The sequence below is a fragment of the Desulfobulbus elongatus DSM 2908 genome (assembly GCF_000621145.1).
GTDB classification, from domain to species: domain Bacteria; phylum Desulfobacterota; class Desulfobulbia; order Desulfobulbales; family Desulfobulbaceae; genus Desulfobulbus; species Desulfobulbus elongatus.
Window position 1 is genome coordinate 1 of sequence record NZ_JHZB01000023.1, and the last position, 57,450, is coordinate 57,450.

Here is a 57,450-nt window from a genome sequence, read left to right on the forward strand (position 1 = left end):
CCCGCTTGCCGTTTGCCCAAGGCAACACCCGTTACACCAGGTCATTTGCCACCACTGTGCTTGAATTGCTGCGATTCGGCACCATCCAGGCGGTGGCCGAACATCTCCACGTCAGTTGGGATCTGGTCAAGGAGATTCATAAAAACTGGCTTGCCGCGAAATACCGGGCCATCGATCTGAGTGCAGTCCGGTATCTTGGCATCGACGAATTCAGTCTGCGCAAACGGCATACCTACATGACCATCTTTGTCGACCTCCTCTCCGGTCGCATCCTGCATGCCGTTGAGGGAACCAGTAAAGATCCTGAATCCGTGGCCGGTCATTTCTGCTTTGGTGTCATACCCTAGGCGCCGCAGGGCAGCGTTGACGGTGTTGTTGCTCATTGGCCGGGTATCGGTTCGCATCGAGGGGAACACGTAGGGGCCCGATCCGGTCAAGGCGTAAAGGGTCCGAAGAATAGAAACGGCCTGTGTCGCCAGGGGGACCATGTGAAATTCACCCTTGCGCCTGATCTTTTCGGTTGTACGGAGCTTGAGCCGTTCAATAGGGACGTTCCATTCCGCTTTATTCAGATCGAATTCGGACCATTTGGCCTGTCGCAGCTCGCCAGGGCGAAGAAAAAAGAGTGGGGCCAGTTTCAGGGCACACAGAGTCACGAATCCGCCCCTGTAGCCGTCGATGGCTCGCAAGAGTGCGCCTGCTTCGGCTGGATCGGTAATCGCCGCGTAATGCTGTTTCTGGATAACGGGAAGTGCGCCGCGCAAGTCCGGCGTGGGGTCTCGGTCGGCCGTGTCGAGGATGCCTTTCTCTTCAAGCCGGCGAAGACAGGAAAGTAATTCCGGTGCGGTGATGGAACGGATTGGCTTATTGCCAAGCCAGGGGAAGATGTATAGTTCGAACCGGCGAATGATCTTGTCGGCGTGACTCGGTGCCCAGGTCGGGGAAAATTTATCGTGCCATTCCCTGGCGATGACCTCAAATGTTTCCGACTCTTCGGTGGCCGCTGCTTTCTGTGCCTTTCTGACTGCTCCGGGGTCGATGCCCCTATCGAGAAGCGTACGGGCCTCTGTCCGCCTCCCGCGAGCTTCCAAAAGGCTGGTTTGGGGGTATGTGCCCAAGGTAAGCAGCTTCTCGGTACCCCCAAAACGATATTTCAGTCGCCAAAGTTTGCCGCCGGAAGGGGTGACAAGGAGGAAAAGGCCGCCGCCATCGAAAAGTTTGATGTTGGTGGTCTGGGGTTTGATTGATTTGACCCTAATATCCGTCAATGGAGTTATTTTCCGAGGCATTACGGGAATCTCCATGTTTTGGGGGTATCAAGGTTGGGGATATCGTCACGCACCCCTAAAAATACCCCTAAACTTGTTAGATTTTACCGTATCTCGTTAGACGGTATTAGACAATGAAAAACCCGCTTTCCTTGGAAGAAAGCGGGTTTGATAGACGGTGTTAGACACCGTTATACTACTGGATGGTGGAGCTAAGCGGGATCGAACCGCTGACCTCTTGAATGCCATTCAAGCGCTCTCCCAGCTGAGCTATAGCCCCCCCGTGCATGTCAGGGTGGCACTTACCATGGTTTGCCGGAGGCTGTCAAGTTTTTCTCAATTCTTTTTTGGCGGTGCGCCATATCGATTGCCAACTGACGCCTCTGTTGGTAATGTGGAGAGATTTCTCGCTGCGGCGGTTATGCAATACGTCAACAAATCGAATAACCCCGTCCTTCCGCACACCATGCGCGCGCAGATAACATTTAGACTTTACAGGTGATATCGGATGTTCTCTCCGTTCAATTTTCTTTTTGGCTGGTTGTCCAACGATCTGGCGATTGATCTCGGAACTGCTAATACGGTGCTGTATGTCAAAGGCAAGGGGATCGTGCTCCGCGAGCCTTCGGTGGTCGCGGTCCGCAAGGACGGGCGCGGCAGCCGGGTGTTGGCCGTGGGCAAGGAGGCCAAGGAAATGCTGGGCCGCACCCCTGGCAACATCGTGGCCATTCGGCCCATGAAAGACGGCGTCATTGCCGATTTTGAAGTCACCGAGGCCATGCTCCGCTATTTCATCAACAAGGTGCACAACCGCCGCACCCTGGTCCATCCCCGGATCATCATCTCCGTGCCCTCGGGGATCACCCAGGTGGAGAAACGGGCCGTGCGCGATACCGCCGAATCCGCCGGCGCCCGCGAGGTCTACCTGATCGAGGAACCGATGGCTGCCGCCATCGGCGCCGACTTGCCCATCACCGAGCCGACCGCCAACATGATTGTCGACATCGGCGGCGGCACCACCGAGGTGGCGGTCATCTCGCTGGCCGGAATCGTCTACGCCAAGTCGGTCCGGGTGGCGGGCGACAAGATGGACGACGCCATCCTCCAGTACATCAAGAGAAAGCACAACCTGGCCATCGGCGAGCGGACGGCCGAGGAGATCAAGACCACCATCGGCAACGTCCTGCCCGAGGAGCCCTACGAGACGATGGAAATCAAGGGGCGCGACCTGGTGGCCGGCGTGCCCAAGACCCTGACCATCACTTCCAAGGAGATTCAGGCTGCCATCGCCGAGCAGGTCGACGTGATTGTCGATGCCGTGCGCGTGGCCCTGGAACAGACGCCGCCCGAGCTGTCGGCCGACATCGTCGATCAGGGTATCGTCCTCACCGGCGGCGGCGCGCTACTGAAAAATCTCGACAAACGCCTGAAGCTCGAAACCGGCATGCCGATCATCGTGGCCGACGATCCGTTGTCCTCCGTGGTTCTCGGCTCGGGGCAGGCGCTCGATAATATCGAAATTCTCAGGGAAATCGCCATCGAGTAGCTGTGGAGGCAGTCGACCGGGAATCTTTGTTCCCCGCCCGCTCTCTCGCCGCCGCGCCGGTCTTCGCCGCCATTCCTCTCCGATGAGAAAAAAGCCCACTAGAAAACGAGGCGACCGCTACCGCCTCTTCCGGATCGTTCTCCTTGCCGGTCTGTTGATGACCCTGGCACTGATCTTCCTGGTTTCCACCCTGGGCAGTCAGAATTTCGGCCCGCTGCACAAGCTGATGCTCGAGGCGGTCGGGCCGTTGCAGAGGGCGGTGACCATGGGCAGCACCTATGTGGAGACCTTCAAGAGCGAATACATCGATATTCTTCAGGACAGCCTCCGGCTCCGCGAGGAGAACAAGCGGCTGATCCAGCAGTTGCAGGAAAACGAGAATATCCTCAATAAAAGCCGCGAGGCCATGGCCACCAATGCCAGCCTGCGCAAGCTTCTGGAATTCAAGAATTCCCTGGACCAACAGCAGGTGGTCGCCGCGACCATCGTCGGCAAGGATCCTTCCGCCATGTTTCGTTCGGTGATCATCGACCGCGGCTCGAACAGCGGCCTCAGCAAGGGCAACCCCGTGGTCAACAGCGATGGCGTTGTCGGCCAGGTGTTCGCGGTCACCCCGAATTACGCCAAGGTGTTGCTGGCGATCGCCCCGTCGAGCGCCATTGACGTACTGTTGCAGAAATCGAGGGTCCGCGGCATTCTCAAGGGCGACGGCACCCTGACCTATCGTCTCGAATATATTCTCAAAACAGCGGAAGTCGAGGAGGGGGACCATGTGGTCACCGCCGGATACGGAGGCATCTTCCCCACCGGCTTGCAAGTGGGCGTGGTTTCGAAAATCATCAGGAAGCCGAGGGGAATGTTCCATGAGATCGAGGTGACCCCTTCGGTGGACTATCAGAAACTGGAAAACCTGTTGATTCTCCAGCAGCCGCAGTTCGGCGAAATCAAACAGATGGAACAGCATTGACCGGGCCGGCCCGCTTGGAGACTTTCTCCGGCAACGGTCGGGCCGCGGCATGGGTGCACTGACGCGAAGGTGTAAACGGAAAGCAAACGATGGTTGTCCTGCATTTCATTGTCGTCGGCCTGTTGCTGGTGATCCTGCAAACGACCCTGTGCATGCGCACCCCGGTTTCATTCATGGCGCCCGATTTTTATTACGTGCTCGTGGCGTATCTGGCCCTGCGCCTCGACATGCTGCGCGGCCTGATCGTTCTGTTACCCCTGGTCTGCGTGCTCGACGTCCTTTCCGGTACCATTCTGGGCACCTATGCACTCCTCTGTTTCGGCGGCTATTTTTTTCTGCGGCAACTTGCCGTCAAGCTCCCGGGCAACGAAATCCTGTATCATTTACCCCTGATCAGCCTCAGTTTTCTGGCGGTATCCTGGGCGGTGTACCTTCTCCTCGAACTCCTGCAGCCCGGTCAGCAGGCCGCTTGGTCGTGGTGGAAGATGTTGATGCGGATGCTGCTGGTGGCGCTGTGTTCCTATCCCCTGTTTCTTCTTTTCGATGTGATGCAGAAGTATTCCCAGCGCAGTTTTCTGTCCTGGAGCAGATTGCGACTGCGCAGCGATAACCGGCGCAGGCGGACCTGAGTGCCGTTGGCGAACCGTGCAGGTGGAATGTGGCGAATCCGTTTGGCGACAGCATGAAGAATCTCAGGAGACTGAACCGGAAGAAAGGTGAACCGCTGTTCAATGCCGAACGGGCCAAGGACACCGGCGTCACCCGGTTGCCCAAGCGGGACGAGAGCGATCTGAGCGGCTACCGGAAGAAGGCGCTCTATTCCTTTGTCGTGATCATCGCGTTTTTTGCGATCATCGTCGCTCGTCTCTGGTTCCTCCAGGTCGAACAGGGCGAATACTACAATCAGTTGGCGGATTCCAACAGGGTCCGTTCCATCGACATCGCCGCTCCCCGGGGGAACATCTATGACAGCAAGGGGCGGGAGATCGTCACCAACCGGCCCTCATTCAATGTCGTCTGGATTCGGGAGAGCAACAAGATCAATGACGAATGGCTCAAGCGGCTGACCCGGCTGCTCAAGCAGGATTCGGCCACCTTGCTGGAAAAGATCCGCAAGATGGCGGGCACGCCGGGGCATATCCCGGTCCGGCTGGCCGAAGACATCGATTGGGAGACGGTGGCCCGGATCGAGAACAACCGGATGTATCTGCCGGAAATCAAGATCGAGGTGGTGCCCCTGCGCATCTACCATTACGGCAACCTGGCCTCGCACCTGATCGGCTACATGGGGGAGATCAACAAGACCGAACTGGATAAGGCGGACAAGGCCATCTACAGGGGCGGCGACCTGATCGGCAAGATGGGGCTCGAGCGGCTGCGCGAGGAGGATCTGCGCGGCGAGAAGGGGAGCAACAACATGGAGGTCAATGCCCTGGGATTCGAACAGCAGAACCTCAAGGACATCGAGCCCAAGCCGGGCAGGGATCTGTACCTGACGATCGACGTCGATCTGCAGAAGATCGCGGAGGAGGAAATGGCCGCGAAGAACTGGGCGGGCGCAGTGGTGGCGATGGAAGCCAACACCGGCCGGTTGCTGGCGGTGGCCAGCGCGCCCCAGTTGCACCTGGACGAGTTTGTCGGCGGCATTTCCCAGAAGGCCTGGCAGGCGATGCTCGACAATCCGCTCCATCCACTGATCAACAAGGTGGTGCAGGGCCAATATCCCCCCGGCTCGACCTACAAACCGGTCACCGCCTTTGCCGGCCTGGCGGAAGGGGTCGTCACCCCGGACACGCCCGTGTTCTGCCCCGGTTCGATGCGGTTCGGCAACCGCACCTACCGTTGCTGGAAAAGGGGCGGACACGGAACCGTCACCCTCAAACGGGCCCTGGCCGAATCCTGTGACGTGTACTTTTACACGGTCGGCCTGAAACTGGGGGTGGACCGGCTGGCCCGGTATGCCAGGATGTTCGGCCTCGGCGAGAGGACCGGCGTCGAGATGGAGCACGAGAAGTCCGGTATCGTGCCCAGCTCGGAATGGAAGAAAAAACGGTACAACGTGAAATGGCACGAGGGCGAGACCCTGTCGATCGCCATCGGCCAGGGCTACGATCTGACCACTCCGTTGCAGGTGGCCCAGATGACCGCGGTCATCGCCAACGGCGGCACGCTCTACAAACCGGCCGTGGTCGAAAAGGTGATCGACGCGGACGGCGGGGAGGTCAACGTGTTTCAACCGGAGGTCATCTCCCGGATACCCGGCCAGGGCCGGAACCTGAAACTGGTCCGGGAGGGCATGGTCGAGGCGGTCAACAGCCGCCGGGGAACCGGGCGGGAGGCGCAGATCGACGAACAGCACGGCATCATCGTCGGCGGCAAGACCGGAACCGCCCAGGTGGTGCGCCTGGCGCAGTACATGCATCTCAAGGAAGAGGACATCCCGTATGAATACCGGGACCACGCCTGGTTCACCTGTTTTGCCCCGGCGGCGAATCCGGAGATCGTGGTCACCGTCCTCGTTGAACACGGCCTGCACGGCGGCACGGCATCCGCGCCCATCGCCGCCAAAATCCTCAACAGATACTTCGAGAAGAAATTTGCGGGACAGGCCGAAGCCAAGACGACGCCGGCAAGCCGCCCCGCCGGCCGGGTCATCCTGCATCAGGAAATGATTGAAAATACCGACCCGCCACCCCTGGATGATCCCGAAGAAGGCGGACGGGAGATGGATGCAACCCCGCAACTCAACGAACTGCCCCATTAAACGTTATGTTTCATTTCGACCGGCGCTTGCTGCAACATTTCGACTGGGTCATGCTGCTGATGGTCCTCCTGGTGGGGGCGATGGCGCTGATCAATCTCTACAGTTCGACCCATATCCCGGACAGGGGCGCGTCCTCGATCTTTTACAAGCAACTGCTTTTTTTCGGCACCGGCTTGGTGATCGTCCTGGTGGTGCTCACCCAGGAGTATCAGAAGATTGCCAAGATGGGATATGTGCTCTACGGGATCATCCTGGTGCTGCTGGTGTATACCCTGTTGTTCGTCAATCCCATTGCCGGCTCGCAGCGGTGGATCGATCTCGGTTTTTTCAATCTGCAACCTTCGGAGCCGACCAAACTGGCCCTGATCCTCGTCCTGGCATCCTGCTATGCCAATCTCGACGTCCCGAACGGCTACCGCCTGCGCGACCTGATCAAACCGGGCATTCTCATTCTTTGTCCCTTCGTGCTGATCGCCAAGCAGCCCGATCTGGGAACCGCCCTGATCTGCGCCATCATCTTCGTGTCCCTGACCCTGTACGTGCGGCTGCGGTGGAGCACGCTGGCCATTCTCAGCACCACGGCCCTGGGATGCACGTTCGTCGGCTGGAAATTCCTGCTGAAAGAGTATCAGCGCAAACGGATCGAGACCTTCCTCAATCCCGAGGCCGATATCATGAACCACGGCTACCAGATCATGCAATCCAAGATAGCCGTCGGCAGCGGCAACATTTTCGGCAAGGGCTTCCTGGAGGGCACCCAGGGCCATCTCCAGTTCCTGCCGGAGCGACACACCGACTTCGCCTTTGCGGTGTGGGCGGAGGAATGGGGGTTTGCCGGTTCGGTGTTTTTCCTGAGCTGTTATTTCTTCATGATTGTCTGGGGGATCAACGTCGCCCTGTCGGCCAAGGACAAATGCGGCTCCATCCTGGCGTTCGGCTGCACGATGCTGATTTTCTGGCAGGCGGTGATCAATCTGTGCATGATCATGGGATTTTTGCCGGTCGTCGGCGTTCCCTTGCCGATATTCAGCTACGGCGGTTCCTCGCTGTTGACCAACATGGCCGCCATAGGCCTCATCATGAGCGTGCGGATGCGGAGCTTCCCGCCGTCACCGGCTTCTTCCTGATTGCGTCCGTCAGCCGCCGGCGCCAAGCTCGGTCAGCACCAGATCGCGCAGGCCGGCGATGAACCGGGGATCGGCGTTCAACCCCGGAGTCGAGGCAAAACGCATCCCCAATCCTGTCGCCACCTCCCGGTACTGGATATCGATTTCAAACAGAGTCTCGACGTGATCGGAGACAAAGGAAATCGGCACCACCAGCAGGTTGCGGCATCCTTCGCGGGCAAGCGATGTGATCACCTCGGGCAGCGGCGGCCCCAGCCATTCCACCGGCCCGCTACGGCTCTGGTAGCAGAGCGTGCCCGCAATGGCGGTCAGGGCTTCGATGGCGCGGATCGTCTGGTGCAGATGCTCGACATACGGGTCGCCCTCCCGGATGAATTGCACCGGCAGACTGTGGGCGCTGTACACCACCTGCACCGGTTCGCCGTGAAAAGAGCGGACCCCTTCCCTGATCCGGTCGGCCAGGCAGGCGACATAGGAGGGCTCGGCCGGCCAGGAATGGATTTCGCGGATGGGGATGGCGATGCCCAGCCGGGGCGCGGTGCGGCGGAGGTCGCTCATCGAGGAGCCGGTGGTGGCGATCGAATAGTGGGGATACAGGGGCAGGGCGACCATGGTCTGCACCTGTTCCCGCACCATGTCCCGTAGCGCCTCTTCGGCCAAAGGGTGCCAGTAGCGCATGCAGGGGCGCACCACAAAGGCGCCGTCCGGGCGCAGGAGCCGTTCCAGGGCACGGGCCTGCTCCTCGGTTTTTCTGCGGATGGGCGAGCCCCCGCCGATGCGGGCGTAGTTGGCCATGCTTGTGGGCGCGCGGCGCCGGGCGATGAGCCGGGCGATGGGCTTTTGCAGAAAGGCCGGGCCGAGGCGGATGATCTGGCGGTCGGAAAACAGGTTGTAGAGGAAAGGGCGCACATCCTCAAGCCGTTCGGGACCGCCGAGATTCAGGAGTAAGATGCCGATTTTGCTGTTAGTCTTCATGACGCCACTCTAACGGTTCGAGCGGTCGGCCGTCAAGAAAATGTACCCCGGCCCCTTGATTTACCCGCCAGCCAATGGCTATAATGAAGGCATGGTCAAGCTGTATTCTCCCAAAATCAATCACTTCTCGTGCGCTTCGCACACTCCTTACCACGGCCTTCTTACAGGGCAAACAGGAAAAACTGAAGAAGAACGCCCGTATCTTCTGGGCATGGGATGCTGCGGCACGACCGTCAGGCAGCGGCATGGGGTCGCTGACGTCTTTCTCCGTGGAGGATGTTTATGGAACTGAAAATCGAGGCCAAAAATCTTGACATACGCAAGAGCTGGCAGGAAAAGATCGACGAGGAACGGATCAAATTGATCCGTCATTACGCCAATCTGGTGCTGCATCTCCGTGTAAGCATCGAGGCCACTCCGGGATACAGGGAAGGCGGCTACGAGGTACGGCTGGTGGCGACCGTGCCCAACGACACGGTCGCGGTCAAGCGGTGGGGCGAGAGCGTCCGGCCGCTTCTGGTCGAGTCCTTCGACGTCCTTGGCGCGCAACTGAAAGAGATTGTCAAGAAACGGCAGGATCATAAGTCGGTGAAAGCGCAGGGCGCGGTGCTCGACGGCAAGACCTCCGGGATCATCCGCAAGATCGTGCCCGACGAATCCTATGGGTTCATCGCCACCGACGACAAACTCGATGTCTTTTTTCATGCCAGCAGTTTGAAGGACGTGGTCATGAGCGATCTCGCCGAGGGAGACGAGGTCCTGTTCGCCATGGAGGAAGGCGATAAGGGCTTGCAGGCCACCTGGGTCAGGGTGGGGCACGCCTGAACGGTATCCCGCATCAAGCCGCCCGGGATGCCCGACATTCCGGGTGGCGACGAACCCCGCCGCATGGCGGGTTTTTTTATGGCCGCTGCTGTGCCGACCGTCATCGCAACGGGCGAGAAAAAAGGGTTGGTTCCGGTGCCGTTGCTGTGTACAACAGAGCAAACGCGCCCTGCCCGGCTCTCTCCTGCGGCGCGGCGCCGGTTCCCGTCCTTGTCCAGGAGCGTCCATGAGTCCACCCGAGCTGTACCTGATCGATGGCAGTGCCTATATTTACCGGGCCTATCACGCCATCAAGCCGCTGTCCACCTCCGGCGGCCTGCCCACCCATGCGGTCTTCGGCTTTGCCACCATCCTGCGACGGTTGCTCAAGGAACGCAATCCGCAGTACCTGGCGGTGGCGTTCGATACCAGGGGGCCGGTATTCCGCCACCGGCTGTATGACCGCTACAAGGCCAACCGCCCGCCCATGCCGGAGGACCTGGCCCGGCAGATTCCCTACATCCGCCAACTGGTCCTGGCCCATCGCATTCTTCTGCTGGAACATGATGACCAGGAAGCCGACGACCTCATTGCCTCGGCCGCCACCGCCATGGTTCGCCAGGGGTACAAGGTGGTGATCGTGTCCGGCGACAAGGACCTGCTTCAGTTGGTCTCACCGGATATCAGCCTGTGGGACCCGATGAACGATCGGGTGATGGACGAGGCGGCGGTGCTGGCGAAGTACGGCCTGCCGCCCACCCGCTTGCTCGACTATTTCGCCCTGACCGGCGACAGCTCGGACAATATTCCCGGCGTGCCCGGCATCGGGCCGAAGACGGCGCAGAAACTGATCAGCGAATACGGCGACCTGGAAGGGCTGTACAAGGGACTCGACGCCCTGAAACCGTCCAAGAGCGTCCAGCAGATCCGGACGCACCGCACCGAGGCCTTCCTGTCCCGCGACTTGGTGCGACTCAATGCCGCCGCCGAGGTACCCGAGGCGATTGACCGCTACCGGATGGTCGAACCCGATGGGGAGGCACTCCGCGGCCTGCTGACCGAACTGGAGTTTCATTCCCTGCTCAAGGATGCCGTCCAGGCGGCCAGGGTCGAGACGAGCCGCTTCCGTCTCGTACGGGACGCAGAGGCGTTGACCGCGCTCAGTTCGCGGTTGGCGACGGCCGAGCTGCTGGCGGTGGATACCGAGACCGATTCCCTGGACCCGCTGCGCGCCCGGCTGGTGGGCGTCTCGCTTGCCGTCGAGGAGGGGGATGCCTGGTATCTGCCCTGCGGCCACCGCGACGAGACGGACAGCCCGGTGGCCGGCCAGTTGGCTCCGGAGCAGTTGACAGCTTTTCTGCTGACCCTTCTCGAAGGGCGCGACGGCGTCACCATCGGGCACAATCTCAAGTTCGATCTGGCCGTCCTGGCCGCGCCCCACAATGGTGCCGTCCACTTGTCCGGCCCGCTGTACGACACCATGATCGGTGCCTGGCTGCTCGATCCGGACAGGCATTCGTACAAACTCGACGACCTCTGCCGGGAGATCGATATCCGAATGACCAGCTTCGCCGAGGTCACCGGCGGCGACAAGGCCGAGGATGCCTTCAGTCGGGTCGGCCTGGAGGCGGCCAAAAATTACAGCTGCGAGGATGTGTACGGCGCCATGCAGCTCTACCTGCGCCAGCAACCGCTCCTGGCGCAGGCCAACCTGCTTTCCCTGATGCAGGAGATGGAAGGTCCGTTGATCCCGGTGCTGGCTGCCATGGAAGAGGCCGGCATCCGGGTCGACGGTGACCAGCTGGCCGCTCTTGCCGACGAGTTCGGGCGGCGATTGGAGGAGGACGAACAGGGGATCTATGCCGCGGCCGGGATGGCCTTCAACATCAATTCGCCCAAGCAACTGGGCGAGGTGCTCTTCGACAGGCTGCACCTGCCGAAGGGCCGGAAAACCAAGACCGGCTGGTCCACCGATGTCAAGGTGCTGGAAAACCTGAGCCTGACCCATGCCCTGCCGGCGCTGATCCTCCAGTACCGCAACCTGGCCAAGCTGAAATCGACCTATGTCGACAAATTGGCGAGCCTCCGGAATCCGCGGACCGGCCGGGTGCACACCTCCTTCAACCAGTGCGGCACCGCCACCGGCCGGTTGAGTTCGAGCAATCCCAATCTGCAGAACATCCCCATCCGGACCGAGGAGGGCCGGCGCATCCGCTCGGCGTTCATCGCCGATACCGGCCGTACCCTTCTGGCCGCCGATTACTCGCAGATCGATCTCCGCGTCCTGGCGCACTACTCCGAAGACCGCGAGTTGATGGCCGCTTTCCGGGCGGGCCAGGATATCCATCGACGGACGGCGGCGGAGATTTTTTTCGTGGCCCCGGAACTGGTGACCTCGGACATGCGGCGGGTGGCGAAAACCATCAACTTCGGCATTGTCTACGGTATGTCCAGTTTCGGTCTGGCCAGCCAACTGCGCGTCAGCCGCAAGGAGGCCCAGACCTTTATCGACCGCTATTTCGCCCATTTTTCCGGAATCAAGGAATTTATGGGGACGATTGTTGGGCAGGCGCGGCAGGACGGATATGTGACCACTCTGCTCGGGCGGCGGCGCTACCTGCCCGACATCAACAGCAGCAACCGCGTCCAGCGCGAATTCGCCGAACGGGCCGCCATCAACACCCCCATTCAGGGAACCGCGGCCGACATCATCAAACTGGCGATGCTGCGGGTGCACCGGGAATTGGCGCGGTGCCGGTTCCGGAGCCGTCTGTTGCTGCAAATTCACGATGAACTGGTCCTGGAGGTACCCGAAGACGAACTCGAAGAGGTGTCGGTACTGGTGCGAAACGCCATGGAGTCGGCCCTGGCACTCCGTGTTCCCCTGGTGGTGCATCTCGGCCACGGGCACAGTTTGGAGAAGGGAGAGTAATTTTTCTTTTCCTTTTTCGGTAATCTTACGGTATACAAACGCGGCGGGAATGTGTGCCGCAGCTCGTTGGATAAGCGGCATTTTTTCAGAAAAACGGAAGCAAATTCCCAGTTTTCCGCCATGGCGGAATCGTGTGAGGTCGGCTGGCGGGATGAAACCGCCCTGATCGGCATTGTATGTTCTAACATTCCGATTTGTCGTCGTTGCATGAACAGGTTCGTTTTTTGCTTCGCACCGGGCAAGAAAAAACCTGGAGGAGTGCCGATGCATCCACGTGAAGCCATTCGAATCCTGATGCTCAGCCCGGTATATTTTCGGTTGAGCGTGTCCCAACGGTGGCAATTGGTGCGGGAATATTGCCGGAATTTCAATGCCGGCAGGGCGATGAAGTGACACGATGGAGTACGCTCTTTATGGAATTGCCCCCTGCAGTCGCGACCGGCGCTGAACGCCGGCGCCACAAACGATACCGGGTGAAGGAGGAAACCTTCGCCTTTTTCGGCGAACACACCGGCACCCTCGTCGATATCAGTGCAGGCGGTCTTGCCGTTCAATGTGCCGTTTTTGAGAAAGAACCGGTCCTCCCCACCCATCTCGACATCTTCATTGCCGATCCCCACTTTTATCTTCCCGACCTTCCCTTTTCCATGGTCGGTGAAGTGCAGACCGTCCCGACGTCGATCTTCAGCCGCCTCAGGATCAAGCGGTTCAGCATCAAATTCGGCCCCCTGAATCGCGATCAGGTAGCCCAGATTGAGCGATTCATTGCCGTCAACACCGTGGCTACCCATTAAATTTCTTTCTTTTTTCGGACGAGGACGCACCGGCCGGGCCGTCCTCGTCGGTTGCGGAGCGTGGAATGCAAAAAACAGTGCTGCTGCTGGTCGTGGTGTTGCTGGGGAGCGTTGGCCCTCTCCTGGCGGGCGAGGAAATCGCCGTCGGTGGTCGGGAACAACAGGCGGTGAGCGTCACCATCTACACGAAGAATCTGGCCCTAGTGAAGGACCGCCGGACCATCGACCTGCCCAAGGGCGTGCGTACCCTGGCCTTCCGCGAGGTGAGCGCCCAGATCAGGCCGGAGACGGCCGTGATGCAGGGCCGTGACCTGGCGGTGCTGGAACAGAACTTCGAATACGACCTCCTCACGCCCCAGTCGCTGCTCCGGAAATATGTGGGCCGCGAGGTGACCATGAGCAGGCGCCATCCCGCCACCGGGGAGGATCTGTCCGTCCAGGCCAGGGTACTCAGCGCCGGCGATGGTGTGGTGCTCCAGGTGGGCAACCGGATCGAGACCGAGGTGAGCGGCCGGCTGGTCTATCCCGACGTGCCCGATACCCTGCGCGACCGCCCGACTCTGACCATGCTGGTGGACAGCGGTGCCGAGGGGCCCCGCGAAGTGGAACTGACCTATTTGACGGCGGGACTTTCCTGGCGGGCCGATTACGTGGCGGAACTCAACGCCGCCGACGATCGCCTCGATCTGAGCGGCTGGGTGACCCTGACCAACGAGAGCGGCGCCCGCTATCCCCAGGCACGACTGCAACTGGTCGCCGGCGACGTCAACGTGGTGCAGCGGTCGCCGGAGCCGCGGGCGACCCGGTTGGAGGCCACATTGGCCATGGCTCCGGCAGCCAAGGCCATGGCCGAAGAGCCGATGTTCGAGTACCATCTCTATTCCCTTGAGCGCCCGACCACCATCGGTGAAAATCAGAAGAAGCAGGTGGCCCTGCTCCAGGCCGGCGGCGTGGCCTGCCGGAAGGAATATCTGCTCAGGGGACAGGAATATTATTTCAGTGCCCGGGCCGGAGAAATCGGGCGCAAGATGAACGTCGGCGTCTTTGTCGAGCTGAAGAACGAGAAGGAGGGGGGGCTGGGGCAACCCCTGCCTGGCGGCGTGGTGCGGGTGTACAAGAAGGACAGCGGCGGTTTCCTCCAGTTTGTCGGCGAGGATGCCATCGACCACACTCCGGAGAAGGAACTGGTCCGGCTCCGCCTGGGCGACGCCTTCGATATCACCGCCGACAAGGTGCAGACGGACTTCAAGCAGCTTAAGAGGGAGGAGGGGGAACCGGCCGGCTCCCTTTGCGAGAGCGAGTATGCCATCCGCGTGAAAAATGCGAAGAAAGAGGCGGTCACGGTCAAGGTGCAGGAACCGATTCCCGGAGACTGGCAGATTCTGAGCGAATCGGGCCGGCATGTCAAGGAGGCGGCCAACCTGGCCTCCTGGATGGTCACCGTCCCGCCCATGGAAACCGCCACGCTGACGTACCGGGTCAGGGTCCGAAACTGACGGGGTGACCGGGAGGTTTCCGTCGGGTGGAAACGGATCGTGCCGATGGGCGCGATCCGTTTTTTTTTGAGTGAAAAGCGGGGAGCGGTCAGCTGCGTTCGGCCAGGGGCATGAATTTCCGGGCCGGCGAGCCGATATAGATCTGGCGGGGGCGATAGATCTTGGTCTCCGGATCCTCCCGCATTTCCTTCCACTGGGCGATCCAGCCCGGCAGCCGTCCCAGGGCGAACATGACGGTGAACATGTTGGTGGGAATGCCCAGGGCCCGATAAATGATCCCGGAGTAGAAATCGATGTTGGGATAGAGGTTGCGGCTGACGAACCAGGGGTCGTTGAGCACGATCTCTTCCAGGTTGAGGGCGATCGCCAGCAGCGGGTCCTTGACGTTGAGGATGCCGAGCAGCTCGTCGCAGGCGTCCTTGATGATCGTTCCCCTGGGGTCGTAGGTGCGGTAGACCCGGTGGCCGAATCCGGAGAGACGGAACGGGTCGTTCTTGTCCTTGGCCTTGGCGATGTATTTCTTGTAGTCGTTGTTGTCCTTGTGAATCGCCTCGAGCATCAGGATGACCGCCTCGTTGGCGCCGCCATGGAGCGGCCCCCACAGGGCGTTGATGCCGGCCGAAATCGAGGAGTAGAGGTTGCCGCCGGCGCTGCCGACCAACCGCACCGCCGAGGTCGAGCAGTTCTGCTCGTGGTCGGCGTGGAGGATGAGCAGCTTGTTGAGGGCGGCCACCACTTCGGGCTGCACAAGGTAGGGCCTGACCGGCGTATGGAACATCATGTTGAGGAAGTTGCCGCAGTAGGACAGGTCGTTGCGCGGATAGACGAGCGGTTGGCCGATGGACTTCTTGTACGAGAAGGCGGCGATGGTCCGGATCTTCGAAATGAGGCGGCTGGCGGTCATGTCGATGTTTTCCAGCGGGTCGGCGCTCATCTCCGGATAGAAATTGTGCAGGCTGTTGACCATCACCGACAGGATCGACATCGGCGAGGCGTTGGGCGGAAACTTGTCGAAGAAGTGGACCATGTCCTCGTGGATCAGGGCATGGGATTCGAGCAGGGTGCGGAAATTCTCCAGTTCGACCCGGTTGGGCAGCTTGTTGTGCAGCAGCAGGTAGGCGACCTCGATGAACAGGCATTTCGACGCCAGGTCCTCGATGGCATACCCCCGGTAGCGCAGAACTCCCTTGGCACCGTCGAGATAGGTGATGGTGCTGCAGCAGGAGGCCGAATTCTTGTAGCCGGTATCGAAGACGGTATAGCCGGTCTGGCGGAGCAGATCGCGGACATCGATGGCCCGGTCCCCCTCGATGCCCTCGACGATGGGCAGGTTGTGGGTGACGCCGTCGATGGTGAGCGTTGCCGTTTGTTCGAGCGAAATGTCGGACATGAACGTCCTCCTTCAGGAATCGTGGGTACAGTGAGGCCGGATGCGGGACCGTGCGGTGGACGCCGGTGGCGTCCCGTGGAAAAAGCATGCACGGAGGGCGCTGTTTGGGTAGAGTAGCGGCAAAGACATCCTGCGGTAACGGTTCGTCCTTGCCCCATTGTGTATCAAGGCCGCACCTTATCGCATTTATTGCTGAAATTCAAGACAGGGCGTGCAGGAATGCACGGTCGGGCCGGGCGGACGGGAAGGAGCGGAAGACTCCGTTGTCCGCCGTGGCAACGGGGAAGGAAACGATGTTGGAAGATTTGGCAAAGAAACGGGCGTATATCCGCGAGGCTATGGAGTATGCCGTTACCGAGGACGATCGGGCCGGGGCCGAGGACCTGCTCGACATCTACCGCGAGGACCGGATCGGCCTGGCCCTGTTGCAGGAGTTCTACAGTTACCTGCCCGAGGCGCGGGAGGATTGGGTCAGGGAGATCCGGGTGGTCAACCGGCATCGCGGCATCTTTCTTCTGGCGGCGTTCACCGCCCATGACCGCTACCTTTATCTCGTTTCTAGCGAGGGGTTGGAGTTCCAGGGGAGCATGGCTGACGGCTATCTGACGGAGGAATTGCTCGATTTTTTCGGCTACGAAAGCGCCGAGGCCTTTGCTGCGGTCTGCGCCGCGCCGGATTCCCTGGCCGTGTACGAGCCGGTGCAGATGGACGAGGATGTCTGCCCCGCCTGCCATGCCGAGGCCGGAGAACTGCACGAACTGGGGTGTCCGGTGGAGCTCTGCCCCTGGTGCGGCGGCCAGCTCATTCGTTGCTCCTGCCGCTATGATCAACTCGGACTGGATGCGATCGGCTCGGAGGAGGAGTTGCTCCAATTCGAGGCCATTCTGGAGGCACGCGGCAGAATCCCCTATTCCCGGGAACAGCGGCCGAGCTTTGCCGACGACGGCTGGCAGGATGACTTCGAGGAGTGAGACGACGGCGCCAGGCGGCGCGCCGCCTGGTTGGGTGCGCACGCACGAGCCGGAGGCCGCAGGGCCTCCGGCTCTTTTCGTTGCGGCGCCAAGAAACGGGGCGGGTGGGGTTACTTTTTGGCCCTCTGGCTCTCCAGGTACCGGAACAGGTCCGAATCGGCGGAGAGGACCAGCGAGGTGTTCTTGTTGACGATGGCGCGATAGCTCTCCAGGCTCTTTTGGAAGGCGAAGAACTCGGGTTGGCTGGAATAGGTCTGGGCGTAGATCTTTGCCGCCTCGGCATCGGCCTGCCCCCGGATTTCGATGGCTTCCCGCTTGGCTGTCGAGGTGATCTCTTGCAATTCGCGGTCCACCCGTCCCAGGATTTCCGCCTTCCGCCCTTCACCGGTCGACCGTTTCTCCGCGGCGATCCTCTTCCGTTCGGAAATCATCCGGTCGTACACCCGCAGGCGAACCGACTCGATATAGTTCACCCGCCGGAACATGACATCCAACAGCTCGATACCGTACTGCGGCGTTACCTTGGACGCGGCGTCGAGCACCATCTGGCTGATTTTGTCCCGGCCCACCTTGGGCGGCACGATCATGTCCCGGGATTGTGCCTTGGCCGCCATGTAGTCGGGAGTCCAGTCGGAGCTGCGGATGATCTCGATCAGGTCGTGTTTGTTCACCAGGTCGCGCACCGTGCCGGCAATGATGTCATTGAGCAGGGAGGCGGCCCGTCTTTCCGTGCCCACGGCCTGGAGAAACCGCAGGGGATCGACGATCCGCCAGCGGGCCGTGTTGTCCATGTAGATGAAGGTCTTGTCGATGGTCGGAATCTGGTTGGGATCGCCGTCCCAGATGAGTACCCGTTTGTCGAAGTACTGCACCACCTGGATGAAGGGCATCTTGAATTTGAAACCGGCCTTGGTGACCGGCTCGCCCACCGGGGCGCCGAACTGGGTGATGACCGCCTGCTGCCCTTCGGGCAGGATGAAGAAACCGTCCCAGACGGTGACGGCTGCGCCGGCGAGGAGAAACAACAGGATGAGACGGATGATTTTGTCCATGAGATCGTGTCGGTTAAGGGAAAAGGGGAAGCCGCCGGACAGGCGATGCCGGGTCATTTGACGGCTGGTGGCTGCTCCTTGGCCGGGGTGCGGGTGAGATCGAAGAGCGGCAGGATGTTCTGCTGGTTCTTGTCGATCACGTAGATATGGTCGACCTTGGGCAGAATGTCCTCCATGGCCTCGAGATACAGCCGCTGCCGGGTGACCTCTTCCGCGCCCTGGTACTCTTTGACGATCGCCTTGAATCGGTTGGTTTCGCCGGTGGCCCGGTTGACCCGTTCGGCCGCGTAGCCGTGCGCTTCCTCGACAATCTGCTTGGCGCTGCCGCGCGCCTTGGGGATGACCCTGTTGTAGGTTTCCTCAGCTTCGTTGACCAGCCGCTTCATATCCTGGTCGGCCTCGTTGACCTCGTTGAATGCCGGCTTGACCTGCTCCGGCGGGTTGATGTCGAGAAGTTGCAGGGTGACGATGCTGATGCCGCATTCCAGCCGGTCCATCTGGCCCTGCAGTTCCTGCTTGGCATTGGCGGCCAGCACCTCGCGGTTGCCGAGGACATAGTCGAAGTCCATGTTGCCGACGATTCTCCTGGTCACGGTTTCGGACGCGTCGCGGACCGCCTGGGCGACATCGCGGACCTTGAACAGGAAACTGACCGGGTCACTGACCTTGTACTGCACGATCCAGGCGACCTCGATCACATCCTTGTCGCCGGTCAGCATCAGGGCCTCCATGTCGTACCCCTTGCGGTCGAAGGTCGAACTCACGTTGGGGGTGCGGGTACGGAATCCGAACTCCTCCTTGCGCACCGTTTCCACATCGACCTTGGCCAGATCCTCCACGAAGGGGATCTTGAAATGGAGACCGGGCTGGGTGGTGCGGGTATATTGTCCGAAACGGAGGATGACGCCGACCTCGCCCGGTTTGATGGTGTAGAAGCAGGAAAAGGCCCCCTGAAGGATGAGGGCGGCCACGACAATCGCCAGGATCTTGCCGGCGCCGGCGAACAGGTTGGGTTGCTCCCCGGAGGATTGTCCTTCCTGGTCGCCGCGCGGCGCGCTCCCTTCTCCCTTGCCGGAGAAGGCGTCCCGGATTTTCTGAATCAGGATGGCGAGAAAATCTTCCGGCCCTGCCGGCTTTTTCTTCTTGCCCCAGGGCGGTTGTTCGTTCATCGGCATGGATACGGCTCCATAGGTTGCTGGTTGCAGGCTGACTGGATGAAGATCGGGAATACCTGGTGCCCGGCCCGTTGGTCGCAACGACGGGAGAATGGTAAACGAGGTTTACAATATGCACTCGTTTCTGTTCCGTCAAACAAGAACGGGCCGCTTCAGGTCTTTTCCGGCCCGGTCGCCGCGCTCCGGCCGGTGTTTCACGGCAATGCCCACACCCAGGCGGCAATCGGCGCGGCCAGTGCCAGGAGAAAGATCGGCGCCTGCCATGCCGGAGCCCGCAGCCGCTCGACAAAGCCGCTGCGGTGGCCCAGCCAGCCGCCGGCAAGGCCGCAGGCAAAGCCGAACAGATGGGCGCCGAGATCGGTCCGCACCCCTTCGCCGCCGAGCAGGGCGAGCAGTGCCGCGCCGGCACCCAGGGGCAGCAGCAAGGCCCTTGGCGAGCGGCGGGCGGAACGGGCCAGTTGCAGACCGGTCAAGAGGCCGATGGCCGCGAACACCGAGGTCGAAAATCCCACCGAAAGGTGGGGCTGCCCCCGCAGGCCGATATTGGCGAGATTGCCGAGGGTGCCGGTGATGACCAGCAGCAGCCAGCATTGGCCGTAGCCGATCATCCTGCCCAGCAGGTGAATGATCATGCCCCCGATGAGGCAGTTGCCCAGGAGGTGGGCGAGATCGGCATGGAGGGTGAGGGCGGTCAACAGCCGCCACCACTCGTTGCGGCCAAAAACGGCGGCGCTGTCGAGCATCCCCCTGGCAAACCAGAGGTTGTCCGGGGTCCACGAGCCGGTCTGCGTGAAGAAGAGGGCGAGAAGCGCCAGCACCGGCAGGGTGGGCTGGGTCTGGGGCGACAGAGCCGGGGCGGGCGGCGGCGTTGGCGGCCAGTGCAGATTTTCCCGGTGATACGCGTCGAGGTGGAACCGGGCTGCTGGCGCATCCCCGACGGTGACCCGTAGCTGCCCGGCGGCCCGGTCATAGTGGAAAGGAATGCCGACGGCTTCCAGCACCAGCGCCAGCGATGCCATCGTGTCCGGTGTGCCTTCGGCGACCGGAATCAGATCGGCCCGTTCGTCATGATCGTTGAGAACCATCACATCATTGTCTGCATGAAAAGGCGGTTTGCCAAGGTGGTGTCGGCATCGGCGCCAAGGACGGCCGGGGCGATTGATGGCCGGTATGTCTTGACAATGGGGGCATGGCCATTACAATGTATCCGTTTTACCGTATCCGGAGCTGAAGCCCTTGGCAACAAGCCCCGCTGCATCCGGCGGAATCGTTTTCGCCGCCCATGAACCCGAACGACGGACGATTCATTATGCTTGCCTTGCTCAAACGATTGACCCCCTTTCTCCTGGTCCTTTTCACCGTAACCCTTTTCGATGCCGGCATCTCTACCCAATATGCCGAGGCCCGGTCCAAATCCGGCGGCCGTTCGTTCAGCAGCCCCATGCGGCAGCCCTCGGCCCAACCGACCGCACCCGGTCAATTCGGCCAGCAGCGGCAACAGCAGCAGATGCAGCAGCCGGGAGGCGGCTTTGGCCGCGGCCTGATGGGCGGCTTGGTCGGCGGTGCACTCGGCGGCCTGCTCTTTGGCAGCCTGTTCGGCATGGGCGGCAGCGGCATGGGCATTCTGCCGCTTCTGCTCCTGGGCGGCGTCGGCTATTTTCTCTACAAACGGTTCGCCAACCGGCCGCCGGTGCCTTCCTCGGCCGGCTATCAGCAGCCGCCCGATGCCGGCAGATTTCAGGCCGGTCAAGGCGTCTTCGGCGGCGGTTCGGTGCCGCCTGTGCCGCCGGTTCCTCCCATCCGCGAGACCCGGACCGTGGAGCAGGGATTGGCGGAAATCCGTCTGGCCGATCCCGGTTTCGACGAGAAATATTTCCTCGAAGTCGCCTCGGATGTCTTCTTCAAGGTGCAGGCCGGCTGGATGCGACGCGATCTGGATTCCTACCGCAACCTGCTGGGCAGCCAGTTGGCGGCCGAATATGAAGGCCATTTCGCCCGCATGCGGGAGGATGGCCGGATCAACAAGCTGGAGAGCATCGCCATCCGCAGGGTGGAGATCGTGGATGCCGGCAGCAACAACGGCGAGGATCATGTCACCGTGCTGTTCACCGCCAATCTGCTCGACTATACCGTGGACGACACAACCGGCGCCCTGGTCGAGGGCAGCATGACCGAGCCGGTGAAATTCGCCGAACAGTGGACCTGGGCCCGGCCGGTCCGAACCGAGGCCTGGAAACTCGAAGGCATCGAGGTCGTCGAAGGATAGCGGCTGCCATCATTCGAGAGTGGCGAGCCGCCTCCCGTACGGGAGGCGGCTCTTTTTTTGTCAGGACGAACGGCCGGACCGGCAGCGGATTTTCCGCCCGTGCACCGGCTCGGAGGAGAAGAAAGGAATGACGACAATCACCTGGGATGACTTCGCCAGGGTGGAGCTGCGGGTCGGGCAAATCGTCAGGGCGGAGGTCTTTGCCGAGGCCCGCAAACCCGCCTACATCCTGCATGTCGATTTCGGCCCCGAGATCGGGATCAGAAAATCGAGCGCCCAGATCACCGCCCTGTACCGGCCGGAGGCATTGATCGGCCGCCAGGTGGTGGGGGTGGTGAACTTCCCCAAGAAACAGATCGGTCCGCTGATGTCGGAATGTCTCGTTACCGGCTTCTATAACGAGAACAACGAGGTGGTGCTCTGCGTGCCCGACCGGCCGGTGCCGCTGGGGGCCAAGCTGGGCTGAGGAACCGAACGCGGGGACACAAAAAAAACGCCGCGCAGCCAGGTGTCGGCCGCGCGGCGGAGAGTGCGAAGGGAGCGGGCAGGGGACGGGAGTCCGCCTAGCGCGCGCCGAGTTTTTCGGTCAGCACCGGCAGGAACTGCTTGAGGTCGGCCACCACCAGGACGTTGGCCACCTCGCCGATGGGGGCATCCCTGTCGGTGTTGATGGCGACGATGAAATCCGACTTCTTCATGCCGGCCAGGTGCTGGATGGCGCCGGAAATGCCGCAGGCCACATAGAGCTTCGGGGTGACCGTGCTGCCGGTGGTGCCGACCTGGCGGTTGTGCTCGACCCAGCCGGCATCGACCACGGGCCGGCTGGCGCCGTATTCGCCGCCCAGGGCCTTGGCCAGCGCCTGCACCATGGCCACGTTTTCCGGTTTGCCCACGCCGCGGCCGGCACTGACGATGATCTCGGCCTTGGTCAGGTCGACGCCCTCGATCTTGGCCGCTTCATAGCCGGTGCACTGCACCTTGCCGGCAGCACCGGTATCGATCTCGACCACCGTGGGCGTGCCTTCCGGCTCCGCCTCCATGCCGAAGGCGCCCGCCTGGATGGTCAGGACGGTCTGGGCCGTGATGGCCTTGATGGTGCGCCGCAGCTTGGCGTTGCACACCGGCACCACCGGTAGGCCGTTGTCGACGGCGACGACCTCGGAAACCTGTGCCGCCTGCAGGGCCACGGCGACCCGCGGGGCCAGGTCCCAGCCGTAGGACGAGTGCAGAAACACGATCTGGGCCGGCTGTTCCTTGGCGATCACGTCCAGGAGCAACTGCTTGTGCACCGTGGGGTTGTATTCGCCGTACTTGGCCGCATCGGCCAGGTACAGGGTGCCGTTGAATTTGGGCACCTCTCCGGCAGAGCCCACGAGGAACATGGCTGCCTCGGCCCGTTGCTGCTGGGCGAAGGCGATCAGTTGGCTGTATTCGGCGCGCAGTTTTCCTTCCCGGAATTCCGCCACAAGTAAGGTCTTCATGGGTCTCTCCTAGGCCAGAACGGTGGTTTTTTCTTTGAGCAGCTGGATCAGTTTGTCGGCCAGTTCGGGAATCTCGCCCTCCAGCACCAGGCCGCCCCCCTTCTTCTCGGGAAAGGCACAGGCGGTCGTTTCCTGGCGGGGGCCCAGGCCGCCGACATCGGGCGCCAGGGGCAACAGCTCTTTTTTCTTGGCCTTCATGATGTTGGGCAGGGTCGGATAGCGCGGCGTGTTGAGGCCCAGCTGGCAGGTGAGCACCACCGGCGTGGTCGCCGTGACCAGGGCCTTGCTGCCGCCCTCGAGTTCGCGTTTGACCTGGACCGTGCCGTTGTCATAGGCAAAACCGACAATGGTGGTCACCGCCGGAATGCCGAGCAGTTCGGCGACCATGACGCCCACCTGGGCGCTGCCGCGGTCCTGCGACTGCATGCCGGTGAAGATGACGTCGAAGTTTTTGTCCTTGGCGAACCCGGCGATCATGGTGGCGATGGCGATCGGCTCCCGCTTGGCGGAATCGGGATCGGCGATGTGCACGCCCCGGTCGCAGCCCATGGCCAGGGCCTTCTTGATGGCCTCGGTCACCTGGTCCGGGCCGATGCAGAGCACGGTCAGGTCGGCATCCTTGACCTGCTCTTTCAGCCGCACCGCCTGCTCGACGGCGTATTCGTCGTACTCGTTCATCCGCCAGGCCAGGTCGGCCCGGTCATACCAGGTGCCTTCGCCGTTGATCTTGAATTTCGATTCCATGTCCGGAACCTGTTTGATGCAGATCAGTATGTTCATCGTGCTCCTCCAGCAATCAGACTCAACTAATGGGTTATTTTATGCATTCTTCAGGGCAAGCCGTTCGGCCAGCACCTCGGCGATATCTCTGGGACGCAACTGCTCCTCGACATTGGCCCCCTTGACGCCGTCCTCGAACATGGTCAGGCAGAACGGACAGTTGGCCAGCAACTGCCCGGCCCCGGTGGCCACGGCCATCTCCACCCGCTTGACGTTGATGCGCTCGCCCAGTTTCTCCTCGGCCAGGATCCGGCCGCCGCCGGCGCTGCAACAGAACGCCTGATCGCGGTTTTTGGCCATCTCGGCGATGCGGCCGCCCATCGACCGGATCAGTTTTCTCGGGGCGTCGTAGATGCCGTTGTGCCGGCCGAGGTAACAGGAGTCGTGGTAGGTGCAGGTGAATTCCTCGCCCCCGACCGGCAGCCGGCTGTCGGCGACCAGTTGTTCGAGGAAGAGGGCGTGGGGCACGACCTCGACGTCGAAGTCGAAATCGCGGTAGTCCTTGGCCAGGGTGTTGAAGCAGTGCGGGCAGGTGGTGACGATCTTCTTGACGCCATACCCTTTGATGACCTCCACGGTCTCCATGGCCAGGGTCTGGTAGAGATACTCGTTGCCCATCTTGCGCATCGGCTCGCCGCAGCACTTCTCCTCCTTGCCGAGGATGCCGACCTTGACGCCGGCGGCCTGGCAGAGCCTGACAAAGCTCGTGGCCACCGCGATGTTGCGCTTGTCGAAGGAGGCGTAACAGCCGACGAAATAGAGCAGGTCCACCTCGGGGTCCTCGGCCAGCGGCTTGATGCCCAGGGATTCGGCCCAGTCGCCGCGCGCGGCATAGCCCATGCCCAGCGGGTTGCCGTTGACCTCGGTCTGTTCCATGGCGGCCATCACTTCCTCGCCCGGGAATTCGCCCTCCATCAGCACCAGGTTGCGCCGCATCTCGATGATCTTGCCCACATGCTCGATGGAAGCCGGGCAGATGTCCTGACAGGCGCGGCAGGTGGTGCAGGCCCAGATGGCCTCGCGGCCGACGGTCTCAATTAGGTTGGCGTCCGGCCTGGTGAAGGCGAGCTCGCCGATCTGGTTGACGACCTGCATCGGCGACAGCGGCTTGCCGGTGGCGTAAGCGGGGCACCGGTCCTGGCAGCGCTTGCACAGGGTGCAGGCGTCGGCGTCGAAGATGTCCTTCCAGCGCAGGTCGCCCAGTTCGTTGGCGCCGAATTTCTCCGTATTCTCGTCTTCCAGATTGACCGTGGTCAGCTTGCCGGTGGGGCCGCGGTCGGCGAAGAAGGCATTGGCGCTGGTGGTGACGATATGGCGGAACTTGGTGAAGGGAAGGACGGCGATGAAGCCGAGGGCCAGGAGAAGATGGCACCACCAAAGGACAACGTGCAGGGTTCGCAGCCCTGCCTCGTCCAGGCCGGCGAGCAGGGTGGCCACGCCCCAGCCGACCGGTGACCACGCCGCCAACTGCGGGATGTGCATCTCGGTGACCGCCATGCGGGCGCCCTCGATGAGGAAACCGGTGATCAGGATGGCGAACAAAAAGCCGTGCATGAGGGCGTCGTCGCCCTTGGTCACCAACCCCTGCGGTCGAATCAGGTAGCGGCGCACCAGCAGGCCGGTCAGCATCAGGATGGCCACCAGGCCGGCCAGGTCGAGCGTCAGGGAAAAGAGTTTGTAGAAGGTTCCCTTGAGAAATTTGATATCGAACAGGAGATCGGTGAAATCGGCCTGGGCGACGATCAGCGCCGTGCCGATGAACAGGACGAAAAAACTCCAGAAAAAGAGCGCGTGCGCCGTCCCGGGGCCCGGAACCCGGAAGACCTTGGTCTGCAGGAGCATGGTCTCCAGCATGTGTTTGACGCGCTCGCCCCGCCCATCCGTCCGGTCCAGGGGCTGGCCGAGGCGATAGACCTTGAGCCGCTTGAAAAAGCCGAGCGCGCAAACGGCCACGGCCACCAGCAACAGGCCGTACATGGGCGCCAAGGTGGTGAACCCATGACCGACATTCCAATAAATTTCACGGGTAAACTCCATCCAAGCTCCCCCTGCCTGCGCAACAACAGACGTTGTCTTCCATGCTTTGCTTTGTACAGAAGAAGAGAGGCGGCGGGTGCCGGCGCTCTCTTCTTGGTTCGATCCGAAACATCAGGCGATGCGGCCGCCCCGGCCGCAGCTGGGTTACCTGGTCAAGGCCGCGCCGATGACCACCCGCTGGACTTCGCTGGTGCCTTCGTAGATCTCGGTGATCTTGGCATCGCGCATCATCCGCTCGACCGGGAATTCGCGGGTGTAGCCATAGCCGCCGTGGAGCTGGACCGCCTGGGTGGTGACCCGCATGGCGGTTTCCGAGGCAAAGAGTTTGGCCATGGCCGAATCCTGGGAATAGGACAGGCCGGCGCTGGCCCGGTAGGCGGCGTTGTAGATCAGAAGCCGCGCGGCCTCGATCTGGGTGGCCATGTCCGCCAACTGGAAGGACACGCCCTGGAAGGCGGCGATCGGTTTGTTGAACTGCTCGCGCTCCTTGGTGTAGGCGCAGGCGGCATCGAAGGCCCCCTGGGCGATACCCAGCGCCTGGGCGGCAATGCCGATGCGGCCGCCGTCGAGGGTCTTCATCGCCACCTTGAAGCCCTGGCCTTCCTGGCCGAGCAGGTTTTCGCCGGGGATGCGGCAGTTCTCGAATACCAGTTCCATGGTGGGCGAAGAGCGGATGCCCATTTTCTTCTCCTTCTTGCCGAAGGAGAAGCCGGGGGTGCCCTTCTCGACGATAAAGGCGCTGATGCCGCGGTGCTTCTCAGCACTCTTGTCGCTCCGGGCCAGCACCACGTAAATCTCGGCCTCGCCGGCGTTGGTGATGAAAATCTTGGAACCGTTGAGGATCCAGTCGTTGCCGTCGCGGGTGGCGGTGGTCTTGGTGCCGCCGGCATCGGAACCGGCGGACGGCTCGGTCAGGCCGAAGGCGCCCATTTTCTCGCCCTTGGCCAGCGGGGTCAGGTATTTTTGTTTTTGTGCCTCGGTGCCGAACATGTAGATCGGGTTGGCGCAGAGGGAGAGGTGCGCCGACAGGGTGACACCGGTGGAGCCGCAGACCCGTGACAGTTCCTCGACGGCGATGGCGTAGCTGATGTAATCGGCGCCGGCGCCGCCGTACTCTTCCGGAAAGACGATGCCGGTCAGGCCCAGCTCGGCCAGGCGGTCGAACATCAGGGCCCGGTCGAACCGTTCGGTTTCGTCCCGCTCGGCTGCGGACGGCGCCACCTCCGTCTCGGCAAAGCTCCTTACCATGTCGCGGATCAGTTTCTGCTCTTCAGTCAGTTCAAATTGCATGTTGTTCTCCCCCTGGATGCGTCTTGTCTCTTCGATTCAATATTGGACATCCCTTGCTCCGAACAAGGCGAGCATCAATGGATGTCATTTTTTCCGGCCGGGTCCGCCCGCCCAGGCAGACCGTCGCCGGCTCCCGTCTTGTCGGTGCCGCACGGGAATCGCACCGTTGGTGCCGGCCAGGCCGGCCCGTTTATTCTTGTCCCTTGATCTGCAGGTAGAGCACCGTGCCCCTGGCGCAGACGGTGCCGGCGGCGGTCAGGGTCAGGTCGACGGTCACCTTGCGGCCCTTGATCTCGATTACCTTGCCACGCACCTCCAGTTCGGTATTGATCGGGGTCGGCGCCAGATAGTCCACCTTCAGGGAGGCGGTGACAAAGCGCGAGATCGGCTTGCCCTCTTCCTTGGCCTTGGCGGCCGCGGCGGTGCCGGCGCCGTGGCAGTCGATCAGCGAGGCGATCATGCCGCCGTAGAGAAAGCCCGGAAAACCGCCGGTGTATTTGGGATCCGGGGTGTAGCGGCAGACCGTCTCCTCGCCGTCCCAGTAGCTCTTCAGGTGGTGCCCCTGCGGATTGAGCCGGCCGCAGCCGTAGCAGTGGGCATAGTCATCGGGATATTGATCCTGAAACGCCAACTCGCTCATCGTTTCCTCCTCAATGGAAGGCGTCCGGCGCCGTCAAGACGACACGGCATCGGCCCGCGGGCTCCCACCCTGTTCGCGTTATTCGTAAATATAGAACCCCCGACCGCTCTTGCGGCCCAGCCAGCCGGCCTCGACATACTGCCGCAGCAACGGGCAGGGCCGGTACTTGGAGTCGCCCAGGCCCTGATACAGGGTATTCATGATCGCCAGGCAGGTGTCCAGGCCGATGAGATCGGCCAGGGCGAGCGGCCCCATGGGATGGTTCATGCCCAGCTTCATCACTGTATCGATGTCCTCCTTGGTGCCGACGCCGTGATAGAGGCAAAAGATCGCCTCGTTGATCATCGGCAGGAGGATGCGGTTGGCGATGAATCCCGGAAAATCGTTGGATTGCGCCGGGGTCTTGCCCATGCGCTTGGTCAGTTCGAGGGTGGTGGCCAGGGTGTCGGCCGAGGTAGCCAGGCCGCAGATCACCTCCACCAACTGCATCACCGGCACCGGGTTCATGAAGTGCATGCCGATCACCTTGGCCGGCCGTTTGGTGTGCGAGGCGATCCGGCCAATGGGAATGGACGAGGTGTTGGAGGCGAGAATCACGTGCGGGGCGCAGATCTCCTCCAGATTCTCGAAGATCTTGAATTTGATCGCCTCGTTTTCGGAGGCGGCCTCGACCACGAAGTCGGCGGCGGTCATGTCCCTGAGCTCGGTGGTGGGTTTGATCCGGCCGAGAATCGCGTCTTTTTCGGCGGTCGCCAGCTTGCCCTTGTCGACGCTGCGCTGGAGATTCTTGGCGATGGTGGCCAGGCCGCGGTCAACGAATTCCTTCTTGATGTCGTGCATAATGACGGCTAGGCCGCTGGCCGCCGCCACCTGGGCAATGCCGTTGCCCATCTGGCCGGCGCCGATCACTCCGAATGTCTTCACTTCCATACCCGTCTCCCTTCCTTGAAAGAACATTGATCCGGCCGGGGCATCCGGCCGTGAACCTGGAAACTATTTATTGGCGTTGCCGATCACCATGGCCATGCCCATGCCGCCGCCGATGCACATGGTGATCAGGCCGGTGGCGCAGCCGGTGCGCTGCATGTGATGGATGGCGGTGACCATCTGGCGGGCTCCGGTGCAGCCGATGGGATGGCCCATGGAGATGCCGCTGCCCAGCTGGTTGGGCTTTTCCACGTCGATGCCCAGCTCCAGCATGCAGCCGATGGCCTGGGCGGCGAAGGCCTCGTTGAGTTCGATCATGTCGATGTCGGCAATGGTCTTGCCGCTCTGCTTGAGGGCCTTCTGGATGGCCGGTACCGGGCCGAGGCCCATGTAGGCGGGATCGAGGCCGCCGGAGGCGAAGCTGTCGATGGTGGCCAGCGGCTTGAGTCCCAGTTGCGTGGCCTTGGCCCTGCTCATCAGCAGGACTGTGGCGGCGCCGTCGTTGATGCCCGAGGCGTTGCCGGCGGTGACGGTGCCGTCCTTGGCAAAGGCCGGCCGGAGCTTGGCCATCTTCTCCATGGAGGTTTCCATGGGCCGTTCGTCCTGGGCGAACAGCACTTCCTGCTTGCCGGCTTTCACCGGGATCGGGACGATCTCGTCCCTGAAGAGGCCGTCTTTGATGCCGCGCAGGGCACGGGTGTGGCTGAGCACGGCCAGCCGGTCCTGATCCTCGCGGCTGATGTTGTACATCCGGGCGATGTTCTCGGCGGTGACGCCCATGTGGTAGCCGTAGAAGATTTCATAGAGGCCGTCGTAGACCATCAGGTCGTAGACCTCGCCGATGCCGGTGAGTTCCATGCGGTGGCCCCAGCGGGCCTTGGGCAGGGCCATGGGGGTCATGGACATGTTTTCCTGGCCGCCGGCCAGCACCACCTCGGCCTGGCCGGTCATGATCGACTGGGCGCCCAGGGCGATGGCCTTGAGGCCGGAACCGCAGACCTTGTTGATGGTAAAAGCCGGCGTCTCCTTGGCCAGTCCGGCCTTGATCATGGCCTGGCGGGCGGGGTTCTGCCCCTGGCCGGCCTGGAGGACATTGCCCATGATCACCTCGTCGATCGTTATCGGTGTGGCGGCGCTGTCCCATTCCCCGGCCCTGGCTTCCAGCTCGATGGCGCCCTGATCTTTCAGCTTGGCCGGGGCAACCGCCAGCAGGTCGGGGCCGGCCACCGGCCGCAGCCCGACCTTGCGCAGGGTTTCGCGCATGACGACCGCGCCGAGATTGACCACGGGGGTTGCTTTCAGGCTGCCGCCAAAGGCGCCAACCGCTGTCCGGCTGCCACTGACAATCACCACTTCGTTCATCGACATCGTGCTCCTCCGATTGTGTTTGAGCGCAAGGGGTTAGCTGTTCAGACCACCGGTGAAGACCGGTTTGCGCTTCTCCAAAAAGGCGCCGGTTCCTTCCTTGGCGTCCGGACTGGCCAGGCAGAGCGCGAAGGCGTCGCGCTCGATGGCGAGGCCGGTGGCCAGATCAGCGTTGAGTCCCTGATTCACCGTCTGCTTGGCCGCGCAGAGCGAAGCCTTGCCCTTGGTGGCGATCAGTTTGGCGGTTTCAGTCGCCGCCGGCATCAACTCCGCGGGCGCGAAGATTTTATTGACCAGGCCGATCTCCTTGGCCTCGGCGGCGGTCAGGTGCTTGCCGGTGAAGATCATTTCCTTGGCCCGGTTGGCCCCGATCAGGCGGGGCAGCCGCTGGGTGCCGCCGAACCCCGGAATGACGCCGAGACTGATCTCCGGCAGTCCGAAGACCGCCTTGTCCGAGGCGTAGATGAAATCGCAGGCCAGGGCCATTTCGCAGCCGCCGCCCAGGGCATAGCCGTTGACGGCGGCGATCACCGGAATGGCCAGTCCTTGCAGCTTGCTGATGACCTCCTGGCCGCACTGGGCAAATTTTTTCGCGCCAAGCGGCGTCAGGGTGGCGATTTCGGTGATGTCGGCGCCGGCGACAAAGGCCTTTTCGCCGGCACCGGTGAGGATAAGCACCCGAACGGTTTCGTCGTTCTTGATGCTTTCGAGGGCGTCGGCGAATTCTTCGAGCAGGATGGCGTTGAGGGCATTGAGGGCTTTGGGACGATTGAAGGTCAGGGTCGCGACACCGTCGCTGCAGACGAGTTCAATGGATGTATAGGCCACCGTTTCCTCCTTGGCTGTGTGAGAAGAAAGCGCATAAAAAAAGGGCGCAGGGAGGTCGACCGTGCACGAACCCCTTACCCGTTTATGGCAAAAGAGCGCAGCTGTGCCCCTCGTTTTTCCGTGACCTCTGAGCGAAGTTGGGTGTCCGGCGGAACGGATGGAAAACAGGGGGCCGCAAAGTGCGTAATTTCTATTTCAAAAGTGTCGGGCTGTCAAACGTTTTTTGGCCTTTTCCGGGGCGCTGTGGCATCGTCGTATCCCCGCGAAATGTGTCTGCCAGCTGTCTGAAAACACGGCAGGGTACGCATCGTTTTCCTTCGCGAGGCGGGGCTCGGCGGCAGGACGACCGGCATGCGGGCAGGAATCCGTGCCACACAGTGTCATGGAAGGATGAGGGGCGAGGCGGCCGCGGCCGCGATGTGCAGCGGAATCGGCATCCAGGCCGGGCCGCGGCTACAGGGCGATGATGGCCTCGACCTCGATGGCCGCGCCCAGGGGCAGGGCCGCCACCTGCACGGCGCTGCGGGCCGGGTAGGGCTCGGTGAAATAGTGGGCATACACGGCGTTCACCCGTTGAAACTGGGCGATATCGGTGAGGAAAACCGTCACCTTCACCGCCTTGTCCAGCCGGGTGCCGGCCGCCTCGGCGATGCCGGCCAGGTTGCGGAAGGCCTGGTGGGCGTGGTCTTCGATGCTGCCGGCGGCAATGGTTCCGGTCGCGGGATCGATGGGGATGGCGCCGGAGGTGAACAGCAGGGTATCGGTGGCGATCGCCTGGGAATAGGGGCCAATGGCGGCCGGGGCCTTGTCGGTGGTGACCGGTGTTCTCTTCATGGTTTGCGTTCCTTGTGTTGACGGGTGGCAATCGCCTTGGCGGCGATCAGGCCGGTTGCGGCGGCAGACACGATGTTGCCGGCCACGCCGGGGCCGTCGCCGGCGACGAACAGTCCCCGGATCCCGGTTTCCAGGTTGCGGTCCGTGTCCACCTGGGTGGCGAAGAACTTGATTTCAGGAGCATAGAGCAGGGTCTCGTCGTTGGCGACGCCGGGGATGATCTGGTTGAGCTGATCCAGGCCGTCGACCAGGTTGGTGAGGATGCGTTCCGGCAGGGCCATGGCGATATCGCCGCAGACCACGTTTTTCAGAGTCGGCTCGATGGTGCTGTTGCGGATGCGGTTCCAGGTGGACCGCCGGCCGCGTTTGAGATCGCCGTAACGTTGCAGGATCGGTTTGCCGCCGCCGATCAGGGTGGCCAGTTTGCCGATGGATTCGCCGTAGGCCTGGTTGTCCTCCACCGGGTCGGTGAGCACCACCTTGGAGAGAAAGGCGAAGTTGGTGGTGTCGGATTTGCGGTCCATCAGGGCGTGGCCGTTGACGCAGACGAAATCCTGGTAATTTTCCAGGGCGACGTATCCTCCGAAATTGGTGCAGAAGGTGCGGGTCTGGTCGTCGTATTTGGCGGTGCGGATGAAGAAGGTCGGGTCGTAGATGATCGAGCAGAGATCCTGCATGATCTCGTTGTGGACCTCGACCCGGACCCCGACCTCGATGCCGCGCTGCGCCACCCGGATGCCGTTGCGGCCGGCAAGGGCGGCGACCCATTCGGCCCCGGCCCGACCGGGCGCCAGGATGACGGCGGCGGCGCGGTAGGTGCCCCGGTCCGTGACCACGCCCGCCACCCGGCCTTTCTGGGCCAGAACGTCGCGGACCGTTTCGGAATGGTGAAAGAGCACGCCCTGCTCGGCCATGTGACGGGCCATGGCCTCGATGTGGCGGGGCAGATTGTCGCTGCCGAGGTGTTTCTGCCTGATCAGCAGAAGTTCGATGCCGTTTTTGCGCGCTTTTTTGCGGATGGCCCGGGCTCTCTCCATGTCGGTGGGATAGACCTGGCCGTCCATGCCGAAGCGGTTGAAGATGGCTTCGGTCTCGTCGATCAGGGCGCTGGCCCCGGCGGGATCGAGGAACTGGGTCAGGTCGGTTTTGCCCAGTTTATGGATGAAGTTGAGCTTGCCGTCGGAAAAGAGGCCGGCGCCGCCGATGCCGCAGAGGATGTTGCAGGGTTGGCAATGGATGCAGCCCTTTTCCCCGATCGGGCAGGAACGCTTCAGGGGGGCCTTGCCCCTTTCAATCAGCAGGATCCGGAGCGAGGTGTGTTCGCTGAGGTAATGGGCGGCAAACAGGCCGGCCGGTCCGCCGCCGACGATGATGACGTCGTAGGTCTGCCCTGTGCTGGTCGTGGCCATGGCGCTCCGTGCGTTGGACAGGGAAAAACGGCCTGCCGGTGGCCGGCGGGCCGCCGTGGTTGACCGTTCATCCGTTCTGCCATATTTCTTCAGGGAAGACCACCGAATTCTGCCGTGACCGGCGGGCAAGAGCGGTGAGGCGCCCGACCGGCAACCGGCGGCCGGAAAAAGGGTCAGGCGGCCTGGGCGGAACCATGCGGAGCGAGATTTTTTTGTCAGGCGCCGCCGCATGTGGTATCGGAGACGGTCGCTCGTGCGACAGCGTTTTCCGGCATGACCGGCAAGGCCGCAGGAAGAAAAAAGTTGAACCGGGAACCGGCCTATGGTCCACTACGGAAAAGAGGCGGTATCTGCCGCGGCGGGGCCGAAGGGATCGGAGCATGATGAAAGACGACGGCAATCTGGTGTGGATCGACCTGGAAATGACCGGGTTGAACCCATCGACCGACAGAATTCTGGAAGTGGCGACGGTGGTGACCGATTCGCACCTGGGCATCCTCGCCGACGGACCGGTCATCGCCATTCACCAGCCGGACGAGGTGCTCGCCGCCATGGACGCCTGGAACAGCAAGCATCACCGGGAATCCGGCCTGCTCGACCGCGTTCGGAAAAGCTCCTATACCTGCCGCCGGGCGGAAATCGAAACCCTTGATTTCGTCAAGCAGTGGGTGGGACACCGGGTTTCGCCCATGTGCGGCAACTCGGTCTGGCATGATCGCCGCTTCCTCGCCCGTTTCATGCCCGAGTTGGAACATTATTTTCACTACCGCAACATCGACGTCAGCACCTTGAAGGAATTGGCCCTGCGCTGGGCGCCGGACCTGCCCCGGTTCAACAAGGAATGCCATCATCTGGCCTACGAGGACATCCGGGAATCCATCGCCGAACTCAGACATTACGGCGACGTCTTCCTCAGGAAGGAACCCTGACCATCCTGCCGGTTCCGCAAGCATCCGCCACCACCCCGAGAGCCCGCACCCCTGGGGAAACCGCTGTCGTTCAGTCTCCGACCCGTACCCGCCAGATCTCCTCGGCGTATTCCCTGATGGTCCGGTCGCTGGAGAATTTGCCCACCCTGGCCACGTTGAGGATCGATTTTCTGGTCCAGGTGGCGCGGTCGGTGAAGAGTTCGCCCACCAACTGCTGGCACTGGAGGTAGGATTCGAGATCGAGCAGCAGCAGGTAGGGGTCGTTCTCGTTCAACAGGTCGTTGACCAGCGGCCGGAACAGCTCGATGTCGCCGTTGCTGAACGCGCCGTTGGCGATGGCGTCGACAATGGCGCACACCTCGGGGTTGTTTTCGTAAATCTGTTGCGGTTTCCGTGATTTGCACTTCTTTTCGTACTCGGCCTCCTCGGCGGTCATGCCGAAGATGAAAATATTGTCCGGCCCCACTTCCTCGCGGATTTCGATATTGGCGCCGTCGAGCGTGCCGATGGTCAGGGCGCCGTTCAAGGCGAACTTCATGTTGCCGGTTCCCGAGGCCTCGGTGCCGGCGGTGGAGATCTGCTCGGAGAGATCGGCGGCCGGGATGATCCGCTCCGCCAGCGAGACGCAATAGTTGGGGATGAACGCCACCTTCAGCCGGTCGCCGATGCGGGGATCGTTGTTGACCACGGCGCCGACCGCATTGATCAGCTTGATGATCAGTTTCGCCTTGTGGTACGACGGCGCGGCCTTGCCGGCGAAGATGACGGTCCTGGGCGTGATCGCCTCGTCGGGACATGTCAGCAGCCGCTGGTAGAGGTGGATTACGTGCAGCACGTTCAAAAGCTGCCGCTTGTATTCGTGGATACGTTTGACATGGATGTCGAACAGGCTGTTCGGATTCACGGCGATGCCGCAGTCGGTGGCGATGATTCTGGCCAGCCGTTTCTTGTTGGCCAGCTTGACCGCCTGCCAGCGCTGGTGAAAGGAGGGATCGTCGCAGTAGGGTTCCAGGCCGCGCAACTGGTCGAGATTCACCACCCAGTCGTAGCCGATCTTCCCGCCGATGAGTCCGGCGAGACCCTGGTTGCATTTGAGCAGCCAGCGGCGCGGAGTGATGCCGTTGGTCTTGGAGTTGATCTTGTCGGGCCACATCTCGTCGAAATTGCGGAAGAGATAGTTCTTCAGCAGCTCGGAGTGGAGCGCCGCCACCCCGTTCACTGAATGGCTGCCGACGATGGCCAGGTTGGCCATGCGTACCCGGCGGACCTGTCCTTCCTCGATCAGTGACATTTCCTGGATTTTCCGCGTGTTTCCCGGATAACGTGCAGCCACCTCGTCCAGAAAACGCCGGTTGATCTCGTAGATGATCTCCAGGTGGCGCGGCAGCACCCGGCCCAACATGTCGACCGGCCAGGTCTCGAGGGCCTCGGGCATCAGGGTGTGGTTGGTGTAGGCAAAGGTCCTGACGCAGATGTCCCAGGCCTGTTCCCAGCCTAACCCCTCGATGTCGAGCAAGAGCCGCATCAGTTCGGGGATGGCGATGGCCGGATGGGTGTCGTTGAGCTGCACCGCCACCTGGTTGGGGAAATCGTCGAAGGTGTCGTTGTCCTTGCGGTAGCGGCGGAGGATGTCCTGGAAGGTGGCGGCAACGAAGAAATACTGCTGTTTGAGGCGCAGTTCCTGGCCCTCGCAGATGTCGTCGCTGGGATAGAGGACCTTGGAGATCGTCTCGGACTTGACCTTGCTCTCCACGGCGCTGATGTAGTCGCCGGCGTTGAAGGAGCGCAGGTCCAGCTCGCGCGAGGCCTTGGCCCGCCACAGGCGCATGTTGATGACGTGGTCGTTGTTGAAGCCCGGCACCAGCATGTCGCAGGCCATGGCCATGACGATCTCGGTGTCGGTCCAGCGGGCGCGGTAGCGGCCGTTCTTGTCGGTGGTGGCGGTGACGTGGCCGTAAAACTGGACCGGATACATGAACGAGGTGCGTTCGTACATCCAGGGGGAGCCAAGCCTCAGCCAGCTATCCGGGGTTTCGACCTGATAGCCGTCGACGATCTTCTGGTTGAACAGACCGAAATCGTAGCGGATGCCGTAGCCGTAGGCAGGGATCTTCATGGTGGCGATCGAGTCCATGAAACAGGAGGCCAGCCGGCCGAGGCCGCCGTTGCCCAGGGCCGCGTCCTCTTCGCATTCCCGCAGGCGTTCCAGATCGTAGCCCAATTGCTCGATGGCCTGCGTGACCTCGTCCAGCAGGCCCATGTTGATGATGGCGTTGCCGAGCGAACGGCCGACCAGGAATTCGAGGGAAAGATAGTACACCCGCTTCATCTTGCCGGCATAAAAGGTCTTTTGGGTCTTGATCCATTTTTCCATCAGCACGTCGCGCAGGGCGTAGGACAAGGCCCGGTAGACATCCGGATCGCCGGCCCGGTCGGGGTCGCGGCCCTGGAAGCTCATCAGGTGGTGCCGGATGCATTTCTTGAAATCCTCGACTCCGGTCCCTTGGAAAATGGAGGTGTAGGCGTGATTGTTGGCGGGATCGATGGTCTGCTGTTCCATGAAGCCTCCTGGAGACAATCAGGTTGCGGAAAAATCAAGTGAACGGTTGCCATTGTACCGGATAAACCTCCGGGCGGCAAATGCGGTTTCGGCATGGGGGGATTTTGCCGGAAGCCACGACGGAAAATCGGGAGTTGCGGTCGCCAACGAACCCGCTCGATCTTTAGGGCATGCGTTGCTTTTCTTTTCGGGTGGTTCCAGATATTGCTCCGCCCACTGGCCGGTCAAGAGCGACAGCGGGACAGTCGGGTACGGTTGTGCGTGTGCAATCGTCGGAATGCGGCTGCCCTGATATGGATCGCAAAGCTGAGCCCGTCGGTCAAGTTCAATAAATTAGTAACATGCTGTGCGTTCTTTGGTACCGGTGCACTGATTTTGCGATCGGGTCCAGACCTGCTATTTCTCCATATTATTCAATATGTTGAAAGTTTTTGGCGGTATCTGATACGGTTTTGTTCTCCCAGGCGAAAACGGGCAGTTACGGGATCTTTTTTGGGAATTTCCCTCGTCGTTGAGGATGGCTTGTTGTAGGGGTGCCGAAAAATATTGACAGGATTAAACGATATAGTTATTTAGACAAAACTAAGAAAATAAATGCTATCAAAATAAGGACGGATGGTATAAATGAGGATTTTTCTTGGAGTTTTTTCTGTGCTTCAACCGCCTGTCGTTCTGCTGGACCTGCAAATGCGGTCCCTGACCGCCCCGGGTCATCCTGTCTTGCCCCGGCGGAATCGCAGAGGGGAGAGCGGCCGTCTTTCGCTTGTCAACGCCCCTCGGCTTTAGGACGCCACTATGGAACGATTGCATTCTTTGATTGACTACGGCGTGCTGGGGTTGCTGTTCCTGCTGAGCGTGATCGCCATTGCCGTGGCTGTGGAGCGATGGCTGGTCTATCGATCCTCCCGTATTGAACACTTTGCAGATCGCAAGGAACTGGAGTTGCACCTCACCCACAAGCTCCATCTGATCGCCACCATCGGCACAAACGCGCCTTATATCGGCCTGCTCGGCACCGTGCTCGGTATCATGCTCACTTTCTATGATATCGGGGCAGCCGGTTTCGACACCACCAAGATCATGACCGGACTGGCGCTTGCCCTCAAAGCTACTGCCCTGGGGCTCTTGGTGGCCATTCCGGCGGTGACCCTGTACAACCTTTTGCTCCGTCGTTGCAAGGTGCTCCTCATTCAGTGGGATATCCGCCATGGACGAGAAGGAATTTGATTACCTCAACGTCATCCCCCTCGTGGATGTGATGTTGGTATTGCTGACTATCGTTCTCACCACCTCGACCTTCATCGCCACCGGCGGCATTCATGTGGAACTGCCCAAGGCTGCTGCCAACGAGGATGTGGCGGCTTTGCATCCGCTTGCCATCGTTATCAACAAGGAAGGACGACTGTGGGTGGATTCGGTGGAAGTCCAGCTTGACGCACTGGAGACGGCCTTGGCGGCGGCGGATCGAACGACCCCGCTTATCCTTCGGGCGGACAAGGATATCCCCTTGCAGTTGTTCGTGGATGTCTATGAAGCGATCAAGCGATTCGGCTTTACCTCCTTGAGTCTGCAAACCGAGCAACAGCCATGAGCCGACAAGTTCAAGCAACCCATTTTTCCGTGTTGCTGCACCTCCTTTTTTTGGGAGCCGCCCTTGGATTGAACCAGCGTGCGATCTCGTCGTTTCCTTCTCCGGTGGCACTCGATTTTTCCATTCTTCCTTTGGCTGGCCCGGTTGAAGGAGGTCAACAGGCGGCTCCGGCTGCCAAGTCAGACCCGCCGCCAGCGACCCCGGTCGAGAAGAAACCGCCGCCGAAACCGGAGGCAAAGAAAAAAATAAAAGCAGCGGCAAAGGCCAAGCCTCTTTCCCCCAAAGTGGAAAAGACAGCCCATGCCGAGACGGTGCCGATGGATGTGCATGAACATGCCCAACCATCCCCAGACGGCCCTGCGTCCCGAGACAACTCCGCGCCCGCCTCCCATCAACAGGCAAGCGCTTCTCCGGTGACGGGCTCGGACAGCGGTCAATTGGAAAAAGGGGGAGGCGGCGTCCCGTACGGTATCGGCCAACTCGACGGAACGCTGACCGTCCTGTCGGCAATGCCTCCGGTCTATCCGCCAGCAGCGAAGCAACGGAATATTGAAGGATGGGTCAGGGTCGAGTTTGTCGTTACTGAAGAGGGCAAGGTCGGCCGAATTTCGGTGGTGGATGCCGAACCCAAGGGTATTTTCGAGCAGGCCGTGTTGCGATGTGTCAATAAGTGGCGGTTCAAACCGGGTACTGTCAAGGGAACCGCTGTCAGCACACGGGTGGAGCAGACGATCGCCTTCCAATTGGAATAGGATACTGGTATCGGCGGGATTGATTTGCGGCCCGCTCCATATCCGCCTGACCGCCGCCATGGATTCACTTGGCCGTTTCCAGTGGGCGGTTGGCGTTTTGTTTCGGTCTTCAGGGAAGGGACTCTTGCGGTCGGCCGGATTGCAAGAAGCCCTATGTATGGGGAAAACGTTTTTTTCTGCAAAGAGTGCGGCACGACAGGATGTTGACGGCGGAAAAGCAAAATTCCGGGCAGGAGATGCATACCCTGTATCATGACCACCACGGTTGGCTGTACCGTTGGTTGCGGAAGAAGCTGGATTGTTCAGTGCTTGCGGCTGACTTGGTGCATGACGTGTTCGTCCGCCTGCTGACCCGTCCCGGTGATCCCGCGATACGCGAACCCCGCGCCTATATGTGCCGCATAGCCCAGGGGCTGTTGGTCGACTTTTGGCGCAGACGGGAACTCGAGCGAGCCTGGCTCGACACCCTGGCCCTTTTTACTGCGGCCGAGGCGCCATCGGCCGAGGAACAGGCGCAGATCATCGAGATGCTGGCCCTGATTGATGCCATGTTGCAGCAACTCAGCCCCCGGGTGCGCGAGGTTTTTCTCCTGGCCCAGTTTGAGGAGTTGACCTGCCCTCAAATCGCCGCTCGGCTCGGTATCTCCCGCGCTACCGTCGAACGGGATTTGGCGAAAGCCTTGCAGCAGTGCTACAAGGTCCGTTTTGCCGCCGACACCGTGTGACATGCCCGATCCTTCGCCCCCTCTTCCTGTCCCGGAAACGGATGCCGTCGACCCTCTGCCGGAAGCCGTGGTTGCCGCGGCCATCCATTGGCTGGTCAAACTGCGTTTCAACGAGCCCGGCGTTCAGGATCAGCGGCGTTTCGAGAGGTGGTTGAACGAACAGCCGTGCCACCGTCAAGCGTGGCAGCGCCTGCAAATGATGAACGATCCGTTTCAGGTCGTTCCCAAGAGCCTGGCGCTTCAGAGCCTGCGGAACGTCGATGCTCACAGAAAAAACGGGCTGCACCGGCGGCAGGTGCTGCGGATGCTCTTGTGGGGAGGCCTTGCCGGTACCGGTGGCTTGACGCTGTATCGGTCCATGCCGTGGCAGGAAATACTGGCCGACATCAGAACAACCGTCGGCGAGCAGCGGCAGATTGACCTGGATGATGGAACCCGCCTTCTCCTGAATACCTCGACGGCCCTGGATACTCGTTTTGATGCTGAGCAGCGCCGGATTGTCCTTCACTGCGGCGAGATCTATGTGGTCACCGGACACGATGCCCGCTCCCGTCGGCACGGCGCATTGGAGGTGGCCACTCCCTTCGGGACGATCTGCCCGCTCGGCACACGGTTTTCGGTGCGGATTGATCCCCGGGCGGCACGGGTTGCCGTATACGAAGGCCAGGTCCGTCTGCAACCGGCGACCTCCCGGAATGCCGTTGTCACCCCGGCCGGCACGTGCCTCCTGTTACGGCAGCACGAGGTCGGCCGTGCCGCCACGCGACCCTTTGGGGAGGATGATTGGGTTAGGGGGGTCATTGTCAGTGACGCCATGCGGTTGGATGTCCTGTTGGAGGAATTGAGCCGATACCGCCGGGGATATATCTCCTGCGATCACCGCGTTGCCCACCTTTCCGTGTCCGGGATATTCCAGGTCACGGATATTGACGCCGCCTTGCTGTTTCTCAAACACCTTCTCCCCATCGATGTTGTCTCTCACACTCCGTATTGGGTGACCGTTTTTCCCGCGTCCGGAACCTGACTGCTTTCTTCCTTTCTTCAGGTGCGGCCAGTATCCATCCCCGCAAGGGGGCAACGGTTCAGCGCTGTTCGGTCGCATCGTTCCCGCCATGTTCGCGCTCGGAAGTCGCTACTTTTCCGGGTGTTCATGCGACGATATCGCAAGTCGCTCTTGTCCCTTCCCCTGCGTGGCTTCGGCAGCGCGCTCCCGGAAAATGCATGCTCCGCAAAAAAAGATGAGGGGAATTGGAGCATCCGTTCGGCATAGTCAATAGAAGGTCGCAGATGCAGGGGTTCCACTGGAAAACACCGTTTCGGAAAAGATCGTGGCCAAGCCGATTCCCTTTGGTATTGCGTCGCATCCATGCGCCAACACTTGTCGCCCTGTGCCTGTTCGTGTCCGTCGGGCAGGCCGGAGTGCGGGCGGCATCGCCGACAGTGGCCGTCCATTCGTTCGAGATCCATGCCGGGACATTGGCAACCGCACTGGTGCAGCTTGCCAACATTGCCGGGGTCAACATCGCCTATACCCCCGGCCTTGCGGTGGATCAGCAGGTCAATGGGCTGACCGGTCTCTACACGGTTCGCGAAGCCATGACACGGTTGCTGCGGGGCACGGGATTGAGCGCCGTCGAGCAGGCCGGAGGGTTTGTGCTGCAACGATCGGAGTCCGGAGCGGCAGATACCCGGCAGGTTGCGGACGGAACATATTCGCCGCCGTTGCATCGCGGTCTCACCGTTCTACCGGTGATGACGGTGAAGGACATGGGTGGGAGCGGCACGCGGACGATTCCGACGGATGTGTTGCAGCGGACCCAGGCGCTGGACATGGCGGATGTGTTTACCACGGAGCCGTCGGTGAGCGTGGGAGGCGGATCCCGGAACGCGCAGCGGATCTATCTGCGGGGGATCGAGGGGAGCAACCTGAACATCAGCGTGGACGGTGCGAAGCAGAACACCAACATGCACCAGCATCGGGGCGGTATCGGCAATATCGAGCCGAGCCTGTTGAAGCTGGTGGATGTCCATCCCGGTCCGGGTGCGGACCAGGGTCCGGGAGCGCTGGGTGGGAGCATCCGGTTCGAGACGGTGGACGCCCAGGATTTGCTGGAGCCCGGCGAGAAGGCGGGCGGACGGATTCGGGGCGGGTATACCGGCGCGGACGAGGGTTGGAACTGGGGGACAACGGCTTTCGGCCAGCACGAGCAGGCCGGATTTTTCGTCCATGCCTCTGGCGTGGACACGGACGACTATCGGGCTGGCGGCGGTGGGGACATGCCGAATTCGGCAAGTGAGGACGAATCCTTCATGGCCAAGTTCAGCCTGCTGGAGCTGCATGGACACAGCCTTCGATTGAGTGGGGAACGCAACACCAACGAGGGGTTGTATCTGTGGGGAGGCGCGGGCAGCGACATGGGCATTGCGCCGGACGGCTCGGAGCCTGTCCGTCAGTCCACGGAGCGGGAGACCTGGGTGGCTGATTACCGGTACAAACCGGGCGACCGGCTGATCGATCTCAGATTCAACGCCTATACCACGGATAATTCGCTGGCCAACGAAACCGCCGACACCGAATATTCGAGCCGTCAGCGGGGCGGCGATTTCCGCAATACGTTTCGTTTCGACCTGGGCCCAACGGGCCATAAGTTGATCTTGGGGCTCGATTATCTGAACGAGGAAGGGGAATCGCCACGAACCTTTGGTGCTTTGTCCGGCCGGCGGATGAGCAACGAGTCGGATAATCTGGGCCTGTATCTGCAGAACCGGATGAGCCTTGGTGCCTTTGGGCTGTCGTTTGGTGCGAGGTTGGATGACTTTGAGGCCGAGTACGGTCCGAATACCTTTGACGGCAGTGAGGTCTCTCCCAATGTTGGGGCGGACTGGGAACTGTTGCCGGGGCTGACGGCATTTGCCAACTACGGCGAGGCGGTGCGCGGCAGCGGCCTGATCCCTGTCGGTTGGATGGCAAATATTTACGAAGGGACGAACTTCAACGACGGCAAGCCGTTCGAGCCGGAGCGTTCCGAGCAGGTGGAAGGCGGCCTGCGCTACACGGGCAAGGGGTTGCTGGCCTCGTCCGACCGTTTCAACGCCGAGGTGTCGCTGTTTGAAACCGAGTTGGAGAACACGATCGAGCGGGTCGGTGGCGGTGGCGGTGCGGTGACCAAAATCTGGAACAACCCGGATACGGTCTACTCCAAGGGATGGGAGTTCCGGATTGGTTGGGGCATTGCCCAGTATGACACCACCCTGGCGTTCACCCATATCGACACCGAGGATCAATACGGCAACCCGATCAGCATCGCAAGAAGAAAAGGGGCGCCGGTCGGCGACAAACTGGTCTGGGACAACCGGTGGCAAGCAACGGACGAAGTAATCCTCGGCGGCACCCTGACATTGGTTTCCCGGCTTGACGATGTGGCCTCCGGACAGATTGAACGGGCAGGGTATACCGTGCTCGATTTCCAGGTGGAATACAGCCCCGATTACCTGAAAGGGCTCACCCTCTCCCTGGCGATGAACAACCTGCTTGACCATCGCTATAGCGATCAGACGTCCATTGCCAACGGTGACGATATCCTGCTGGAAGAGGGGCGGAATGTGCGCCTGATGGCAACCTATCGATTTTGATGGCAAACCAAACCGGTCCCGCGGCCGGATTTTATCGACAACTGTAGAATTTGAGGAGAATGCGCATGCTGTATGAAAGAAGAAAAATGATTTTTGGGGTCCAATTCATGGTGCTTTGTTCGGTGTTCGCCTTCATGACTTCCGCGGCCCTTGCCCACCCTCATCACGAGCAGGGGAAAAAGGGGAAAGTCTATCTTGTGGGCCTGGGGACGGGCGACATGGGGAATATGACCATCCGGGCCCGCGACACCATTGCCGAGGCCGATATCATCTTTGCCATGCAGGGGGTGCGTGAAGCCTATGCCACGCTGCTTACCGGCAAGGAAGTGCACGACGCCGGGCATGGCCTGTTCGGTATGATGCACCGTGCGGAAAAGCAGGCCGAGAAAAAGGGGGCAAAGGATATTGGCACCGGGCCATCCGGGCAACAACCCGTCGGCCGCCATCGCAAACCGCTTGCCGAAATCCAGAAACAGCAGGATGAAACCCGGAAAATCATCCGCGAAGGCGTCGCCGCAGGCAAAACCATCGCCATCCTGGACAATGGCGATCCGACGATTTTTGGTCCGCATATCGGCTATCTTCGTGAATTTGCCGATCTGTCTCCGGTGGTCATTCCTGGGCTGTCCAGTTTCAACGCCGCCAATGCCGCTCTGAAACGGGATGTGACCCGGGGGAGCCAGAGCAGCTCCGTCATTCTGACCGCTGCCCGAGGCGCGCGCGAAGGCTATCAGGGCAAGGATAGTCTGGCCAAGCTGGCGGAGAGCCAGTCCACCCTGGTGTTCTATACCATGGGGATGAACTTGGCCGAGGTGGTGGATGTGCTGAAAAAGAGCTATCCCGCCGATACCCCCCTGGCCATTGTCTTCCATGCCGGGTCCAAGGAAAAGGAACGCGTTCTCCAGGCAACCCTGGATACCGTGCTCAAACAAACCGAGGGCCGCGATCTGCCTTTCGAACATCTCATCTATGTGGGAGATTTCCTGAAATGAAACGCCGATTGTCCGGGGACGGGTTGCAGCGGGAGATCGGCCTGTGGTCGGCTATCGCTCTCGTCGTCGCCAACATGGTTGGAACCGGCGTATTCACCACCTCCGGATTCATCGTGCAGGAAATGCCCAACGCCCAGGCACTCCTGATCGCCTGGCTCATTGGGGGGATCTTTGCGTTGACGGGCGCGCTGTGTTACGGGGAACTCGGCGCCATGCTGCCCTATGCCGGGGGGGAGTACGTGTACTTGCGACGTTCCTTTGGTGCGCTCCCCGCGTTTTTGTCTGGATGGATTTCCCTGGTTGTCGGCTTTTCCGCGCCGATTGCCGCCGCGGCCATCGCCTTTGCCGTTTACCTGATGGGTGGCAAAGGCGGCCCGCCGTGGTTTGTCCTGGAGGTGGGCGGGCGGAACTGGATCACTGTTTCGCCCGTATCGGTCACGGCGATCGGGGTGGTCATCGTCTTCTCGCTGGTCCATTACCACAGCCTTCGTTTGGGACAACGGGTCCAGAACGTTTTGACCGGATTCAAGGTGCTGTTTGTCTTGGCCTTTGGTTTGGGCAGTTTCTGGCTCGGCAACGGCGATGGCGAACGGCTCAGGGCCTTGGTGCACGGCGGAGGCTCCACTTTTGAGGGCGGTGCCTTTGCCATCTCCTTGATTTTCGTCTCGTTTGCCTATAGCGGCTGGAATGCCGCCGCCTATCTCGGCGGTGAAATTCGTCGACCGCAGCGCAATCTGCCGTTAGCCCTATTGGTCGGGACGGTGTTCGTTACCGGGGTCTATCTCCTGCTCAACCTGGCCTATGTGTATGCCCTGCCGGTGGAATCGATGAAGGGTATGCTGGATGTGGGTGCCGGCGCGGCATCGGCCCTGTTCGGGTCGGCGATCGGATCGGCGATCAGTTGGGCGATTGCGCTCGGCTTGCTCTCGGTTGTCAGCGCCATGGTCATGACCGGCCCCCGTGTCTATTACGCCATGGCGCGGGACGGGCTGTTTTTCCGGGGTATCGGCAGGGTCGACCCGAACCGGCACACGCCGGTGCAGGCGATCGCCTTTCAAGCGGTCATCGCCGTTGTGATGATCGTCAGTGCAACTTTTGACAGCCTCCTGATCTATATGGGGTTTACCCTGTCGCTGTCGGCCATGGTCACGGTGGCCGGACTGGTCAAGCTGCGCCTCACCGAACCGGATCTCGCTAGGCCCTATACAACCTGGGGATATCCATTGACGCCATTGCTTTTTATAGCCGGCAACCTTTGGATCACCGTGTATTCGGTATTCACCCGTCCGGTCGCAACCCTCTATGGGCTTGGTACCATTGCCGTTGGTATCGGCGTGTATGTTCTTTTTCACAAGGGAGGTGTCAAGCCGGCCACTGAATCCGGTGCGAGTGTCCTGCTCCCGCATCATTTCTGTCCGCTCAAAAGCGAAAGGAAACTCGACCAATGACCGACAGGCCTTTCATGGTGAAGAAAGACCGGAACGGAAAACGTATGGTCAATACTCTGGTTGAGACTATGTAGCGACTGCTCAATCTGTGTCCATTGATAAGTACAGGAGCCTTTTGCAGTGCGGCTGGGCAAGATCGCATATTCTGGCGAGTGCGAAGCCTGCTCCGGAAGGTCTGGCCAACCACTGGATAGCGAGTCTCTGGACCGTATCGGTCACACCGGGATACGCAACTTCGGCGAGATTGCAAGGTTCGCTCATGGCGCGACAAGCTGACACGTAAACCTCCAGATCTTCCTGCCTTCACGGGTGGCAGGGTTCGGAGGTTTTTGCTTTGCAAGAACGTCACCAGGCACACGGGCTCCGTGATTCACGCAATTGGATTCCGAAATAATCGGAGCTGGATTCCGAAATTCACGTTGATTGTTTCCAGGTTTTACATCACTGCGGATGTCCTTGTGATTAGTGGTTTTAAACAAAACTCGGGATAATGCTTATTGCTTCAAGCAAGATCAGGATGATATTTCAAGAGAGGTCTTGCCGTGCAGATGCCCGAAGCCAGTTTGTCAGAACGGCGGAAACGATTCGGTATGAAAGACTCATGTGTTCAGGCTCTGGTTGCGGTGCGCTGGCCCAGCGGATACCAGTGCCTCGTCTGTGGCGGCACAAAAGCCTCCCCTCTTGCCTCTCGCCATCTATGCCAATGTGCCCCCAACATTCCCCTGGTCAAATGGTTCTGGGCCATCTCCCTCACGGCTTCTGATAAAGGTGGCCTTTCCGCTCTTCGAGCATCCAAGCACCTGGGCGTTTCCTCGATCACAGCCCGAACCGTGCAGCGCAAGATCCGACACGCCATGGCCCACCGGGACAGCATCCATCGTCTTGCCAACTTGATCGGACGGGACGACACCGTTGTCGGCGGCAGATGATCCGGTAAAAGAGACCGTGGCACCGAGGGGAAGCGCCCTGTGCTTGTTGCGGTCAAAACCCGGGAAAAGGGCGCCGGGTTTCTTGCCATGCAAGCGGTCGACAGCGTGTACACAGACACGGTCGGCAGGTTTCTCACTCGGCATTCCGTATCGACAGACGGTGAAGATCGACGCGTTCCCTGCATTGCATGTCGGCGCCAAGCAGCACAAACATCAAAAAAGGATCATGCCTCCAGGGAGGCTCGGGTCTGGTTGCCCTTGGTGCAGATCATGATCGGTAACATGAAAAAGTGCATCAATGGAACCTTCCATGGCGTTTTGTCCCGGTATCTCCAGGGGTATCTCGGTGCATTCGGCTCATCTGGCAAACGCGTGCCTGGATATAGCAGGAGCTGTCGAAAAGTGACATGACATGAGCGATGTTGTCTGGCGACGAAACCCGACAACAAAAAGGATGCTTATTCGTTGAACAGTTGATTGTACCCCGTTTTGTACCCGTAAAATCGGGGATGTCAACGGACGATAATGGAGGGAAAAGCATGAAAAAACCCCGAAAACCCAAAGGGCTTTTCGGGGTTAAAGGACTTCCACGGACTTCCGTGGATGATAATGTGGTGCCGAAGAGAAGACTCGAACTTCCACTGGGGAACCCCAACTAGACCCTGAACCTAGCGCGTCTACCAATTCCGCCACTTCGGCACTGCGGCAGCCAATATGCTCGCCGCGAGGTTGTTTGTCAAGCAATTCTTTGCAGCGGTGCCGAATGTTTGGGGATAGGAGGCGCTGCGACCGCCCTGAAGGGTGGCATCGGTGGAGGGCACCACAGAGACGGGTGGATCACGCCATGTTGTGCAGGCGCCGGTCTGAGCGCAGAAATGAAGCGCCGTCCCGGCCGTTCCGAAAAAGAATGCTGACTGTATGGGCCGGTTCCAAGGATGCGGGTCAGCAGCGATCTCCTGCCCGGCAAACGGCATGAACTGTTTGCGTGTTTTCCCGATTTGAGGTACATATCCCCTTTTCCATGGTCGCGAGAATATTCCCGACCACCGGGAATTCACTGTTTGTCTATGCACCGAGTCCGCCGGAATCCGGCGGAGCTTCCATGGAAATATTCACTGACCTCAACGAGATCACGACCCCTTTTCCGCAGGCGCACATCACCATCGGCAACTTCGACGGCGTGCATCTCGGCCACCAGAAGCTGTTCGATCAGGTGGTGGCCCGCGCCCGGCAGAACGGGGGCACCAGCGTGGCCGTCACCTTCGATCCCCATCCGCTCAAGGTGCTGAGCCCGCAGGGTATCCGGCTGATTTCGACCACTCCCCAGAAGATCGAGCTGATCGGCCGGGCCGGGATCGACGTGCTGGTGATCATTCCCTTCACCCGCGAGATGGCGATGACCACGGCGGACGAATTCGTGGACAAGGTCCTGCTCGGCCGGCTGGGCATGCGCGATCTGGTGGTCGGCTACGATTACGCCATGGGCAAGGGCCGCCAGGGCGATACCGCCTTTCTGCAGCGGCAGGGCGAGGAAAAGGGCTTTTCGGTGATGGTGATGCCCGCCCATTACGAGCAGGGCATGCTGGTGTCCAGCAGCCGGATCAGGGAGTTGGTGGCCGCCGGCAAGATGGGGGATGTCCGCAGGCTGCTCGGCCGGTGGTATCAGATCCGCGGCGACGTGCAGTGGGGTCGCCGGCGTGGCGGCAGCCAACTCGGCTTTCCCACCGCCAATCTGTATCTCTCCGAGGAGGATCTCTGCCCGAAGCGGGGCGTGTACGTCACCCAGGTCATCTACGACGGCAGACAGTACGGCGGCGTCTCCAACATCGGCTACAACCCGACCTTCGGCGACACGAGCCTGGTGGCGGAAACCCATATTTTCGATTTCAACGCCGATATTTACGGCCGGCCGTTGAAGATCAATCTCCTGCGGCATCTGCGCAGCGAGATCGCCTTCAGCGGAATAGACGCCCTGTCCCGGCAGATCCGCCGGGACATCGAGGTGGCGCGCAAGGTGCTGGCCAAGGAGCAGCAGAAAAGGCTGATCGCCTATCACCGCGAGACCGAGGCATGACAACCGCTCTTGCGTGCGGGCCGTTCGTGCCTATACTTGTAACAAATTTTTCGCCGGAATGGCCGGAATCTGCCGGCTCAGGTTTTGTTTTGACACGCACTATATAAAAGGTTGTCCATATGACGGAAGCACCAAAAACTGCCGATCTCGGGGCAGTGATCGACGAATTGGAAAAGGTGGTGGCCGAAAAACCGAACAATGTCATGGCCCGGCACCATCTCGGCCTGGTCTACCGGCAGGTGGGGCGGATCGACGAGGCCATCGCCCAGTTGGAGAAGGCCATCGAGTTGGACAACCAGTCCATGGAGTCGATGATCAACCTCGGTGCCATCTTCTTCGACCGCGGCGATACCGACCGGGCCCTGGAACTGAACCGGCAGGCCCTGGCCATCAGCCCGGACATGGCCGAGGCCCATGTCAATATCGGCCTCATCCGTCAGCACCGCGGCGAGGTCGACCAGGCCATCGAATGTTACTCCAGGGCGGTACAGATCGATCCCAAGCTGCTCACCGCCTGGATCAACCTGACCTCGGCCTACACCATGGTCGAGGAGGACGACAAGGCGGTGGACGCGGCCCGCCAGGCCGTCACGCTGGAACCCGATTCGGCGATGGCGCGCAACAATCTGGCGGTGGCGCTTTATTTCAAGGGCGCGTATCAGGAGTCCTGGAAAAACATGGACAAGGCCCGCGAACTGGGCTACAGCGTCGATTCCCGCTTTGTCGACGCCCTGAAGGCGAAGCTGTCGTAAGTATCATGGGCAGCAAGGCGGAAGCGATCGTCAAACCCTGGTGTCCGTTCTGCGGCATGGACATCGGCCGGCCAACCGAGGGCATCCAGCGCAAGATGCGCGAGTTCCCCATGGGCACCTGCGAGTGCGGCGCGGTCTATGTCAGCGACACCACCGGACACAACATCGGCGCGGCCATGGTCGAGTGTCTGGTCAGCGCCTGCAACGATCAGGGGGATCTCGCCTGGGAGCTGGTTCCCGAAGACGATTATCTGACAGGCATCATCGAGGATTACGACGAGGTCACCCATCAGGTGGTGCCCAAGCGCAACCTCGACGGCCGAGCCGTGCGCGGCGTTCTTTTTTTTGTCCGCCTGCACAAGGAGATGGCCGAACTGGTCAAGCGCTTTACGCCGGAGGCGGCGCCCCGGCCAGTCGGGCAGGCTGAAAACGACGAAACGCCGGCGGCTGGTGCGCCGGTAGTGGAGACGGCCCCTGATCCCAAGCGGGTCAGGCAGCGGGCGGACAAGCAGGCGGTCAAGGAGTTGGCCCGGCGCGGCGACATCGACGGGCTGGTGGCGCTCTATTATGACGACCGCAAGGTGCTGCGCTATCTCCAGCGGCTTTTGTACGAACCCGACACCGGCATGCGCTATCGCACCGCCTGGGTGCTGGGCCAGGTGTGCGGCCGGGTGGCCACCTGCGAGCCCGGCCCGGTGGCGGACCTCCTTCACCGGTTGTTCGAGGCCTGTTCCGATTCGGCGGCCAGTTCCTGGGGAATGGTCGAGGCCATCGGTGCGATCATCGCCGCCCGGCCCGACATTTACGGCGCCTTTACCCGGCACCTGTTCAATTTCATGGGCGATCCGGGCACCCGCGAGGCGGTGCTCTGGGGGTTGGGCGAGATTGCCGCCACCCGGCCCGATTTGATCCGCAAAATTCCCTTTTACGCCCTGTTCCCGGTGCTCAACCATGCCAATCCGGTGTTCCGGGGACTGACCCTGCGGCTACTCGGCCGCATCAGGGCCAAGGAAGCGGGGTTCCAGATCATGGGGTTGCAGCATGACGCCACCCCCATCACCATGTACGAACAGGGGCAGCCCGTCGAAACAACCGTGGCCGAGCTGTCCGTCCAGGCCACCCGGACCATTCATGAGGAAGAGCCCCATGGCGAGTGAGTTTATCCAGCCGTTGCAGAACATCGGCCCCGTGGCCAAGGAAACGGGCGGCGCGCAAGAGGAAGAGGACCAGGCCAAAAAGGATTACCGCGAAGGCCGCAAGTTGTACGGGGACGGCGAATATGCCCAGGCGGCCATCGCCTTCCACAATGCCCTGCGGGGATTCGAGGAGCAGAACAACCAGGCCGGGGTGGCCAACGCCTCCGACCGGCTGGGCGACGCCTGCCTGGCCCGCGGCGAGTACGCCATGGCCATTGCCAACTATCAGCGGGCGCACGCCATCTGCGAAAAGGAAGACGACAGTTTTTCCGTGCTGGCGCTGAACAAGAAGATGGCCGCCGCCTACCGCAAGCTGGGCGATCAGGCCAAGGCCCTGGAGTTGCTCTACGATATATTGGAGCATTATCGCCTGACCAACAATCCCAAGGGAGCGGTCGAGGTATTGATCGTGATCGGCGAGACCTATCTCGAACAGGGGGAACGGCTGAAGGCGGCCGATGCCTACCGCTCGGTGGCCGGCATCCATGGCCACTTCAGACATGCGCGCCTGGCCGAGGAGTTCAACCGGCGGGCCGCTGATCTGGAGCAAGGGGAATAGATGTTCACCGGGATCATCCAGGGGCTGGGCACGCTCTTTGAGAAGCGGCCGTCCGGCGGTGGCATGATCTTCGGTCTGGAAGCCGGCTTCGACCTCACCGACCCGGAGGAGGGCGAGTCGATCGCGGTCAACGGCGCCTGTCTGACGGCCCGGAACATCAAGGGCAACCGGTTCTATGTCGACGTCTCGCCGGAGAGTCTGGCCCGGACCGGATTGGGCCGGTTGCAGACCGGTGCCAGAGTCAATCTGGAGCGGGCCCTGCGGCTCTGCGACCGGCTGGGCGGCCATCTGGTCAGCGGCCATGTCGATGCCCAGGGCCAGCTCCGCCAGCGGCGGCCAGCGGGAGATTTCACCCTGTTCACCTTTTCCCTGGAACCGGGATTGACCAGGTATGTGATTGAAAAAGGGTCGATCACCATCAACGGCGTCAGTCTGACCGTGAACAGCTGCGACCGCGACCGGTTTTCGGTGTCCATCATCCCCCATACCCTGGCGGTGACCACTTTAGGGGCACTCAGGGAAGGGGATTGGGTCAACATCGAGGTGGACATGATCGGCAAGTATGTGGAAAAGCTGCTGGCTGAGCAATCCGCGGGGGGCGGGAACCAGTCCCGCATCAACCCCGCCTTTCTCGCCGAGCACGGTTTTTTGAAATAGCTCCGGGTGCCGGGCAAGGCATTGCCGGGGCGCGAATGGTTGGTATGTTGCATGGGGAACGGGCGACGCCCTTTTTCTGAAAGAGGCATGGTATGGCTGTCAGTTCGATTGAGGAAGTTGTAGAGGACATCAGGGCCGGGAAGATGGTCATCCTGGTGGACGACGAGGACCGGGAAAACGAGGGCGATTTGTGCATGGCGGCCGAGTTGGTGACGCCCGAGGCCATCAATTTCATGGCGACCCATGGCCGTGGCCTGATCTGCCTGGCTCTGAGCCCGGACATTGTCGAACAGTTGGGGCTGCCGATGATGGTGCCCAACAACCAGTCGCCCTTCGGCACCGGGTTCACCATCAGCATCGAGGCCCGTACCGGTGTGAGCACCGGCATCTCGGCGGCGGATCGGGCGCGGACCATCGAGGCGGCCGTCCATCCCAAGGCCACGCCCCGCGACATCATCAGCCCCGGCCATATCTTTCCCCTGCGCGCCCGCGGCGGCGGCGTCCTGGTCCGGACCGGCCAGACCGAAGGATCGGTCGATTTGGCCCGGATCGCCGGTTTGCGCACCGCCGGCATCATCTGCGAGATCATGAAGGAAGACGGGACCATGGCCCGGATGCCCGATCTGGAGATATTCGCCGAGCAGCACGGGCTCAAGATCGCCACGATCGCCGATCTGGTCGCCTACCGGTTGCGCAAGGACGTCCTGGTCCGACGCGCCGCCGAGGCCCGGCTGCCCACTTTCCACGCCGGCGAATTCCGCCTGATCGCCTATCAGAACGATGTCGACCGGCAGGAGCACGTGGCCCTGATCAAAGGCGAAATCAACCCGGACGAGCCGGTGATGGTGCGGGTGCATTCCGAATGCCTGACCGGCGATGTCTTCGGCTCCGCCCGCTGCGACTGCGGCTCCCAACTGCACGCCGCCATGCGCATGGTCGAGCAGGAAGGCAAGGGCGTGGTGCTGTACATGCGCCAGGAGGGCCGGGGCATCGGCCTGATCAACAAACTGAAGGCCTACAAGCTGCAGGACAGCGACGGTCTGGACACGGTCGAGGCCAACATCCGCCTCGGGTTCAAGCCCGACCTGCGCGATTACGGCATCGGCGCCCAGATTCTCCGTGATCTCGGCGTGCGGAAGATGCGGCTTTTGACCAACAATCCGAAAAAGATCATCGGACTGGAAGGCTACGGTCTCGAAGTGGTCGATCGACTGCCCATCGAGATCCCCGGCGAGGACGAGAACAAGGACTATCTCCGCACCAAGCGCGACAAGATGGGCCACCTCCTGGAGCTGTACGGCGACATGCCGATGGGCTGCGTCACCAGGGATCCGTGATCTCTAATTAATAAGGAACGAACATGGCACATTATCTGGAAGGACATCTGCAGGGGGCGGGACGGAAAATCGGCATCGTGGTGGCCCGCTTCAACTCCTTTATTTCGGAAAAACTGCTGGAAGGGGCGATCGACAGTCTGGTGCGTTCCGGCGTGAACAGCGACGACATCGTGGTGGCCCGGGTTCCCGGCGCCTTCGAGATCCCGCTGGTGGCCCAGAAAATGGCCCGCTCGGGCACATACCATGCGGTGCTTTGTCTGGGAGCGGTGATTCGCGGCGCCACCCCACATTTCGACTATGTGGCCGGCGAGGTCGCCAAGGGCACGGCCCAGGTAATGCTCGACACCGGCGTGCCGATCCTGTTCGGCGTGCTGACCACCGAGACCATTGAGCAGGCCATCGAGCGGGCCGGCACCAAGGCCGGCAACAAGGGCTCGGATGTGGCCATCGCCGCCCTGGAGATGATCAATCTGCTCGATGCGGTGGGCTGATCGCATGCGGCGGACCGGTCCGTCGTTTTCCTCATTGAATTTTTCTCTTCTCTCGGCTTGGCGGTATGGGATTACGGCGTAAATCTCGGGAATTGGCCCTGCAATTCCTCTTCAGCCACGATTTTCAGGAGCGTGCAGGCGCTCCCGATTTGGTGACGCGGGACTGGGAGCGCTTCTGCCAGAGTTTCGAGGCCGGGCAAAAAGCCATGCCCTACGGCCGCAGTCTGGTCGAGGGGATCTGCCGCCATCTTGGCGAGATCGATGCCCTGCTGGCCGGACACTCCCACAATTGGCGACTGGAACGGATGTCCTCGGTCGACCGGAACATTCTTCGCGTCGCCGTGTTCGAGTTGCGGTATGGCGACGATGTTCCCGCCCAGGTGGCGATCAACGAAGCGCTGGAGATCGCCAAACGGTACTCCATCGACGAGTCGGTGGCCTTCATCAACGGCATTCTCGACGCCATTCAAGTCGCTGGTTCAAACTGACTGTACGATCATCTCCCCGGTCAAACCTGCCCGCCGTCCGCAGGGCGGGCTCGTTGTGCCGGCTCATTGTCTCCGTCTGTCCCGGATCGGGAAAGGCCACGCATGCTCCCGGAGGTGCCCCGGCACCCGGCACCCGGCACCCGGCATCCGAGGCGCTTTTTGCTCTTTTGGGGAAAATGAGGTAAGAATGCCGCGAGTCGCGGCGTGGCGCTGATGCGTTCCGCGTCCCGACGCGGCGGCAGAGAGGTGCTCCTCGGGGGCATATGGATGAACCGCGGCCGCGAGGGCGGTCGGGATGGCCTGGGTGACCGGACGTCATGGCGCAACAGCACGACAGGAAAGAAGGAGGAAGGCAACAGGAGGTGCTGGCGTTGCTGCTCCTGTTCCTGGCCCTGTTTTTTCTCATCGCCCTCGGCAGCTATCTTTTCCCTCTCCTCGGCCCGGAACCGGCGCGGCAGGCGCCGTCCGCCAACTGGTGCGGCACCATCGGCTTCTATGCGGCCCATTATCTTTTCTCCTTTCTCGGCCTGATCGGCTTTTTCCCGATCATGCTCCTGGGGTATGCCGTGGGAGCGACCCTGCTGGCCCGCACGGTCACGGACCGATTGCCTGCCATCGTTGTCGGCATATCCGGGATCATGCTCAGTTCCTCCGGTTTGTTCGGGGCCATGGATCAATTGGTAGTTCCCGCCGCCTTCATCGTCCCGGGCGGCTATCTCGGCGCTCTGGTCTGGCGTCTGCTCAGCGGCGCCATCGGCAGTGCCGGCACGATGCTGGTCCTGCTGCTGCTGTTGCTGCTGTCGCTGATGGCGGCGGTCCGTTTTTCCCCTCTGGGACTGCTGCGCCGCCGGGATCGCGTTGTCCCGCCGCCTGCGGAACCCGCCGAGCCCCGGAATCCTCCGATCACAATGCAGAAGCCACGGGACCAGGAGCCTCAGGATGATGATGCCGCCCCGACGCAGGACGAATCCCAGCCCCAGGTCCACAATTCTCGTAAGATCGATGCGCCGCCACCGATCAGGGAGCGAAAGCGCGGTCCGAAGCCAGCCAGGAAAGGGCAGTACCGGCTGCCGCCGCTGTCCCTGCTGGATCGGTATGCGGAAGAGGACGTCGAGCTGAGCCGCGAGCACTACTACGAGGTGAGCGCCACCTTGACGGCCAAGCTCCAGGATTTCGGCGTTCAGGGGACAGTGGCCGGGATCTCGCCCGGACCGGTGGTGACGACGTATGAATTCTCGCCGGCGCCGGGGGTGAAAATCAACCGGATCGTGACCTTGGCCGATGATCTGGCCATGGTGCTCCGCGTCGACCGGGTGCGGATTGTCGGTTCCATCCCCGGCAAGGCGGCCATCGGCATCGAAATACCGAATCCGGTCCGCAAGACGGTCTTTCTGCGGGATATCCTCACCACCCCCGAGTATCAGGAGGCGCCATCGTTCCTGACTTTGGCCCTCGGTTTCGACGTCATCGGTCAGCCGGTGGTCGCCAACCTGGCCCGCATGCCGCATCTGCTCATCGCCGGTGCCACCGGTGCGGGCAAATCGGTGGCGATCAATGCCTTCATCGCTTCGATCCTGTTCAGGGCGACGCCGCAGGAGGTTCGCCTGCTCATGATCGACCCCAAACGGATCGAACTGTCGGTTTACGATGACATTCCCCATCTGCTCCATCCCGTGGTGGTGGAGGCGAAAATGGCCTCGCGGGCCCTGCAGTGGGCGGTTCGGGAAATGGAACGCCGCTACCGCCTGCTGGAGGAGAGGCGGGTCAAATCCTTTGCCTCGTACAACCAGGTGGCCGAGGAGAAACTCCCCTCCATCGTGATCATTGTCGACGAGCTGGCCGACCTGATGATGGTGGCCTCCAAGGACGTCGAGACCTCGATAGCCCGTCTGGCCCAGATGGCGCGTGCGGCGGGCATGCACATCATCCTGGCCACGCAGCGGCCTTCGGTCGATGTCCTCACCGGCCTGATCAAGGCCAACTTTCCCACCCGCATTTCTTTCAAGGTCTCGTCGAAGGTCGACTCCCGAACCATCCTCGACGGCTCCGGCGCCGAACATCTGCTCGGCATGGGCGACATGCTGTTTCTGCCTCCCGGCGCGGCCAAGCTGCAGCGCATCCACGGCGCCTTCATCTCCGAGCAGGAGACGGACCGGCTGGTCGCCTATCTCAAAACCCAGGGCCTCGCCGACTATGATGAATCGGTGTTGCAGGGGATCGAGGAGACTGCGGAGAGCGTCGATGGGGAGGGTGAAGAGTATGACGAGAAATATGATGAGGCCGTCGCCGTGGTCACCGAGACCGGCCAGGCTTCGATATCCATGGTCCAGCGGCGCTTGCGGGTCGGGTACAACCGCGCCGCGCGCATGATCGAGATCATGGAGAAAGAGGGTATCGTCGGGCCGGCCGACGGTTCGCGGCCGCGCGAGGTCCTGGTTCGCTCGACCTATTCTGAAATCGACTGACCCCCTGCCGGAGCGGATTCGACCGGCTGCCGATTGCCCGGCGAATCGACGTCGGGTGCCGGATAAAAATTCGTCATGGCGGACCGGCCCGCAGCATATATCCATATTTCTGATGCTTTCGTTAAGTTTTGCTGTTCAGCCCTGTTTTGACGATTTTTCTTGACATCGAGATGGCAACAAATTAAAAGTGTCACAGGCTGGAAATGAGTGGCTGTTCATTTTTTCACCATGGAAAATTGTTTGAAAATGCGTGTAAAATGAAAGGGCTGCGCACCTGGCTGTGGTGGAAAACGGATGGCCTCGCACCATGCGTATGTGTTTCTTTTGAAGAGAGAAGTCAGAGGTTGATGGTGGCCCAGATCGGGCGCCATAATGGAAAATCCAAGTGAGGAGGTAGTTTAATGCCAAGTTACGTAGATCCTTCAAAGTGTGATGGTTGCAAGGGTGGAGATAAAACCGCCTGCATGTACATCTGCCCCAACGACCTGATGGTGCTCAACGTTGAGGCCATGAGGGCGTACAATCAGGAGCCGGATGCATGCTGGGAGTGCTATTCCTGTGTGAAGATCTGCCCGCAGGGTGCGATCTTTGTTCGTGGTTACGACGACTTCGTGCCGTTGGGCGGTCAGGTGCACCCGATGCGGTCTTCCGACTCCATCATGTGGACCGTCAAGTTCCGCAACGGCAACGTCAAACGTTTCAAATTCCCCATCCGGACAACCGCTGAAGGCGCTTCCAACGAGTATGCCGGTCA

Annotated in this window: 50 protein-coding genes, 2 tRNA genes and 2 pseudogenes (1 of these 54 only partly in view); 35 read left to right on the forward strand and 19 right to left on the reverse strand. The window is 61.2% G+C overall.

Features of this window, described 5'->3' with window-relative positions:
- Positions 1–56: 56 nt before the first annotated feature.
- Complete coding sequence (locus Q362_RS24990; protein WP_157470080.1) at positions 57–347, forward strand: transposase; 291 nt, start codon at positions 57–59, stop codon at positions 345–347.
- Here Q362_RS24990 and Q362_RS20390 read toward each other — a convergent pair.
- Positions 312–1,304, reverse strand: a pseudogene (locus Q362_RS20390) (tyrosine-type recombinase/integrase); the annotation flags it as partial. The gene Q362_RS24990 and the pseudogene Q362_RS20390 sit on opposite strands and share 36 nt — an antisense overlap.
- A 168-nt stretch (positions 1,305–1,472) precedes the next feature.
- Positions 1,473–1,548, reverse strand: a tRNA-Ala gene (locus Q362_RS0111860).
- 228 nt (positions 1,549–1,776) lie between these two features.
- Between Q362_RS0111860 and Q362_RS0111865 the strand changes: the two genes are divergently transcribed.
- The 5 genes from Q362_RS0111865 to rodA all read left to right on the forward strand — a co-directional run bounded on the left by Q362_RS0111865 (position 1,777) and on the right by rodA (position 7,672).
- Positions 1,777–2,814, forward strand: coding sequence for a rod shape-determining protein (locus tag Q362_RS0111865; protein WP_028318869.1), 1,038 nt, complete (start codon positions 1,777–1,779; stop codon positions 2,812–2,814).
- Positions 2,815–2,896: 82 nt separating this feature from the next.
- A complete protein-coding gene (gene mreC / locus Q362_RS20395) occupies positions 2,897–3,781 on the forward strand; it encodes a rod shape-determining protein MreC (RefSeq protein WP_084312642.1) in 885 nt (294 codons plus the stop codon).
- Between the two features lie 89 nt (positions 3,782–3,870).
- Positions 3,871–4,410 (forward strand): hypothetical protein, encoded by a 540-nt coding sequence (locus Q362_RS0111875; protein ID WP_028318870.1) that lies wholly within the window; start codon positions 3,871–3,873, stop codon positions 4,408–4,410.
- A 29-nt stretch (positions 4,411–4,439) separates the two neighbouring features.
- The gene (mrdA, locus tag Q362_RS20400) at positions 4,440–6,545 is read left to right on the forward strand and encodes a penicillin-binding protein 2 (protein ID WP_245590215.1); all 2,106 of its coding nucleotides are present in this window, start codon (positions 4,440–4,442) and stop codon (positions 6,543–6,545) included.
- Positions 6,546–6,571: 26 nt separating this feature from the next.
- Positions 6,572–7,672, forward strand: coding sequence for a rod shape-determining protein RodA (gene rodA, locus Q362_RS0111885; protein ID WP_245590216.1), 1,101 nt, complete (start codon positions 6,572–6,574; stop codon positions 7,670–7,672).
- A 9-nt stretch (positions 7,673–7,681) separates the two neighbouring features.
- Here the strand turns inward: rodA and hemH are convergent, their stop codons facing one another.
- The gene (gene hemH / locus Q362_RS0111890) at positions 7,682–8,647 is read right to left on the reverse strand and encodes a ferrochelatase (protein ID WP_028318872.1); all 966 of its coding nucleotides are present in this window, start codon (positions 8,645–8,647) and stop codon (positions 7,682–7,684) included.
- A gap of 282 nt (positions 8,648–8,929) precedes the next feature.
- On the opposite strand from hemH, the gene Q362_RS0111895 reads away from it, so the two are divergent.
- The 5 genes from Q362_RS0111895 (at position 8,930) to Q362_RS0111910 (ending at position 14,673) form a co-directional block, all read left to right on the forward strand.
- Positions 8,930–9,472: a cold shock domain-containing protein gene (locus Q362_RS0111895; protein WP_028318873.1), complete on the forward strand. Its 543-nt coding sequence runs from the start codon at positions 8,930–8,932 to the stop codon at positions 9,470–9,472.
- 226 nt (positions 9,473–9,698) lie between these two features.
- Positions 9,699–12,383: a DNA polymerase I gene (gene polA / locus Q362_RS0111900; protein WP_028318874.1), complete on the forward strand. Its 2,685-nt coding sequence runs from the start codon at positions 9,699–9,701 to the stop codon at positions 12,381–12,383.
- Between the two features lie 66 nt (positions 12,384–12,449).
- The gene (locus Q362_RS23625) at positions 12,450–12,776 is read left to right on the forward strand and encodes a hypothetical protein (protein ID WP_157470071.1); all 327 of its coding nucleotides are present in this window, start codon (positions 12,450–12,452) and stop codon (positions 12,774–12,776) included.
- 20 nt (positions 12,777–12,796) lie between these two features.
- Positions 12,797–13,177, forward strand: a complete 381-nt coding sequence (locus Q362_RS0111905) for a PilZ domain-containing protein (RefSeq protein ID WP_028318875.1) — start codon at positions 12,797–12,799, stop codon at positions 13,175–13,177.
- Positions 13,178–13,242: 65 nt separating this feature from the next.
- The gene (locus tag Q362_RS0111910) at positions 13,243–14,673 is read left to right on the forward strand and encodes a DUF4139 domain-containing protein (protein WP_028318876.1); all 1,431 of its coding nucleotides are present in this window, start codon (positions 13,243–13,245) and stop codon (positions 14,671–14,673) included.
- 88 nt (positions 14,674–14,761) lie between these two features.
- Here the strand turns inward: Q362_RS0111910 and Q362_RS0111915 are convergent, their stop codons facing one another.
- The gene (locus Q362_RS0111915; RefSeq protein ID WP_028318877.1) at positions 14,762–16,063 is read right to left on the reverse strand and encodes a citrate synthase; all 1,302 of its coding nucleotides are present in this window, start codon (positions 16,061–16,063) and stop codon (positions 14,762–14,764) included.
- 293 nt (positions 16,064–16,356) lie between these two features.
- Here Q362_RS0111915 and Q362_RS20405 point away from each other — a divergent pair, with 293 nt between their 5' ends.
- Complete coding sequence (locus Q362_RS20405) at positions 16,357–17,034, forward strand: hypothetical protein (protein ID WP_035216553.1); 678 nt, start codon at positions 16,357–16,359, stop codon at positions 17,032–17,034.
- 110 nt (positions 17,035–17,144) lie between these two features.
- Here Q362_RS20405 and hflC read toward each other — a convergent pair whose 3' ends face one another.
- The 3 genes from hflC to Q362_RS20410 all read right to left on the reverse strand — a co-directional run bounded on the left by hflC (position 17,145) and on the right by Q362_RS20410 (position 20,346).
- Positions 17,145–18,086 (reverse strand): protease modulator HflC, encoded by a 942-nt coding sequence (gene hflC, locus Q362_RS0111925; protein WP_028318878.1) that lies wholly within the window; start codon positions 18,084–18,086, stop codon positions 17,145–17,147.
- A gap of 53 nt (positions 18,087–18,139) precedes the next feature.
- On the reverse strand, positions 18,140–19,261 hold the full coding sequence (hflK, locus tag Q362_RS0111930) for an FtsH protease activity modulator HflK (protein WP_028318879.1): 1,122 nt from the start codon (positions 19,259–19,261) through the stop codon (positions 18,140–18,142).
- Between the two features lie 194 nt (positions 19,262–19,455).
- Positions 19,456–20,346: a rhomboid family intramembrane serine protease gene (locus Q362_RS20410; protein WP_051554215.1), complete on the reverse strand. Its 891-nt coding sequence runs from the start codon at positions 20,344–20,346 to the stop codon at positions 19,456–19,458.
- Positions 20,347–20,570: 224 nt separating this feature from the next.
- Here Q362_RS20410 and Q362_RS0111940 point away from each other — a divergent pair, with 224 nt between their 5' ends.
- Positions 20,571–21,527, forward strand: coding sequence for a Tim44 domain-containing protein (locus Q362_RS0111940; RefSeq protein WP_028318880.1), 957 nt, complete (start codon positions 20,571–20,573; stop codon positions 21,525–21,527).
- Between the two features lie 127 nt (positions 21,528–21,654).
- Positions 21,655–21,993: a tRNA-binding protein gene (locus Q362_RS0111945; protein WP_028318881.1), complete on the forward strand. Its 339-nt coding sequence runs from the start codon at positions 21,655–21,657 to the stop codon at positions 21,991–21,993.
- 97 nt (positions 21,994–22,090) lie between these two features.
- Here Q362_RS0111945 and Q362_RS0111950 read toward each other — a convergent pair whose 3' ends face one another.
- The 10 genes from Q362_RS0111950 to Q362_RS0111995 all read right to left on the reverse strand — a co-directional run bounded on the left by Q362_RS0111950 (position 22,091) and on the right by Q362_RS0111995 (position 33,118).
- Positions 22,091–23,008 (reverse strand): electron transfer flavoprotein subunit alpha/FixB family protein, encoded by a 918-nt coding sequence (locus Q362_RS0111950; RefSeq protein WP_028318882.1) that lies wholly within the window; start codon positions 23,006–23,008, stop codon positions 22,091–22,093.
- Positions 23,009–23,017: 9 nt separating this feature from the next.
- On the reverse strand, positions 23,018–23,788 hold the full coding sequence (locus tag Q362_RS0111955) for an electron transfer flavoprotein subunit beta/FixA family protein (protein ID WP_028318883.1): 771 nt from the start codon (positions 23,786–23,788) through the stop codon (positions 23,018–23,020).
- Between the two features lie 39 nt (positions 23,789–23,827).
- A complete protein-coding gene (locus tag Q362_RS0111960; RefSeq protein WP_028318884.1) occupies positions 23,828–25,825 on the reverse strand; it encodes a heterodisulfide reductase-related iron-sulfur binding cluster in 1,998 nt (665 codons plus the stop codon).
- Positions 25,826–25,969: 144 nt separating this feature from the next.
- The gene (locus Q362_RS0111965) at positions 25,970–27,115 is read right to left on the reverse strand and encodes an acyl-CoA dehydrogenase (protein WP_028318885.1); all 1,146 of its coding nucleotides are present in this window, start codon (positions 27,113–27,115) and stop codon (positions 25,970–25,972) included.
- A 190-nt stretch (positions 27,116–27,305) separates the two neighbouring features.
- Entirely contained in the window at positions 27,306–27,755 is a 450-nt protein-coding gene (locus Q362_RS0111970) for a PaaI family thioesterase (RefSeq protein WP_028318886.1), read from the reverse strand.
- 78 nt (positions 27,756–27,833) lie between these two features.
- On the reverse strand, positions 27,834–28,685 hold the full coding sequence (locus Q362_RS0111975) for a 3-hydroxybutyryl-CoA dehydrogenase (protein ID WP_028318887.1): 852 nt from the start codon (positions 28,683–28,685) through the stop codon (positions 27,834–27,836).
- Positions 28,686–28,748: 63 nt separating this feature from the next.
- Positions 28,749–30,044, reverse strand: a complete 1,296-nt coding sequence (locus tag Q362_RS0111980; RefSeq protein ID WP_028318888.1) for an acetyl-CoA C-acyltransferase — start codon at positions 30,042–30,044, stop codon at positions 28,749–28,751.
- 39 nt (positions 30,045–30,083) lie between these two features.
- Positions 30,084–30,875: an enoyl-CoA hydratase/isomerase family protein gene (locus Q362_RS0111985; protein WP_028318889.1), complete on the reverse strand. Its 792-nt coding sequence runs from the start codon at positions 30,873–30,875 to the stop codon at positions 30,084–30,086.
- 453 nt (positions 30,876–31,328) lie between these two features.
- Positions 31,329–31,709: a RidA family protein gene (locus Q362_RS0111990; protein ID WP_028318890.1), complete on the reverse strand. Its 381-nt coding sequence runs from the start codon at positions 31,707–31,709 to the stop codon at positions 31,329–31,331.
- Positions 31,706–33,118 carry an NAD(P)/FAD-dependent oxidoreductase gene (locus tag Q362_RS0111995; protein ID WP_028318891.1) on the reverse strand — a complete coding sequence of 471 codons (1,413 nt, stop codon included), beginning with the start codon at positions 33,116–33,118 and terminating at the stop codon, positions 31,706–31,708. The genes Q362_RS0111990 and Q362_RS0111995 overlap by 4 nt, the downstream gene beginning before the upstream one ends.
- Before the next feature lie 383 nt (positions 33,119–33,501).
- Between Q362_RS0111995 and orn the strand changes: the two genes are divergently transcribed.
- The gene (gene orn, locus Q362_RS0112000) at positions 33,502–34,047 is read left to right on the forward strand and encodes an oligoribonuclease (RefSeq protein WP_028318892.1); all 546 of its coding nucleotides are present in this window, start codon (positions 33,502–33,504) and stop codon (positions 34,045–34,047) included.
- 70 nt (positions 34,048–34,117) lie between these two features.
- Here orn and Q362_RS0112005 read toward each other — a convergent pair whose 3' ends face one another.
- Positions 34,118–36,607, reverse strand: coding sequence for a glycogen/starch/alpha-glucan phosphorylase (locus Q362_RS0112005; RefSeq protein ID WP_035216556.1), 2,490 nt, complete (start codon positions 36,605–36,607; stop codon positions 34,118–34,120).
- A 795-nt stretch (positions 36,608–37,402) separates the two neighbouring features.
- On the opposite strand from Q362_RS0112005, the gene exbB reads away from it, so the two are divergent.
- The 10 genes and pseudogenes from exbB to Q362_RS25000 all read left to right on the forward strand — a co-directional run.
- Complete coding sequence (gene exbB, locus Q362_RS0112010; RefSeq protein WP_028318894.1) at positions 37,403–37,834, forward strand: TonB-system energizer ExbB; 432 nt, start codon at positions 37,403–37,405, stop codon at positions 37,832–37,834.
- A complete protein-coding gene (locus Q362_RS0112015; RefSeq protein WP_028318895.1) occupies positions 37,815–38,198 on the forward strand; it encodes an ExbD/TolR family protein in 384 nt (127 codons plus the stop codon). The genes exbB and Q362_RS0112015 overlap by 20 nt, the downstream gene beginning before the upstream one ends.
- A complete protein-coding gene (locus Q362_RS22290) occupies positions 38,195–38,950 on the forward strand; it encodes an energy transducer TonB (protein ID WP_051554217.1) in 756 nt (251 codons plus the stop codon). The genes Q362_RS0112015 and Q362_RS22290 overlap by 4 nt, the downstream gene beginning before the upstream one ends.
- 236 nt (positions 38,951–39,186) lie before the next feature.
- Positions 39,187–39,675, forward strand: a complete 489-nt coding sequence (locus Q362_RS0112025) for a sigma-70 family RNA polymerase sigma factor (RefSeq protein ID WP_211248487.1) — start codon at positions 39,187–39,189, stop codon at positions 39,673–39,675.
- A 1-nt stretch (position 39,676) separates the two neighbouring features.
- Positions 39,677–40,699 (forward strand): FecR domain-containing protein, encoded by a 1,023-nt coding sequence (locus Q362_RS0112030; protein ID WP_084312644.1) that lies wholly within the window; start codon positions 39,677–39,679, stop codon positions 40,697–40,699.
- 263 nt (positions 40,700–40,962) lie between these two features.
- On the forward strand, positions 40,963–43,308 hold the full coding sequence (locus Q362_RS20420) for a TonB-dependent receptor (protein ID WP_084312646.1): 2,346 nt from the start codon (positions 40,963–40,965) through the stop codon (positions 43,306–43,308).
- 65 nt (positions 43,309–43,373) lie between these two features.
- On the forward strand, positions 43,374–44,300 hold the full coding sequence (locus Q362_RS0112040; RefSeq protein WP_028318898.1) for an SAM-dependent methyltransferase: 927 nt from the start codon (positions 43,374–43,376) through the stop codon (positions 44,298–44,300).
- Positions 44,297–45,748 carry an APC family permease gene (locus Q362_RS20425; RefSeq protein ID WP_084312648.1) on the forward strand — a complete coding sequence of 484 codons (1,452 nt, stop codon included), beginning with the start codon at positions 44,297–44,299 and terminating at the stop codon, positions 45,746–45,748. Before Q362_RS0112040 ends, Q362_RS20425 begins: the two co-directional genes overlap by 4 nt.
- A 590-nt stretch (positions 45,749–46,338) precedes the next feature.
- Complete coding sequence (locus Q362_RS24995) at positions 46,339–46,677, forward strand: transposase (protein WP_425389236.1); 339 nt, start codon at positions 46,339–46,341, stop codon at positions 46,675–46,677.
- Positions 46,678–46,692: 15 nt separating this feature from the next.
- Positions 46,693–47,088: pseudogene (locus Q362_RS25000) on the forward strand (transposase); the annotation flags it as partial.
- Positions 47,089–47,289: 201 nt separating this feature from the next.
- Here Q362_RS25000 and Q362_RS0112050 read toward each other — a convergent pair.
- A tRNA-Leu gene (locus Q362_RS0112050) sits at positions 47,290–47,376 on the reverse strand.
- 403 nt (positions 47,377–47,779) lie between these two features.
- On the opposite strand from Q362_RS0112050, the gene Q362_RS0112055 reads away from it, so the two are divergent.
- The 10 genes from Q362_RS0112055 to aprB form a co-directional block, all read left to right on the forward strand.
- Positions 47,780–48,751 (forward strand): bifunctional riboflavin kinase/FAD synthetase, encoded by a 972-nt coding sequence (locus Q362_RS0112055; RefSeq protein WP_028318899.1) that lies wholly within the window; start codon positions 47,780–47,782, stop codon positions 48,749–48,751.
- Between the two features lie 119 nt (positions 48,752–48,870).
- Positions 48,871–49,503: a tetratricopeptide repeat protein gene (locus Q362_RS0112060; protein ID WP_028318900.1), complete on the forward strand. Its 633-nt coding sequence runs from the start codon at positions 48,871–48,873 to the stop codon at positions 49,501–49,503.
- A 5-nt stretch (positions 49,504–49,508) separates the two neighbouring features.
- Positions 49,509–50,660, forward strand: coding sequence for a DVU0298 family protein (locus Q362_RS0112065; RefSeq protein WP_028318901.1), 1,152 nt, complete (start codon positions 49,509–49,511; stop codon positions 50,658–50,660).
- Positions 50,650–51,258, forward strand: coding sequence for a tetratricopeptide repeat protein (locus Q362_RS0112070; RefSeq protein ID WP_051554222.1), 609 nt, complete (start codon positions 50,650–50,652; stop codon positions 51,256–51,258). Before Q362_RS0112065 ends, Q362_RS0112070 begins: the two co-directional genes overlap by 11 nt.
- Positions 51,259–51,915, forward strand: a complete 657-nt coding sequence (locus Q362_RS0112075; RefSeq protein ID WP_028318903.1) for a riboflavin synthase — start codon at positions 51,259–51,261, stop codon at positions 51,913–51,915.
- Between the two features lie 92 nt (positions 51,916–52,007).
- Positions 52,008–53,252: a bifunctional 3,4-dihydroxy-2-butanone-4-phosphate synthase/GTP cyclohydrolase II gene (locus Q362_RS20430; RefSeq protein ID WP_035216558.1), complete on the forward strand. Its 1,245-nt coding sequence runs from the start codon at positions 52,008–52,010 to the stop codon at positions 53,250–53,252.
- A gap of 23 nt (positions 53,253–53,275) precedes the next feature.
- Positions 53,276–53,743, forward strand: coding sequence for a 6,7-dimethyl-8-ribityllumazine synthase (ribH, locus tag Q362_RS0112085; protein ID WP_028318904.1), 468 nt, complete (start codon positions 53,276–53,278; stop codon positions 53,741–53,743).
- Between the two features lie 65 nt (positions 53,744–53,808).
- The gene (gene nusB / locus Q362_RS0112090; RefSeq protein ID WP_028318905.1) at positions 53,809–54,231 is read left to right on the forward strand and encodes a transcription antitermination factor NusB; all 423 of its coding nucleotides are present in this window, start codon (positions 53,809–53,811) and stop codon (positions 54,229–54,231) included.
- Positions 54,232–54,548: 317 nt separating this feature from the next.
- A complete protein-coding gene (locus tag Q362_RS0112095; protein ID WP_028318906.1) occupies positions 54,549–56,696 on the forward strand; it encodes an FtsK/SpoIIIE family DNA translocase in 2,148 nt (715 codons plus the stop codon).
- Between the two features lie 401 nt (positions 56,697–57,097).
- Positions 57,098–57,450, forward strand: partial view of an adenylyl-sulfate reductase subunit beta gene (gene aprB / locus Q362_RS0112100; protein ID WP_028318907.1) — the 5' portion only. Its footprint extends 73 nt past the window's final position; the window shows 353 of its 426 coding nt (coding positions 1–353); its start codon is at positions 57,098–57,100; the stop codon falls past the right edge of the window.

Coding starts and splice junctions, on each gene's coding strand:
- Q362_RS0112005 (WP_035216556.1), bottom strand. CDS start 36,607: ATGGAACAGCAGACCATCGATCCCGCCAACAATCACGCCTACACCTCC.
- Q362_RS0111875 (WP_028318870.1), top strand. CDS start 3,871: ATGGTTGTCCTGCATTTCATTGTCGTCGGCCTGTTGCTGGTGATCCTG.
- polA (WP_028318874.1), top strand. CDS start 9,699: ATGAGTCCACCCGAGCTGTACCTGATCGATGGCAGTGCCTATATTTAC.
- Q362_RS20430 (WP_035216558.1), top strand. CDS start 52,008: ATGGCTGTCAGTTCGATTGAGGAAGTTGTAGAGGACATCAGGGCCGGG.
- mreC (WP_084312642.1), top strand. CDS start 2,897: ATGAGAAAAAAGCCCACTAGAAAACGAGGCGACCGCTACCGCCTCTTC.
- Q362_RS0112015 (WP_028318895.1), top strand. CDS start 37,815: ATGGACGAGAAGGAATTTGATTACCTCAACGTCATCCCCCTCGTGGAT.
- Q362_RS0111905 (WP_028318875.1), top strand. CDS start 12,797: ATGGAATTGCCCCCTGCAGTCGCGACCGGCGCTGAACGCCGGCGCCAC.
- Q362_RS24995 (WP_425389236.1), top strand. CDS start 46,339: ATGAAAGACTCATGTGTTCAGGCTCTGGTTGCGGTGCGCTGGCCCAGC.
- Q362_RS0111965 (WP_028318885.1), bottom strand. CDS start 27,115: ATGCAATTTGAACTGACTGAAGAGCAGAAACTGATCCGCGACATGGTA.
- Q362_RS0112070 (WP_051554222.1), top strand. CDS start 50,650: ATGGCGAGTGAGTTTATCCAGCCGTTGCAGAACATCGGCCCCGTGGCC.
- Q362_RS20420 (WP_084312646.1), top strand. CDS start 40,963: ATGCAGGGGTTCCACTGGAAAACACCGTTTCGGAAAAGATCGTGGCCA.
- Q362_RS0112055 (WP_028318899.1), top strand. CDS start 47,780: ATGGAAATATTCACTGACCTCAACGAGATCACGACCCCTTTTCCGCAG.
- Q362_RS0111975 (WP_028318887.1), bottom strand. CDS start 28,685: ATGGAAGTGAAGACATTCGGAGTGATCGGCGCCGGCCAGATGGGCAAC.
- Q362_RS0111940 (WP_028318880.1), top strand. CDS start 20,571: ATGCTTGCCTTGCTCAAACGATTGACCCCCTTTCTCCTGGTCCTTTTC.
- Q362_RS0111945 (WP_028318881.1), top strand. CDS start 21,655: ATGACGACAATCACCTGGGATGACTTCGCCAGGGTGGAGCTGCGGGTC.
- Q362_RS0111995 (WP_028318891.1), bottom strand. CDS start 33,118: ATGGCCACGACCAGCACAGGGCAGACCTACGACGTCATCATCGTCGGC.
- Q362_RS0111915 (WP_028318877.1), bottom strand. CDS start 16,063: ATGTCCGACATTTCGCTCGAACAAACGGCAACGCTCACCATCGACGGC.
- Q362_RS0111950 (WP_028318882.1), bottom strand. CDS start 23,008: ATGAAGACCTTACTTGTGGCGGAATTCCGGGAAGGAAAACTGCGCGCC.
- exbB (WP_028318894.1), top strand. CDS start 37,403: ATGGAACGATTGCATTCTTTGATTGACTACGGCGTGCTGGGGTTGCTG.
- hflK (WP_028318879.1), bottom strand. CDS start 19,261: ATGCCGATGAACGAACAACCGCCCTGGGGCAAGAAGAAAAAGCCGGCA.
- Q362_RS0111910 (WP_028318876.1), top strand. CDS start 13,243: ATGCAAAAAACAGTGCTGCTGCTGGTCGTGGTGTTGCTGGGGAGCGTT.
- Q362_RS0111980 (WP_028318888.1), bottom strand. CDS start 30,044: ATGAACGAAGTGGTGATTGTCAGTGGCAGCCGGACAGCGGTTGGCGCC.
- Q362_RS22290 (WP_051554217.1), top strand. CDS start 38,195: ATGAGCCGACAAGTTCAAGCAACCCATTTTTCCGTGTTGCTGCACCTC.
- Q362_RS0111990 (WP_028318890.1), bottom strand. CDS start 31,709: ATGAAGAGAACACCGGTCACCACCGACAAGGCCCCGGCCGCCATTGGC.
- Q362_RS0112030 (WP_084312644.1), top strand. CDS start 39,677: ATGCCCGATCCTTCGCCCCCTCTTCCTGTCCCGGAAACGGATGCCGTC.
- hemH (WP_028318872.1), bottom strand. CDS start 8,647: ATGAAGACTAACAGCAAAATCGGCATCTTACTCCTGAATCTCGGCGGT.
- Q362_RS0111970 (WP_028318886.1), bottom strand. CDS start 27,755: ATGAGCGAGTTGGCGTTTCAGGATCAATATCCCGATGACTATGCCCAC.
- nusB (WP_028318905.1), top strand. CDS start 53,809: ATGGGATTACGGCGTAAATCTCGGGAATTGGCCCTGCAATTCCTCTTC.
- Q362_RS0111960 (WP_028318884.1), bottom strand. CDS start 25,825: ATGGAGTTTACCCGTGAAATTTATTGGAATGTCGGTCATGGGTTCACC.
- Q362_RS0112040 (WP_028318898.1), top strand. CDS start 43,374: ATGCTGTATGAAAGAAGAAAAATGATTTTTGGGGTCCAATTCATGGTG.
- orn (WP_028318892.1), top strand. CDS start 33,502: ATGAAAGACGACGGCAATCTGGTGTGGATCGACCTGGAAATGACCGGG.
- Q362_RS20410 (WP_051554215.1), bottom strand. CDS start 20,346: ATGGTTCTCAACGATCATGACGAACGGGCCGATCTGATTCCGGTCGCC.
- Q362_RS20405 (WP_035216553.1), top strand. CDS start 16,357: ATGTTGGAAGATTTGGCAAAGAAACGGGCGTATATCCGCGAGGCTATG.
- Q362_RS0112060 (WP_028318900.1), top strand. CDS start 48,871: ATGACGGAAGCACCAAAAACTGCCGATCTCGGGGCAGTGATCGACGAA.
- Q362_RS0111955 (WP_028318883.1), bottom strand. CDS start 23,788: ATGAACATACTGATCTGCATCAAACAGGTTCCGGACATGGAATCGAAA.
- Q362_RS0112025 (WP_211248487.1), top strand. CDS start 39,187: ATGCATACCCTGTATCATGACCACCACGGTTGGCTGTACCGTTGGTTG.
- Q362_RS20425 (WP_084312648.1), top strand. CDS start 44,297: ATGAAACGCCGATTGTCCGGGGACGGGTTGCAGCGGGAGATCGGCCTG.
- Q362_RS0112095 (WP_028318906.1), top strand. CDS start 54,549: ATGGCGCAACAGCACGACAGGAAAGAAGGAGGAAGGCAACAGGAGGTG.
- hflC (WP_028318878.1), bottom strand. CDS start 18,086: ATGGACAAAATCATCCGTCTCATCCTGTTGTTTCTCCTCGCCGGCGCA.
- ribH (WP_028318904.1), top strand. CDS start 53,276: ATGGCACATTATCTGGAAGGACATCTGCAGGGGGCGGGACGGAAAATC.
- Q362_RS0111865 (WP_028318869.1), top strand. CDS start 1,777: ATGTTCTCTCCGTTCAATTTTCTTTTTGGCTGGTTGTCCAACGATCTG.
- Q362_RS0111895 (WP_028318873.1), top strand. CDS start 8,930: ATGGAACTGAAAATCGAGGCCAAAAATCTTGACATACGCAAGAGCTGG.
- Q362_RS0112065 (WP_028318901.1), top strand. CDS start 49,509: ATGGGCAGCAAGGCGGAAGCGATCGTCAAACCCTGGTGTCCGTTCTGC.
- Q362_RS0112075 (WP_028318903.1), top strand. CDS start 51,259: ATGTTCACCGGGATCATCCAGGGGCTGGGCACGCTCTTTGAGAAGCGG.